The 57,671-nt window shown below is 70.0% G+C and carries 41 protein-coding genes and 2 riboswitches (2 of these 43 cut by a window edge); of the genes, 13 read left to right on the top strand and 28 right to left on the bottom strand.

Translation table 11 applies throughout. The features are described 5' to 3' along the window. A protein-coding gene (cobJ, locus tag BDI24065_RS04740; RefSeq protein WP_175030215.1) for a precorrin-3B C(17)-methyltransferase crosses the window boundary here: on the top strand, positions 1-214 show its 3' portion. 1,505 nt of this gene lie to the left of the window's left edge; the window shows 214 of its 1,719 coding nt (coding positions 1,506-1,719); its start codon lies beyond the left edge, outside the window; its stop codon occupies positions 212-214. Positions 215-220: 6 nt separating this feature from the next. Here the strand turns inward: cobJ and BDI24065_RS04735 are convergent, their stop codons facing one another. Beyond that, complete coding sequence (locus tag BDI24065_RS04735) at positions 221-1,429, bottom strand: MFS transporter (RefSeq protein ID WP_175030214.1); 1,209 nt, start codon at positions 1,427-1,429, stop codon at positions 221-223. Between the two features lie 94 nt (positions 1,430-1,523). Here BDI24065_RS04735 and BDI24065_RS04730 point away from each other — a divergent pair, with 94 nt between their 5' ends. Together BDI24065_RS04730 and BDI24065_RS04725 are read left to right on the top strand one after the other, a co-directional pair. Further along, a complete protein-coding gene (locus BDI24065_RS04730; RefSeq protein ID WP_175030213.1) occupies positions 1,524-2,426 on the top strand; it encodes a LysR substrate-binding domain-containing protein in 903 nt (300 codons plus the stop codon). 258 nt (positions 2,427-2,684) lie between these two features. Next, the gene (locus tag BDI24065_RS04725) at positions 2,685-4,040 is read left to right on the top strand and encodes a chitinase (RefSeq protein WP_175030212.1); all 1,356 of its coding nucleotides are present in this window, start codon (positions 2,685-2,687) and stop codon (positions 4,038-4,040) included. Positions 4,041-4,156: 116 nt separating this feature from the next. Here the strand turns inward: BDI24065_RS04725 and BDI24065_RS04720 are convergent, their stop codons facing one another. The 4 genes from BDI24065_RS04720 to BDI24065_RS04705 form a co-directional block, all read right to left on the bottom strand. After that, entirely contained in the window at positions 4,157-4,900 is a 744-nt protein-coding gene (locus BDI24065_RS04720) for an IclR family transcriptional regulator (protein WP_175030211.1), read from the bottom strand. 60 nt (positions 4,901-4,960) lie between these two features. Further along, positions 4,961-6,127 carry an acyl-CoA dehydrogenase family protein gene (locus tag BDI24065_RS04715; protein WP_175030210.1) on the bottom strand — a complete coding sequence of 389 codons (1,167 nt, stop codon included), beginning with the start codon at positions 6,125-6,127 and terminating at the stop codon, positions 4,961-4,963. A 146-nt stretch (positions 6,128-6,273) separates the two neighbouring features. Beyond that, complete coding sequence (locus BDI24065_RS04710; RefSeq protein WP_175030209.1) at positions 6,274-7,575, bottom strand: CitMHS family transporter; 1,302 nt, start codon at positions 7,573-7,575, stop codon at positions 6,274-6,276. 124 nt (positions 7,576-7,699) lie between these two features. Beyond that, positions 7,700-8,872: a CaiB/BaiF CoA transferase family protein gene (locus BDI24065_RS04705; RefSeq protein ID WP_175030208.1), complete on the bottom strand. Its 1,173-nt coding sequence runs from the start codon at positions 8,870-8,872 to the stop codon at positions 7,700-7,702. A 277-nt stretch (positions 8,873-9,149) separates the two neighbouring features. Between BDI24065_RS04705 and BDI24065_RS04700 the strand changes: the two genes are divergently transcribed. Together BDI24065_RS04700 and BDI24065_RS04695 are read left to right on the top strand one after the other, a co-directional pair. Next, positions 9,150-9,392 carry a hypothetical protein gene (locus tag BDI24065_RS04700; protein ID WP_175030207.1) on the top strand — a complete coding sequence of 81 codons (243 nt, stop codon included), beginning with the start codon at positions 9,150-9,152 and terminating at the stop codon, positions 9,390-9,392. A gap of 150 nt (positions 9,393-9,542) precedes the next feature. Then, complete coding sequence (locus tag BDI24065_RS04695; RefSeq protein ID WP_175030206.1) at positions 9,543-9,965, top strand: NUDIX hydrolase; 423 nt, start codon at positions 9,543-9,545, stop codon at positions 9,963-9,965. 21 nt (positions 9,966-9,986) lie between these two features. On the opposite strand, the gene BDI24065_RS04690 is transcribed toward BDI24065_RS04695, so the two are convergent. The 7 genes from BDI24065_RS04690 to cobW all read right to left on the bottom strand — a co-directional run bounded on the left by BDI24065_RS04690 (position 9,987) and on the right by cobW (position 18,254). Then, positions 9,987-10,313, bottom strand: a complete 327-nt coding sequence (locus BDI24065_RS04690; protein WP_175030205.1) for a low molecular weight protein tyrosine phosphatase family protein — start codon at positions 10,311-10,313, stop codon at positions 9,987-9,989. A 31-nt stretch (positions 10,314-10,344) separates the two neighbouring features. Then, positions 10,345-10,917, bottom strand: coding sequence for a DUF1993 domain-containing protein (locus tag BDI24065_RS04685; RefSeq protein WP_175030204.1), 573 nt, complete (start codon positions 10,915-10,917; stop codon positions 10,345-10,347). A gap of 171 nt (positions 10,918-11,088) precedes the next feature. Beyond that, entirely contained in the window at positions 11,089-11,541 is a 453-nt protein-coding gene (locus BDI24065_RS04680) for a YaiI/YqxD family protein (RefSeq protein ID WP_175030203.1), read from the bottom strand. A 58-nt stretch (positions 11,542-11,599) separates the two neighbouring features. Next, on the bottom strand, positions 11,600-12,208 hold the full coding sequence (locus tag BDI24065_RS04675; protein ID WP_175030202.1) for a vWA domain-containing protein: 609 nt from the start codon (positions 12,206-12,208) through the stop codon (positions 11,600-11,602). Positions 12,209-12,276: 68 nt separating this feature from the next. Next, complete coding sequence (locus BDI24065_RS04670; RefSeq protein ID WP_175030201.1) at positions 12,277-13,353, bottom strand: ATP-binding protein; 1,077 nt, start codon at positions 13,351-13,353, stop codon at positions 12,277-12,279. Next, positions 13,350-17,159, bottom strand: a complete 3,810-nt coding sequence (cobN, locus tag BDI24065_RS04665; protein ID WP_175030200.1) for a cobaltochelatase subunit CobN — start codon at positions 17,157-17,159, stop codon at positions 13,350-13,352. Before cobN ends, BDI24065_RS04670 begins: the two co-directional genes overlap by 4 nt. A 6-nt stretch (positions 17,160-17,165) precedes the next feature. Further along, entirely contained in the window at positions 17,166-18,254 is a 1,089-nt protein-coding gene (gene cobW / locus BDI24065_RS04660; protein ID WP_175030199.1) for a cobalamin biosynthesis protein CobW, read from the bottom strand. A 330-nt stretch (positions 18,255-18,584) separates the two neighbouring features. After that, positions 18,585-18,850, bottom strand: a riboswitch (cobalamin riboswitch). Positions 18,851-18,963: 113 nt separating this feature from the next. Then, positions 18,964-19,201, top strand: a riboswitch (cobalamin riboswitch). Between the two features lie 170 nt (positions 19,202-19,371). On the opposite strand from cobW, the gene cobA reads away from it, so the two are divergent. From cobA to BDI24065_RS04640, 4 genes are read left to right on the top strand one after another with little or no spacing between them, the layout of a single operon-like run. Continuing rightward, positions 19,372-20,121, top strand: coding sequence for a uroporphyrinogen-III C-methyltransferase (gene cobA / locus BDI24065_RS04655; RefSeq protein ID WP_175030198.1), 750 nt, complete (start codon positions 19,372-19,374; stop codon positions 20,119-20,121). Then, on the top strand, positions 20,118-20,495 hold the full coding sequence (locus tag BDI24065_RS04650) for a cobalamin biosynthesis protein (protein ID WP_175030197.1): 378 nt from the start codon (positions 20,118-20,120) through the stop codon (positions 20,493-20,495). Before cobA ends, BDI24065_RS04650 begins: the two co-directional genes overlap by 4 nt. Before the next feature lie 37 nt (positions 20,496-20,532). Then, a complete protein-coding gene (gene cobO / locus BDI24065_RS04645) occupies positions 20,533-21,135 on the top strand; it encodes a cob(I)yrinic acid a,c-diamide adenosyltransferase (RefSeq protein ID WP_175030196.1) in 603 nt (200 codons plus the stop codon). 2 nt (positions 21,136-21,137) lie between these two features. Continuing rightward, positions 21,138-22,442, top strand: a complete 1,305-nt coding sequence (locus BDI24065_RS04640; protein ID WP_175030195.1) for a cobyrinate a,c-diamide synthase — start codon at positions 21,138-21,140, stop codon at positions 22,440-22,442. Positions 22,443-22,484: 42 nt separating this feature from the next. Here the strand turns inward: BDI24065_RS04640 and bamE are convergent, their stop codons facing one another. Together bamE and BDI24065_RS04630 are read right to left on the bottom strand one after the other, a co-directional pair. After that, on the bottom strand, positions 22,485-23,024 hold the full coding sequence (bamE, locus tag BDI24065_RS04635) for an outer membrane protein assembly factor BamE domain-containing protein (RefSeq protein WP_175030243.1): 540 nt from the start codon (positions 23,022-23,024) through the stop codon (positions 22,485-22,487). A 172-nt stretch (positions 23,025-23,196) separates the two neighbouring features. Further along, positions 23,197-24,360: a M20 aminoacylase family protein gene (locus BDI24065_RS04630; protein WP_175030194.1), complete on the bottom strand. Its 1,164-nt coding sequence runs from the start codon at positions 24,358-24,360 to the stop codon at positions 23,197-23,199. Between the two features lie 341 nt (positions 24,361-24,701). On the opposite strand from BDI24065_RS04630, the gene BDI24065_RS04625 reads away from it, so the two are divergent. Both BDI24065_RS04625 and BDI24065_RS04620 read left to right on the top strand, forming a co-directional pair. After that, positions 24,702-25,772, top strand: a complete 1,071-nt coding sequence (locus BDI24065_RS04625) for a type IV toxin-antitoxin system AbiEi family antitoxin (protein ID WP_175030242.1) — start codon at positions 24,702-24,704, stop codon at positions 25,770-25,772. Beyond that, a complete protein-coding gene (locus BDI24065_RS04620) occupies positions 25,741-26,646 on the top strand; it encodes a nucleotidyl transferase AbiEii/AbiGii toxin family protein (RefSeq protein WP_175030193.1) in 906 nt (301 codons plus the stop codon). Before BDI24065_RS04625 ends, BDI24065_RS04620 begins: the two co-directional genes overlap by 32 nt. 293 nt (positions 26,647-26,939) lie before the next feature. On the opposite strand, the gene BDI24065_RS04615 is transcribed toward BDI24065_RS04620, so the two are convergent. From BDI24065_RS04615 to BDI24065_RS04585, 7 genes are all read right to left on the bottom strand, one after another. Then, on the bottom strand, positions 26,940-27,956 hold the full coding sequence (locus tag BDI24065_RS04615; RefSeq protein ID WP_175030192.1) for a GNAT family N-acetyltransferase: 1,017 nt from the start codon (positions 27,954-27,956) through the stop codon (positions 26,940-26,942). Next, positions 27,956-28,795: a formyltransferase family protein gene (locus BDI24065_RS04610; RefSeq protein ID WP_175030191.1), complete on the bottom strand. Its 840-nt coding sequence runs from the start codon at positions 28,793-28,795 to the stop codon at positions 27,956-27,958. Before BDI24065_RS04610 ends, BDI24065_RS04615 begins: the two co-directional genes overlap by 1 nt. A gap of 86 nt (positions 28,796-28,881) precedes the next feature. Next, positions 28,882-31,146, bottom strand: a complete 2,265-nt coding sequence (locus BDI24065_RS04605) for a TonB-dependent siderophore receptor (RefSeq protein ID WP_175030190.1) — start codon at positions 31,144-31,146, stop codon at positions 28,882-28,884. A gap of 22 nt (positions 31,147-31,168) precedes the next feature. Continuing rightward, a complete protein-coding gene (locus BDI24065_RS04600; RefSeq protein ID WP_175030189.1) occupies positions 31,169-32,545 on the bottom strand; it encodes a lysine N(6)-hydroxylase/L-ornithine N(5)-oxygenase family protein in 1,377 nt (458 codons plus the stop codon). Positions 32,546-32,577: 32 nt separating this feature from the next. Then, the gene (locus BDI24065_RS04595; RefSeq protein ID WP_175030188.1) at positions 32,578-33,612 is read right to left on the bottom strand and encodes a GNAT family N-acetyltransferase; all 1,035 of its coding nucleotides are present in this window, start codon (positions 33,610-33,612) and stop codon (positions 32,578-32,580) included. Next, a complete protein-coding gene (locus tag BDI24065_RS04590; protein WP_175030187.1) occupies positions 33,602-38,581 on the bottom strand; it encodes a non-ribosomal peptide synthetase in 4,980 nt (1,659 codons plus the stop codon). Before BDI24065_RS04590 ends, BDI24065_RS04595 begins: the two co-directional genes overlap by 11 nt. Positions 38,582-38,590: 9 nt before the next feature. Beyond that, positions 38,591-48,247: a non-ribosomal peptide synthetase gene (locus tag BDI24065_RS04585; protein WP_175030186.1), complete on the bottom strand. Its 9,657-nt coding sequence runs from the start codon at positions 48,245-48,247 to the stop codon at positions 38,591-38,593. Positions 48,248-48,520: 273 nt separating this feature from the next. Between BDI24065_RS04585 and BDI24065_RS04580 the strand changes: the two genes are divergently transcribed. Next, entirely contained in the window at positions 48,521-50,266 is a 1,746-nt protein-coding gene (locus BDI24065_RS04580) for a cyclic peptide export ABC transporter (RefSeq protein WP_175030185.1), read from the top strand. Between the two features lie 201 nt (positions 50,267-50,467). Here BDI24065_RS04580 and BDI24065_RS04575 read toward each other — a convergent pair whose 3' ends face one another. The 7 genes from BDI24065_RS04575 to BDI24065_RS04545 form a co-directional block, all read right to left on the bottom strand. Next, positions 50,468-51,505 carry an ABC transporter substrate-binding protein gene (locus tag BDI24065_RS04575; RefSeq protein WP_175030184.1) on the bottom strand — a complete coding sequence of 346 codons (1,038 nt, stop codon included), beginning with the start codon at positions 51,503-51,505 and terminating at the stop codon, positions 50,468-50,470. Further along, on the bottom strand, positions 51,502-52,305 hold the full coding sequence (fhuF, locus tag BDI24065_RS04570) for a siderophore-iron reductase FhuF (protein ID WP_175030183.1): 804 nt from the start codon (positions 52,303-52,305) through the stop codon (positions 51,502-51,504). The genes BDI24065_RS04575 and fhuF overlap by 4 nt, the downstream gene beginning before the upstream one ends. Further along, positions 52,302-54,392 (bottom strand): Fe(3+)-hydroxamate ABC transporter permease FhuB, encoded by a 2,091-nt coding sequence (gene fhuB, locus BDI24065_RS04565; protein WP_175030182.1) that lies wholly within the window; start codon positions 54,390-54,392, stop codon positions 52,302-52,304. The genes fhuF and fhuB overlap by 4 nt, the downstream gene beginning before the upstream one ends. Next, positions 54,389-55,237 carry an ABC transporter ATP-binding protein gene (locus tag BDI24065_RS04560; RefSeq protein ID WP_175030181.1) on the bottom strand — a complete coding sequence of 283 codons (849 nt, stop codon included), beginning with the start codon at positions 55,235-55,237 and terminating at the stop codon, positions 54,389-54,391. Before BDI24065_RS04560 ends, fhuB begins: the two co-directional genes overlap by 4 nt. After that, complete coding sequence (locus BDI24065_RS04555) at positions 55,237-56,244, bottom strand: TauD/TfdA family dioxygenase (protein ID WP_175030180.1); 1,008 nt, start codon at positions 56,242-56,244, stop codon at positions 55,237-55,239. The genes BDI24065_RS04560 and BDI24065_RS04555 overlap by 1 nt, the downstream gene beginning before the upstream one ends. 44 nt (positions 56,245-56,288) lie before the next feature. After that, positions 56,289-56,531, bottom strand: a complete 243-nt coding sequence (locus BDI24065_RS04550; RefSeq protein ID WP_021163602.1) for an MbtH family protein — start codon at positions 56,529-56,531, stop codon at positions 56,289-56,291. An 86-nt stretch (positions 56,532-56,617) separates the two neighbouring features. Beyond that, positions 56,618-57,274: an RNA polymerase factor sigma-70 gene (locus BDI24065_RS04545; RefSeq protein ID WP_175030179.1), complete on the bottom strand. Its 657-nt coding sequence runs from the start codon at positions 57,272-57,274 to the stop codon at positions 56,618-56,620. A gap of 327 nt (positions 57,275-57,601) precedes the next feature. Here BDI24065_RS04545 and BDI24065_RS04540 point away from each other — a divergent pair, with 327 nt between their 5' ends. Beyond that, a protein-coding gene (locus BDI24065_RS04540) for a hypothetical protein (protein WP_175030178.1) crosses the window boundary here: on the top strand, positions 57,602-57,671 show its start. 176 nt of this gene lie beyond the right edge of the window; 70 of the gene's 246 nt are visible here — the first part of the coding sequence; the start codon lies at positions 57,602-57,604; its stop codon lies off the right edge, out of view.

The following is a 57,671-nucleotide window of genomic DNA, read 5'->3' as shown; positions in this document are numbered from 1 at the left end:
TGTCGTGCGCGCGCACCGCACCGCCGATACGGTGGTCGTGCTCGGCCGCGACATCGGCCGGCCGGGCGCGACGCTCACGACGACGACGCTCGGCGCGCTGCGCAGCGACCAGGTCGACATGCGCACGATGGTGATCGTCGGTTCGTCGACGACGCGCCGTTTCGCGATCGGCAACGCGCGCGAGTGGGTCTATACGCCGCGCTGGTATCGCTGAACCCGGCTATCGCACCGGCGTGACGCTGCGCGCGTCGGCAGGCGCGGTGCCGGCCGCGCCGCCGGCTCGCCAGAACCGGTACACGAGCACGCCGACGATGGCCTGCGCCACGACCACGAACGCGACGCAGCCGGCCCATCCCCAGCGATGCCAGCCGGGCACCGGCAGGATCGAGCCGAGGCTGCCGCCGAAGTAATAGCAGGACAGGTAGATGCCGATTGCCGTCGAGCGTGCGCTCGACGCCGCCTGCGAGATGAACGTGTTGGCCGACGCCTGTTCGACGAACACGGCGGTCGAGCTGAGCGCGAGGCCGGCCAGGATCACCGGCACGTTGTCGGACAGCGTCAGCAACGCCCCGCCGATCGCGAGTGCGGCAGCGGCAAGCCCCGGTGCGCGCGGGCCGCGATGCCGCGCGAGGCGCCCGGCCAGCGGCGTCACGACCACCGCCACCAGAAACACCGCATAGATCGCGCCGATCCCGACCGTGCCGAAGCCGAATGGCGCCCGGGCCAGGCGCAGGCCGACGAACGTGAACGTCGCGACCTGCGACGCGAGCACGCATGCGCCGATCGCGAACGACGCGAGCAGCGGGCCGCGCGTGACGATGCGCCACGACGGCCCCGCACCGGCATCCGCATCGTGGTCGGCGCGCCGCGCGATGACACCGGACGCCGGCAGGCTCGCGTAGATCGCGACGCCCGTCACGAGACACAGCGCCGCGACGACGTCGAGCGCATGACGCCAGCCCCACATCGACGTCATCAGATTGGTCGCGAAGCGGCCGGCGAAACCGCCGAGCGTCGTGCCGGCGACGAACAGCGCGCTGATCTCGGCCGACGTGCCGCGATCGAAGCGCTCGGCGATATAGGCGATCGACAGCGCGAAAATAAAGGGCATCACCAGGCCGGCGGCAAAGCGCGCGCCGAGAAACGACGCGAAACTGCCCGCGTGCGCGGACCACACGACCGGCAGTGCAACTGCCACCGCGGCCAGCGAGATCGCGACGCGCCGCTCGATGCGCGCGGCCAGCACGCCGACGAACGGCGCGATAATGGCGACGGCCGTCGTGGTGGCGCTCACGCCCTGCCCCGCGCGCTCCGCGCTGACGCCGAAGGTGGCCGCGAGTTCGTGCAGGATGCCCTGCGTCGAATACAGATTCAGAAACGCGGCGAAGCCGCAGAGAAAGAACGCGATGCGCGTGGTCCTGTCGTTCATCGGAGCTGCCTGGTCGTCGATGCCGACAGTCTGACGAGTGCGCCGCGTGCACGCCAATACCGTTTTCACCGCCATTGATACCGGAACGACAACAATGCTCGACCTGCGCCGCCTCCGTTATTTCGTGGTCGTCGCCGACGAACTGCACTTCGGCCGCGCGGCGTTGCGCCTGCGGGTCGCGCAGCCGCCGCTGACGCGCCATATCGCCGCGCTGGAAAGCGAGCTCGGCGTCCGGCTGTTCGAGCGCTCGACCCGTGCGGTGCGGCTGACGCCGGAAGGCGCCGCGTTCCTCGAGCATGCGCGCCACGTCGTCAGCGCGGCCGCCGAGGCAGAAGCGAGTGCGCGCAAGATCGCGCAGGGCATCGCCGGGCGCATCGTGATCGGCTATGCGAGTTCGATTCCGATGTCCGACACGTTCCCGGACGTGATCCGTGTCGCGAGCCGGACGATGCCCGACGTCGAACTCGCGTTCCGCGAGGCGGCGACCGCCAGCCAGCGCCAGCAGATCGCGGACGGCACGATGGATATCGGATTCGGCTGGGCGTGGGACGGCGCGCCCGGCGTGCCGGTGGCGTCGCTCGTCGTGTCGCGCGAACCGCTCGTCGCGGCCGTGCCGGCCGGCGATCCGCTCGCGGGCCATGAGAGCGTCGACGTCGCGGAGCTTGCGCACGCAACCTTCGTCACCTTTCCACCCGGTTACGGTTCGGCATTGACGGCCGCACTGGACGACCTGTGCGCGCAAGCCGGGTTCGCGCCCAGGATCGGCGCGACCGCGGCACAGATCGCGACGCTCGTGTCGCTGGTGGCCGCCGAGCGCGGCATCGCGATCGTGCCCGGCTTCACGGCGACGCTGCAGCGTCCGGGCGTCGTCTACGTACCGCTTGCCGGCACGCGCGCGGTCGAGCAGATCGTGTCGTGGAACGAGCCGTTCGCGTCGGCGTGCGTCGAGCGCTTCGTCGCGCTGGCACGCTCGCTTGCGCAACCGGCATCGTCCTGATGCGACGCGAACGACGCGCGTCGCGTCGCGCGTGACCGATCGTTCGATCGGGAAAATCACCCGCGTCACGCATGCCGTAACTGTGTCGAATCGGCAAGATCGTTACGTATCGGGAATCAAATAACAAAAAGAACTCCTGACTATTCACTAATCGATGCGAATCCTCCAAGATGGGCACGCCGCCGGCCGGGCATGCCCGGTCGCACGACCGGCGGCGATACGCGGGCCAGCGTATCCCTCTTCCACTTGGAGAACACAATGAACAACAAAGTGTTGCCGCGTTTCATCCCGCGTGCAGTTGCCGCGGGTTGCCTGCTTGCAGTGGCGAGCGTGTCCCAGGGCGCCGGCGTCTATGCGCCTTATGTCGACGTGACGCTCTATCCGACGCCGCTCGTCGACCAGATCGGCGTCCGGCAAGGTATCCAGCAGTTCACACTCGCGTTCGTGGTCGCGGGTAACGGCTGTGTGCCGTCGTGGGGCGGCGTGCAGCCGATCGGCAACGGCGCGAGCGGCGGCCTCTTGACCGCACTGTCGACGTCGATCGCGAGCTATCGCGCGAAAGGCGGTGACGTCGCGGTGTCGTTCGGCGGTGCGAACGGCACGCCGCTGATGCAGGCGTGCACGACGGTGCCCGCGCTGGCGAGCGCGTACCAGACCGTGATCGACACGTACGGCCTCACGCATCTCGACTTCGACATCGAGGGCGTGTCGCAGCTGGACACGGCCGCGGTCGCGCGCAACTTCCAGGCGGTCACGCAGTTGCAGGCGAGCTATGCGGCGAAAGGCAAGCCGCTGCACGTCACGCTGACGCTGCCGACGATGCCGACCGGGCTCACGCAGGACGGCCTGAACATCGTCAACGCGGCGATCTCGAACCAGACCGTGTTCGATGCGGTGAACGTGATGGCGATGGACTACGGCCCCGCGAACCTCGACATGGGTGCGGCCGCGATCAGTGCCGCGCAGGCGCTGTACTCGCAGCTCGATACGGCCTTCAAGTCGGCCGGCCAGCCGAAGACCAATGCCCAGCTGTGGCAGATGGTCGGCGTCACGCCGATGATCGGCGTGAACGACGTGCAGGGCGAAACCTTCACGCTCGCGAACGCGCAGAGCGTGCTGAACGCGGCCGTTGGCAACGGCTACGGTTTCTTCGGCAACTGGTCGGTCGGCCGCGACCAGGCGTGCGCGTCAGGCGGCACGTATGCGTCGCCGACCTGCTCGGGCGTCGCGCAGCAGCCGTACGCGTTCGCGACGATCTTCAAGCAGCTCGACGGCAAGTGGGGCACGGGCGTCACGCAGGACCCGAACTACGGCGGCGGCTCGGACGGCGGCACGCCGCAGCCGGGCGCGCCCTGGGCGGCCGGCCAGGTCTATACGGCCGGCGCGACGGTCACCTATCAAGGCACGACGTACCAGGCGCAATGGTGGACGCAGGGCGACGTGCCCGGCCAGGCCGCCGTGTGGAAGGCCGTGGGCGGCGGCACCGCCACGTGGTCGGCAACGACCGCGTACTCAGGCGGCACCTGCGTGATGTACCAGGGCGCGAAATACTGCGCGAAATGGTGGACGCAGGGCGACAACCCGAGTGCGGGCGGTGTGTGGGTGAAGTCGTGATGCGGCATATCGGCCGTCGCTAGGCTTCAGGCCGGCGCATCGGGGGCCGTTCACGGCGATCGCCAGCTACCGGATCGCCGGCGGACGGCCCGCTGGTCGGCGCGCCCTGCCCGCTTTCAGCCGCGCGCGTGCTCGGCCAGCAGCCTCGCCTTCGCATCGACGAGCCGCGCCGCATGCGTATCGCGATGCTGGCGGATCCGCTCGGTCGGCCCGACCACCGACAACCCGTACCAGTCGCCGTCGAGCGTCAGCGCGACCGCGATCGCCGACAGCTCGGGCGCACTCTCGCCGAAGTTCTCGGCCCAGCCGAGTTCGCGAAACCGCGCGGTTTGCGCGACGAGCGCGGGCAAGTCCGCCACCGTCGCGTCGGTGAAGCGCTCGAACGGCAACTGCGCGCCGAGCGCCTGCTGCGCGTCGCCGTCCAGTTCCGCGAAAATCGCCTTGCCGATCGAGTTCGCATGCAGCGGGCGCAGTTCGCCCGGCGCGCGCGTATAGCGGATCGCCTGCTCCGATTCGACGACGTCGAGGTACGTGACCGAGACGCCCTGGATCTTGCCGAGCACGGCTGTCTCGCGGCTCGCGTCGCGCAGCGCGACGAGATGCGGATGGACGATGTCGACGACCGGATCGGTCGCGTCGATCGCGGCGGCGATCGTCTGCAGGCGGCGCGTCGGATAGTAGCCGCCGCGCTTGCGTACTTCATACAGGTAGCCGCGGCTCACGAGCGTGCGCGCCATCGCGAGGCAGCTCGACGCCGGCACATTGAGCAGGCGCGCGAGTTCGGTGAGCGGCAGCGGCCGCCGTTCGGCGGCGAACAGCTCGAACAGGTCGAGCGTGCGGGCAACGAGTTTGACGTCCATGACGAGCGCTTGAATCGGAACGGGAAACCGCGCGCCGGGCCGGCCGCCGGGTCGGACCGGTCAGTACGACTTCGGCAGCCCGAGCACCTTCTCCGCGATGTAGCACAGGATCAGTTGCGGGCTCACGGGCGCGAGCCTCGGAATCATACACTCGCGCAGGTAGCGCTCGACATGGTATTCCTTCGCGTAGCCCATCCCACCGTGCGTCGCGACGGCCGTCTGGCAGGCCTGGAACGCGGCTTCCGCGCCGAGGTATTTCGCGGCGTTGGCCTCCGCGCCGCACGACTGCCCCGCGTCGTAGCGCGTCGCGGCTTTCATCACCATCAGCCACGCGGCCTCGAGCTGCATCCACGCCTGCGCGAGCGGATGCTGGATCGACTGGTTCTGCCCGATCGAGCGGCCGAACACGACGCGTTCGCACGCGTACTGCGTCGCGCGGCGCAGCGCGGCCTGACCCAGCCCGATCGCCTCCGCGGCGATCAGGATCCGTTCGGGATTCAGCCCGTGCAGCAGGTAGCGGAAGCCGTCGCCTTCGTTGCCGATCAGGTCGCCTTCCGGCACGCGCAGGTTGTCGATGAACAGCATGTTCGAATCGACCGCCTTGCGGCCCATCTTCTCGATCTCGCGCACCTCGACGCGCGACCGGTCGAGATCGGTATAGAACAGGCTCAGCCCGTCGGTCGGCTTCGCGACCCGGTCGAGCGGCGTCGTGCGCGCGATGATCAGCATCTTGTTCGCAACCTGCGCGGTCGAGATCCAGATCTTGCGTCCGCTCAGCACGTAGTGGTCGCCGTCGCGGCGGGCCTGCGTGCTCAGGTGCGTGGTGTCGAGGCCCGCGTCGGGTTCCGTCACCGCGAAGCACGCCTTGTCGCGCCCGGCGATCAGCGGCGGCAGGAAGCGCGCCTTCTGCGCGTCGTTGCCGAACACCTGCACCGGGTTCAGCCCGAAGATGTTCATGTGGACGGCCGACGCGCCCGACAGGCCGGCGCCCGATGCGCTGATCGTGCGCATCATCAGCGCGGCCTCGGTCATCCCGAGGCCGGCGCCGCCATGGGCCGGGTCCATCGCGATGCCGAGCCAGCCGGCCTCGGCGAGCGCCGCGTGGAAATCGGCCGGAAACCCGCCCGCGCGATCGCGTTCGAGCCAGTAGTCGTCGCCGAAGCGCGCGCAGATTTTCTCGATCGCGCTTTCGATCGCGCGCTGGTCATCGGTCAGGTCGAACTGCATGGAATGCTCTCCTGGAAAAGGCTGAGCGGCCGCGCCGCTCTCAAGAAGGAAAACGCCCGGCGGCGTCGAGGCTTCCGCTTCGAAGAACCTCCCGTTGCGGGATTGCCCCCTCGGAGCACCGGCACGAAGCGGCAGGCCTGGGGCGCTCACAACGGAAACACGCCCACGATGACGGCGGCGAACACCATCAGCACCGTGGCGGCAAACAGGAACGGAATCGTGAATTTCTGGTGCTCGGCCAGCTCGACGCCGGTCAGGCCGACGATCAGGAACGTCGCGGGCGTGAGCGGGCTCACCGGGAAGCCCGTCGTCATCTGGCCGAGCAGCGCGGCCTGCGCCATCTGGATCGGCGGCACGCCGAGCAGCTTCGCGCTTTCCGCGAGCACCGGCAGCACGCCGAAGTAGAACGAATCGGGGTCGAACAGCAGGCTGAGCGGCATCGACAGCAGCCCGAGCACGAACGGCATGTGGCGCGCATGCTCGACCGGCACGTGCGCGACGACCACGTCCGCCATCGCCTTCAGCATCCCGGTGCCGGACATGATCCCGGTGAACGCGCCGGCCGCGAGCAGCACGCTCGCCATCATCAGCGCGGCCCTGGCATGCGCGTCGATCCGCTCGCGCTGGGCCTGCACGTCCGGGTAGTTGATCACGAGCGCGGCGACCGTGCCGAGCATGAACATCACCATCGGGTCGACGATGCCCGACACGAGCGTGACGAGCACGACGAGCGTCAGCACGAGATTGATCCGGAAGCGTTCCGGCCGGCGCAATGCGCGCTCGGCGTCGGTCAGCGCGCGCGGCGCGATCGCGAGCGACGCGGCACCGGCACGATCGAGCCCGAGCCGCTTCGCCTCACGCACGCCGAGCACGTAGGCGGTGCCGAACACGAACGCGAGCCCGACGATCTGCACCGGAATCATCGGCATGAAGATCGCGGAACCGGGAATGTGCAGCGCCGCCGACGCGCGCAGCATCGGCCCGACCCACGGCAGGAAATTCACGCCGGCGGCCATCGAAGCGACGCACGCGAGGATGCGGCGATCCATCCCGAGCCGTGTATAGAGCGGCATCATCGCGGGCAGCGTGACGAGAAACGTGACGGCGCCCGAGCCGTCGAGATGGATCAGCAGCGCGAGCAGCGCCGAGCCCATCACGATGCGCGGCGGATGGCAGCCGATCACGCGCAGCACGCCCGCGATGATCGGGTCGAGCATGCCGGCATCGGTGAGGATTCCGAAAAAAAGAATCGCAAAAACGAACATCCCGGCGATCGGGCCGATGTTCTGTACGCCGTGCACGATGAACTTGCCGGTCGCGAGCCCGAAACCGGCCGCGAGCGACGCGGCCACCGGCACGACGATCAACGCGACGAGCGGCGACAGCCGCTTCGTGATGATCAGGCCGAACAGCGCGACGATGGCGATCGCGCCGATCCATGCAAGCATGATGCGTCTCCTCTTCAGCCGGTGCGCCCGCGCGGGGCCCGGCGTGGTGTTCGAATGGTCGGGCGGCACACATGGCCGTGCGGCGCCGTCGGGCGCGCGGCACGGCCGGCGGCAGCGAGGCCGGTCAGTCCCGGCGTGTGTCGTGGTCGCTATCGCTAGCGTTGGCGCTAGCGAACACCTGCGCCGCGTGTTCGTTCAGCGCGGGCGGCGCCCGCCGGTACGTGGCCGGCGTGCGGCCGAGCTTGATCGGCGACGCGATGCCGCGATGCCGGCCCAGCTCGACTTTCATCTGCCGATGCGCGACATGCGGATGGTCGAGCGCCGCATCGAGCCCGAGCACCGGCGCGCACGGCACGCCGCGGCGCATCAGCTGCTCGGCGAGTGCCGCGCCGTCGTGTCCGGCCAGCGCCGTCTCGAGCAGCGTGCGCAGTGCGGCGCGGTTCGCGCTGCGCGCACGGTTGTCCGCGAAGCGCGGATCGTCGAGCCAGTCGCGCGTGCCGAGCACGTCGCACAGCCCCGCGAACTGCCCGTTGTTGCCCACCGCCAGAAAGATGTCGACGCTCGCCGTCGGAAAGCTGTCGTACGGCGTGATGTTCGGATGCGCATTGCCGGAGCGTACGGGGGCATGCCCCGAATGGAAGAAGTTCGGCGTATGCGGATGCAGGATCGACAGCGCGCAGTCGAACAGCGTCGATTCGACGAACTGGCCGCGGCCGCTCGCGTCGCGCTCGCGCAGCGCCATCAGCACGCCGAGCGCCGCGTTCAGCCCGGTCACGAGATCGACGATCGGCACGCCGACCCGCAGCGGCGCGCCGCCGGCTTCGCCATTGACGCTCATCAGCCCCGCGAGCGCCTGCACGGCCGCGTCGTAGCCGGGCAGCCCGCCGAGCGGGCCGTCCGCGCCGAAGCCCGACACGCGGCAATGGACGAGGCGCGGAAAGCGCGCATGCAGCGTGTCGAAGCCGAGCCCCCAGCGCTCCATCGTGCCGATCTTGAAGTTCTCGACGATGGCGTCCGCATGTTCGAGCAGGCCGAGCAGCCGCTCGCGGTCGGCCGGTTGCGTCAGGTCGAGCGCGATGCCGAGCTTGTTGCGGTTCACGCCGAGGAAGTACGACGCGGTATCGCCGTCGAACGGCGGGCCCCAGGTGCGCGTTTCGTCGCCGGACGGCGGCTCGACCTTGATCACCTCCGCGCCGTGGTCGGCCAGGATCTGCGTTGCATACGGGCCGCCCAGCACCCGCGACAGATCGATGATGCGCAATCCCGCCAGCGCGCCCTGCTGCTTGTGTTCCGCCATGCGTCCCGCTCCTGGTTCCGGTTGATCGGACTGCCGGTTCCGGCAGGCCCGGCGCCTGCGGCGCCACCTTCCGGATGCGATGAATAATTCTTGTGCGTGAATTTATATTCACACTCAGGAATTATGTTGTCAACCCCGGCGGCACCCTGAGGGCGTGCGGAAGATGCCGTCGTGCGCAAGTGGGGGCGACACCGAACACGGGCCGGTTGCGGGGGCGCCCCGCCTTTCGCTAAGCTGGCGGGCAATCTTCATCTCAAAAAAATCGGGCGGATTATTCATGAAACGGATGCTGCTGGCGGCCTTCATGCTGGCGTCGACGCTGGGCGTCGGACACGCGCAAACCCAGACCTTCCATTTCGGCGAAGGACAGACCGGGATGGCGGGCGCTGCGCCGAGCGCACGGCCCGCGCCCGCGCGCCGGCACGTAACGCCGCCGCCCCGCCATCGGCGAGCCGTTCACAAGCGCCGCCAGCCGCGCCACGCGAAGCCGACGCGCAGCGGGATCTATACGCACGCGTGACACGTTTTCCGTCCCGCGACACCGTGCACGGAACTGTCATGAACGGCCGCTAACATCGATGCGGCTGCCTGTACGCCGTCGCGGCCTGCTGCCGGGTCACGCGCCGCCGACGCGCATTTTCTCCACGATTCAGCACCTGTTTTACCGAACATGAGTACCGGGCTGGACACTCTCGCCGTCATCAAGGAACGCGCCACGATCGTGTGCCGTCAGCGCAGCAGCGTGCTGCTGGTCGCCCGCACCGCGTCGCGTTGGTCGCTGCCGGGCGGCACGATCCGGCGCGGCGAGACGCCGCTCGATGCTGCACTGCGGGAGCTTGCCGAGGAAACGCGGCTGGAGGGGCTCGTACTCGACTACGCGGTGCAGTTCGGCGGGCTGACGAAGCTCCATCACGTGTTCGTGGCCGACGTGCCGGCGCACCTGACGCCGCGTGCGAGCAACGAGATCGCCCGCTGCAAGTGGTTCACCGTCGACCGGCTCGACACGCTTCGTGCGAGCGTGCCGACGCGCAAGATCATCGAGCTGCTGCGTCTCGACTGTTTTACTGCGATCGCGAACGGCCGGCTACGCTGACGGCCCCGTCACCCGCGCCGCTCACGTGCGCAGGAACGGGCCGGCCTTGCGTTCGAGCAGCATGACGAGTTCGGGCTGCATGTACGCGTAGCGGTCGGGAATATCGAGGCAGACGATCTTCTTGTGCCGCAGCTGCGCGCCGTATTGCGCCGCCAGCCTCGCCTTGTGCGCACGCTCCATCACGAATACGACATCGGCCCAGTCGAGCTGCTCGGCGGACAGGCGCGTGTCCGCATCGGGCGCGAGGCCCGCCGAGTCGGTTTCGACGCCCGGCCACGCGGCGAATACCGCTTCGGCCGTCGGACTGCGCAGCCGGTTGCGGCTGCAGATGAAGAGTGCCCGCGTCATGTCGCTTCGAGGTTGCCCGGCGCCTGCCGGCTCACCCCTGCGGAATCGTGCCCGGACGGACGTACGCGAGCATGTGCGGCACGTAGTCGGCCTTGCCGAGTTCGACGCCATGGTGGCGCAGGATCGCGTATGCGGCGATCGCGTGGAAGGAGAACTGCGGCAGCGCCCAGTCGCGCGCGTACTGCTCGCCCGTCATGTCGAACGCGATCCCGTTCGGCATTTCGAGCGCGATCGGCAGCGCGGCACCGCCATCGAGCTCATCCGGCGCGAGTTCGCCGAGAAAGGCGAGCGTGCCGGCGATGATCGCCTGCGCGTCGGCGAGCGTGCCGGGCTGCGCATCCGCATTCCATCCCGCCTCGCGCAACGCGAGCAGTGAAGCCGGCACCGGTTCGCCGCGCAGCCGGTGGACGGGCTCCGTCGCCTGGAAGCACGAGAAGCGCACCTGTGCCGCGAGCGGGTACATGTCGGGCGCAAGCCTCAGTGTCATCGCCGCGTCGGGCGATTCGCCCGCGGCCTGCCGATGTGCGACGGCCTTGTCGAGCCACGCGGATTGTGCGCGCAGCATCTGGGTGAAGGTCGGAACGAGAAGTTGAGTCGGTGACACGCGTGCGCTCCTGTGTTGTGGTTTGCGCCACGATAGCAGCGTCGGCGCGAACGTGCATCCCCGCAGGGGCAATGAGCGCGATTCAATGCGGATTCGGTGATGTGGCGCATGGCGCGTGCGCGTGCCGCCCCGCGCAGGACGATCACGGCACGCGGTCGTCTCGACCCGACCTCAAGGCTTGCCGTGCCGCGCCAGGAACCGGTCGAGCTGCGATGCGAACGCCTTGCCGTCGCGCGCGCTGAACGGCGCCGGCCCGCCCGTGTCGATGCCGGCGCTGCGCAACTGATCCATCATCGCGCGCGTCGACAGGCGTTCCTCGATGTTCTCGCGGCTGAACCAGTTGCCACGCGGGTCGAGCGCATGCGCGCCCTTGTCGAGCACGGCAGCGGCCAGCGGAATGTCCGCGGTGATCACGAGATCGCCGGCTTCCACCATCTCGACGATGCGAGCATCGGCCACGTCGAAGCCGGCCGGCACCTGCACTGCCTTGATGAACGGCGACGGCGGCGTGCGCAGAAACTGGTTCGCGACCAGCGTCACGCAGATTTCGGCACGACGCGCGGCGCGAAACAGCATGTCCTTGATGACGGCGGGACACGCGTCGGCATCGACCAGTACTTGCATGGCGGGTGTTTCCAGTGAGCAGCAGAAGCGGCGATCATAACGCACCGACGGCCGGCCATCAGCCGGCGCGCCCCGTGTACAGCGCGTCGGCCGCCACCCACTGCGCGCCCCATGCCGCGGCCAGCCGCGCGCCCTGCCCGATCCGCACGGCCGCATCGTCGAAGTCGACGAACACGACGTGATCGGCCGCCGCGGGTTTCGCGGGCATCTCGTGCGTGCGTCCGTCGGACAGCACCCACAGCCAGCGCTGCTTGCCCGGCTCGCGCCGTGCCGCGTGCACGAGCAACTGCGCGGCGGCCGCGATGCCGTCCGCGAGCGGCGTGCCGCCGCCGCCTTCGACCGGTTCGAGCCAGCGCGCATTCCACCAGCGCGGGACGGCCGGGCCGAAGCGGCGCGCTGCGCCATTGCCGCCGAAGCAGATCAGCGCGGTTTCGACACGGTCGCGCGCGGCCTGGTCGAAATACGCGACGATCAGCCCCTTCGCCAGCGCGAGTCGCTCGTGCGACAGCATCGACGCCGAGCAGTCGAGCACGAAGCAATGCAGCGCGTCCGGCGTGCCGGCGCGCTTCCGGAAGCGCAGATGGCTGTGATGCAGCGGGCCGCCGCGTTTCGCGGCGAGCGTCGCGGGCCATGCAACGGCCGCGCCCGTGCGGGCCGTACCCGGCACGCGCGCGGCTGCGCCTGATTGCCATCGAGGACCGCGAACGGCGTTCGCAGCGGCGTCGGCTCGATGGCTCAGCGTTTTTTTAGCGGCAGCGGCACCACGCCTTTCACGTCGCGCAGCCCGGCCGGTTCGGGCGGCAGGTAGCCCCAGTCGCCCTGTGATGCCGTGGCATCGTTCTTCGCCGCGCCCGGCGGATCGTCGGGGCGCTCACGCGCATCGGGCGGAGAACGGCCGTCGCGCTCATCGCGGTGCTGCGACGACGCGGACGATGGGGGCGTGCCCGCATGGCGCCGGTGCCGCAGCACCGCGTCGGCCACACGCTCCACATGCGATACCGTCACCGCATCGGCCTGCTCCAGTGCGGCGAGCGCGCGCGCCGCGCGCAGCATCACGAGATCGGCGCGCAGCCCGTCGACGGCTGCGTCGATGCACAGCGCACCGACGCGCGCGTGAACCGTATCGTCGAAATCGAGCGCCGCCAGCCGTGCGCGCGCCGCGTGAATCCGGTCGCCGAGTGCGCGCTGCGCGGATGCATGACGTGCGCGGAACGCATCCGGATCGAGATCGAACGCGAGCCGCGCCTTCACGATCCGCTCGCGCTGCGCGGCGTCGAAGCAGTTTTCCAGCTCGACCATCAAGCCGAAGCGGTCGAGCAGCTGCGGACGCAGTTCGCCCTCCTCGGGATTCATCGTACCGATGAGCACGAAACGGGCATCATGCGCGTGCGACACGCCATCGCGTTCGACGATGTTCACGCCGCTCGCGGCGACATCGAGCAGCGTATCGACGAGCCCGTCGGCGAGCAGGTTCACTTCGTCGACATACAGCACGCCGAGATGCGCCCTCGCGAGCAGGCCCGGGCGGAAGCGCACGCCGTTTTCAGCGAGTGCATGCGCGAGATCGAGCGTCCCCGTCACCTGCTCGTCGCTCGCCGACAGCGGCAGCGTGACGAACTGCCCTTCGGGCAGCAGCTCCGCGAGGCCGCGCGCCGCGGTCGATTTCGCGGTGCCGCGCGGCCCGCTCACGAGCACGCCGCCGAGCGACGGGTCGATCGCGGCGAGCAGCAGCGCCTGCTGCAGCGCATCCTGCGCAACGAGCGCCGCAAACGGAAAAACCGCGCGGGCGCGGTGCGTCGTCGGATCGGTCATCGCCGTCCCCCTTCCTGGAGTTGTTCGCTCGCGAGCCAGACCGCTTCGATCCGTTCGCGATACTCGCCCGGCTGCTGCCACAGGCCGCGCTGCATCGCCTCGACGAAGCGTTCGCAGATGTCGTGCAGCGCCTTCGGATTGTGCCGTTCGAGGAACGCGCGGGTGGCGTCGTCGAACAGGTACGCGTCGGCGACGAGCGCGTACTGGTGGTCGGACAGCACGCGCGCGGTCGCGTCATAGCCGTACAGGTAGTCGACGGTCGCGGCCAGCTCGGCCGCGCCCTTGTAGCCATGGCGCTTCACGCCGTCGAGCCATTTCGGGTTGACGACGCGCGAGCGGATCACGCGTGCGATTTCCTCCCGCAGCGTGCGCATCTTCGGCGCGACCGGGTTCGCGTGGTCGCCATGGTAGATGCTCGGCTGCTGCCCCGACAGGTGCCGCACGGCGGCCGTCATCCCGCCCTGGAACTGGTAGTAGTCGTTCGAATCGAGGATGTCGTGCTCGCGGCTGTCCTGGTTCTGCACGACGACGTCGATCGTCGCGAGCCGCTCGCCGAACACGTCGGCCGCGGCGTCGCCCGCGCTGTTCTGCGCATATGCATGGCCGCCCCACCGGCGGTACGCATCGGCGAGATCGGCGTCGGTCTGCCAGCGGCGCTGGTCGATCAGGTCCTGCAGGCCCGCGCCGTAGCTGCCCGGTCGCGCGCCGAACACGCGCCAGCCGGCGCGGCGCCGCGCCTCGTCCGGCGCCACGCCCTGCGCGACCCACTTCGCGCGTTCGCGCTCGATGCGCGCGCGGATCGGGTTCAGTTCCTCGGGCTCGTCGAGCGCGGCCACCGCCTGCACGGCCGCGTCGAACAGGTGCATCAGGTTCGGGAACGCGTCGCGGAAGAAGCCCGACACACGCAGCGTCACGTCGATGCGCGGCCGGTCGAAGATCTCGATCGGCAGGATCTCGAAGTCGGTCACGCGGTGGCTGCCATGCGCCCATTTCGGCCGCACGCCGAGCAGCGCGAAAGCCTGAGCGATGTCATCGCCGCCCGTGCGCATCGTCGCCGTGCCCCAGACCGACAGGCCGATCGCGCGCGGATAGTCGCCATGATCCTGCAGATGGCGCTCGATCAGTTGCTGTGCGGATTTCAGGCCGAGCGACCATGCGGCCTGCGTCGGCACCGCGCGCGTGTCGACCGAGTAGAAATTGCGGCCGGTCGGCAGCACGTCGGGGCGGCCGCGCGACGGCGAGCCGCTTGGCCCCGGCGGCACGAAGCGGCCGTCGAGCCCGCGCAGCAACTGGCGCATTTCCTCGCCGCCGCACGCGTCGAGCGCGGGCAGCAGCGTCGCGCGGACGCGCTCGATCACCGCGAGCGTGTGCGGCCAATCGCCGGGGGGCGTCGCGTCGGTGGCCCTGTTGCCGTCGCTCGTTGCGCACAGCCCGTCCAGCCATTGCTGCGCGAGCCGTTCGAGCCGCTCGCGCGTATCGCCCGCATGGCGCCACGGCGATGCGTCGAGCGCCTGCAGGATCGCCGGTCGCGGCCCGGCCCACGGCGCGGCCCAGTCGGCCGCGAGCGGATCGAAGTCGTCGCCGAGTGCGAGATCGCGTGCCAGCGCACCGATCAGTCCGGCGCGCGTGCCCTTGCCGTCTCCAATCGGAAAGCGCGCGAGCGCCAGCAGCGTGTCGCGCCGTTGACGATCGATCGGCGATTCGCCGAACACATGCAACCCGTCGCGGATCTGCGCTTCCTTCAGTTCGCACAGCCACGCGTCGACGCGTGTGAGCAGTGCATCCTCGTCGCCCGTATCGCGCGGCGGCGACACGCTCAGCTCATCGTGCAGCCGGTGCTCGGCGATCGTTGCGAGGATCGTCTTGCGCAGCAGCTTCGCGCGCCGCGCATCGACCATCAGCGCTTCGTAGTATTCGTCGACCTGCCGCTCGAGATCCTGCAGCGGGCCGTAGTTTTCCGCACGGGTGAGCGACGGCATCAGGTGATCGATGATGACGGCCTGCGCGCGGCGCTTCGCCTGGCTGCCCTCGCCCGGATCGTTGACGATGAACGGGTACAGGTGCGGCAGCGGCCCGAGCGTCAGGTCGGGCCAGCACGCGTCGGACAGCGCAACGCTCTTGCCCGGCAGCCATTCGAGGTTGCCGTGCTTGCCGAGATGGATGACCGCGTCGATGCGGTACGCATCGCGCAGCCAGAAATAGAACGCGAGATACGCGTGCGGCGGCACGAGATCCGCGTCGTGGTAGCTCGCGTAGTCGTTCTCGCCGCGCGAGCGCGACGGCTGGATACCGACGAACACGTTGCCCGCGCGCCAGCCGGCGATCGTGAAGCGCCCTTGCCGCAGCGTCGGGTCGGCTTCGGGCGGCCCCCAACGTTCGTTCAGCGCGTCGCGCACGGCAGCAGGCAGCCGCGCGAAACGGGCGACGTAGTCGGCCAGCGGGAAGCTCTGGAACGCGGGGCGCAGCGCATGCACGGCCGCGTCATTGGTCACGCCTTCGGTGAGCCGCGCGATCAGCGCGTCGCCGTCGGGCGGCAGGTCGGCCACCGTGTAGCCCGCGTCGCGCAGCGCCGCGAGCACGCGCAGCGCGGACGCCGGCGTGTCGAGCCCGACGCCGTTGCCGATCCGCCCTTCGCTTTGCGGATAGTTCGCGAGAATCAGTGCGACGCGCTTGTCGGCGTTGTCGAGCGTGCGCAGCCGGCACCAGCCGCGCGCGAGCGCCGCGACGAACGCGATCCGCTCGGCGTCCGGCTGGTAGCGCACGACGTCGACCTCGGTGTGCGGGCAGCGGTACGCAAGCCCCTTGAAACTCACCGCGCGCGTGACGATGCGGCCGTCGACCTCGGGCAGCGCGATGTGCATCGCGATATCGCGCGCATGCAGGCCCTGGTTGTCGGCCACCCACGCGTCGCGATTGCCGCCGGACAGGATCACCTGCAGCACCGGCGCGTCGCCGGCGAGCACGTCGTGCTCGGGGCTGTCGATCGCGCCGGCCGCGAATGCGGTCGTGTTCAGCACGAGCGCGACGTCGTGCGTGTCGCAGAGCGCCGTGATGACTTCGCGGCTCACCGCGTCCTTCAGCGACGTGACCGCGATCGGCAGCGGATTCAGCCCTGCCTCGACGAGCGCATCGGCCAGCGCGTCGAACACGGCCGTGTTCGCGGCCTGCCAGTGCGCGCGATAGAACAGGATCGCGACGACGGGCGCACCGGGCGTCCAGCGCGGCCGCCAGTCGTCGACGCTCGCGCGGTCGCGCGCCGGGTGATACAGCGCGGCGGCCGGCAGCGGGCGCGGCAACTCGGGCGCTTCACCGAACCCGAGGGTGTGGAATGCAATGCTGCGCAGCAGCGCCTCGGCGTTGTGCACGCCGCCTTCCCGCAGATAGCGCCACCACAGCCGGCACAGGTCGGGCGCGACGGTGCTTTTCGCGACGAGGTTCGGGTCTTCCTGCAGGTCGCCCGAAAACATCGCGAGCGACTGCTTGCGCTTCGACGCGAGCGACACGGCCTGCTCGATCCCGTACGGCCAGTACGCCTCGCCGCCGAGATGATCGATCACGACCGACTTCGCGTGCTGCAGCACGTCGTCGACGTAGAAGTCGACCGACGCCGGCTGCCGCAGGAACGTGACGTTCGCGAGCCGCACGCTCGGGAAGCCGGCCGGCAGGAGCGGCACGACGCTCGCGAGGAGCGACAGCGTCGTGTCGGCCGAGCTCAGGATCACGATGTCGGCCGGCTGCTGGTCGATCCGGACGACGCCCTGGGTATCGTCGACGAAGCCGCCCGGCGTGGTGCGCAGCAGATGCATCGTGCGTTACGCCTGTTGCGGCTCGGCTGCGCACGCGGCGTCGAACGCGCGTTGCAGCACGGCCGCGTCGAGATCCTCGCCGATCAGCACGAAGCGGCTCGCGCGCGTTTCGCCGTCCTGCCAGCGACGGTCGAAATAGCTGTCGAAGCGGCGGCCCACGCCCTGGATCACGAGGCGCATCGGCGCGCCGGGCAATGCGGCGAAGCCTTTCGCGCGGTAGATCGTGTGCGCTTCGACGACACGCTGCAGCGCGGCGATCGTCGCTTCGCGCGTGCCGGCGTCGCCCGACACGACCACCGAGTCGAAATCGTCGTGATGGTGATCGTGATCGCCGTCGTCGGCCGAGCCGTGATGGTCGTGACGCAGGTGGATCGTTTCTTCCGATGCCGATTCGAGGCCGAGCAGCATCGCGAGGTCGAGCTCGCCGCGCGTCGCGCGCACGATCTTCACCTGCGGCGGGATCTCGTCGCGGATCGCGGTTTCGATCTGCGCGAATTCCGCATCGCCGACGAGATCGGCCTTGTTCACGATCACGAGATCGGCGGACGACAGTTGATCGGCGAACAGCTCGTGCAGCGGCGATTCGTGGTCGAGGTTCGGATCGGCGCGGCGCTGCGCGTCGACGGCCTGCGGGTTTTCCGCGAACTGGCCGCTTGCGGCGGCCGGCCCGTCGACGACGGTCACGACCGCGTCGACCGTGAAGCTGTTGCGGATCGTCGGCCAGTTGAACGCCTGCACGAGCGGCTTCGGCAGCGCGAGGCCCGAGGTTTCGATCAGCACGTGGTCGATGTCCGCGCGGCGCTCGACGAGCGCTTCCATCACCGGATAGAACTCTTCCTGCACGGTGCAGCACAGGCAGCCGTTCGCGAGTTCGTACAGCTGGCCCGCCGCTTCGCCTGGCGCGCCGTCGGCATCCTCGCAGCCGATGCCGCAGCCCTTGAGGATTTCGCCGTCGATGCCGAGCTCGCCGAATTCGTTGACGATCACCGCGATGCGGCGGCCTTCGGCGTGCTGCAGGATGTGGCGCATCAGCGTCGTCTTGCCGCTGCCGAGAAAGCCCGTGACGATCGTGACGGGAAGCTTGCGCATGGTCATGGTAGGTCCTGTGTCGAAAATGGAATCAGCCCGGGATCGTCGCGTCGATGGCGGCATGGCAGTTCATCTGGCGGATCGAAGGCAGGCCGCCGTGCGATCCGGACGGACAGTCGCGGGACGGGCGGGACGACGAAGCGGACATGGTGCTTCCTTGCGAACGGTCGACATCGTGAATGCCAACACGGCTGCCGCCGGCCCGGCTCGCGCTGCCTGCTCTTCGCCGCAGCGGCCGGCGCGGGTTCGCGCACGGGCAGAACGGCGGAGGAAGCGGGCAACCCGCGGGCGTCGGGCCTGCTGCGGCCGTGGACGATGCGCCGCCTCCCCGCGGCGCTGAACCCCAACGTTTAGGCCGGTATCCGGGCTGACGAACACGCCGCTTCGCCTTCCCGGATGCGCGCGGCATCCAGTGGCGGTCGTCCGCATGCGCGTGGCATGCAGCGAAGCGGCGTTGCGTGGCGCATGGGCGCGACGCGTTCGCTTACCGTTGCGGGGGCAGCACAGGTTGGCTCGACTGCGGCGCAGGCAGGCTCCCTGTTTCCCGTTTAACTGCGCGCGCCGGAGCGGCACGCGCGAGCACCAAAACGCGTGCGAGTGTAGGCGGCGGTGCGGGGAGCGTCAAGGCGGAGCGGGCCGTCGGGCCCCGTTTCGCATCGCCGGCACGCGTGGCCGGAAGCCGTGCGCGGCGGTTCGCGCGCGGGAATCGCTGTGCTATCGTATGCGCCGCGTTCGGTGCTCGCATGCGCATTGCGCGCCTGCAGTTAAACGGGAAACAGGAGGCGGACCACCGCCCGGCCTGTGCTGTCCCCGCAACGGTACGCCGCCCGCGCGACGCGCTTCCCCGCGCACGCGCCCATGCCGCCCACGATGCCACTGCCCTTCAGCCGGGCGGGAAGGCTGCGGCCTGGCAAGCGGCCAGCCCGGATACCGGCCGACGCAAGGGGCGAGCCCGACGCTCGCCGAACGCCCGATCCGCGGGGGACGGAGGGGGTGCGCCTTCCGCCCGCGTCCGCGCGGGCTTCGTTCGATCCGTCATGCGTGACCTGTCCGTCGGCCGCCGCCCGGCCGCCCGCCTGCCCCATTCCACTGTTTCGACACGGTGCGTACCGTGCCGCGCCCGATGAGCCGGGCCTGGCTCATCGGCGCCGGCCCCGGCGACGCCGACCTGCTGACGCTCAAGGCCGTCCGCGCGATCGGCACGGCGGACGTGCTGCTCGTCGACGATCTCGTGAATCCCGACGTGCTGCGCCATGCGCGTGCCGATGCGCAGATCGAGCACGTCGGCAAGCGCGGCGGGCATGCATCGACACCGCAGGAGGCGATCGTCGCCGCGATGCTCGCGCATCTGCGCGCGGGCCGCAGCGTCGCGCGGCTCAAGGGCGGCGATCCGTTCGTGTTCGGCCGCGGCGGCGAGGAACTGGCCGCGCTCGGCGCGGCGGGATTCCCGGTCGAGGTCGTGAACGGCGTCACCGCGGGCATCGCCGCACCGGCCGCAATCGGCATTCCGGTCACGCAGCGCGGCGACGCGCAGGGCGTGATCTTCGTCACGGGCCACGGCGCGGGCGCCGACGAACCCGACTGGCGCGCGCTCGCGGCCACGCGCATGACGATCGTCATCTACATGGGCATCCGCCGGCTCGACGCGATTGCAGCCGCGCTGCGCGAAGGCGGCCTGCCCGGCGATACGCCGTGCGCGGCGATCGAGCACGCGACGCGCCCCGAACAACGGCACGTGCTCGCGACGCTCGACACGCTCGTCGAATGCGTTCGTGCGACCGGCATCGGTTCGCCGGCGATCGTCGTGATCGGCCGCGTCGCGGCGTTCGCCGACGATCCGGCGGTACGTGCCGCGCTCGGCGGCGGCGCATGATACGCGTCGCGCTCGGCGTCGGTTTCCGCGCGGGCGTGACGGCCGCGCAACTCGATGCCGCGATCCGCGCGGCGCTGAGGCTTTACCCGGCCGCCGAACCGGCGCTCGTGGCCACGCTCGCCGACAAGGCGCGTGCCCGCGCGCTGCGCACGCTGTGCGCGCGACGCGGCTGGCCGCTCGTCGCGTTCGACGCGGCGCAACTCGCGAGCCGTCCCGAGCTGGCCGCGAGCTGCCCGTCGGAGGCCGCGCTCGCCCGCTTCGGCGTCGCGGGCGTGGCCGAGCCGTGTGCGCAGCTCGCGGCGCCGCACGGCCGCCTGCTGGGCCCCAAATCGATCCGGGACGGCGTGACGGTCGCACTCGCCGGCCCGCTCTGAACCCTTTGTTTCGCTTTCTTTCGACAGGACCAATCCGATGAAAACCGACGCCGAATCCCATCAACGGATGACCGAACGCCGCCGTGCCGGCCACGAGAAGAAGCAGGCCGCCGCCGTCAACGAAAAGGGCCTGCTGATCGTCAACACCGGCAACGGCAAGGGCAAGAGCACGGCCGCGTTCGGCATGGCCGTGCGCGTGCTCGGCCACGGCATGCGGCTCGGCGTCGTGCAGTTCATCAAGGGCGCGCTGCACACGTCCGAGCGCGACTTCCTCGGCGCCGTGGCCGAATGCGATTTCGTGACGATGGGCGACGGCTATACGTGGAACACGCAGAACCGCGACACCGACATCGCGACCGCGCGCAAGGGCTGGGACGAGGCGCGTCGGATGATCGAGAGCGGCGACTACCGGATGGTGATCCTCGACGAGCTGAACACGGTGCTGAAGTACGAATACCTGCCGCTCGACGAAGTGCTCGCGACGCTCACCGCGCGTCCCGATTCGGTGCACGTCGTCGTGACCGGGCGGCATGCGCCCGATGCGCTGATCGACGCGGCCGATCTCGTCACCGAAATGCGGCTCGTCAAGCATCCGTACAAGGAGCAAGGCGTGAAGGCGCAGCGCGGCGTGGAGTTCTGAGCATGCCGGCCTGCCCCGCGCTGTTCGTCAGTGCGCCCGCGTCGGGCCAGGGCAAGACGTCGGTGACGGCTGGCCTCGCGCGGCTGCACCGCCGGCTCGGCCGCCGCGTGCGCGTGTTCAAGACCGGGCCCGACTTTCTCGATCCGATGCTGCTCGAACGCGCGAGCGGCGCGCCCGTGCATGCGCTCGACCTCGGGATGGTCGGCGAGGCCGGCTGCCGTGCGCTGCTGGCCGATGCCGCGCGCGACGCCGACCTGATCCTGATCGAAGGCGTGATGGGGCTGTTCGACGGCACGCCGAGCAGCGCCGACCTCGCAGCGGCGTTCGGCGTGCCGGTCGTCGCGGTGATTTCCGCGAAATCGATGGCGCAGACGTTCGCGGCGATCGCGTTCGGGCTCGCGCGGTTCCGGCCGGGGCTGCCGTTTCACGGCGTGCTGGCGAATCGCGTCGGCTCGGCCCGGCACGCGGAACTGCTGCAACAGGCGCTGCCCGACGACCTGCGCTGGCTCGGGCACGTGCCGGCCGATGCGGGCATCGCGCTGCCGGAGCGGCATCTCGGCCTGCACCAGCCGAACGACATCGACGATCTCGATGCGCGGCTCGATCGCGCGGCCGATGCGCTTGCGCAAACGGCGCTTGCCGAGTTGCCGCCGGCTGTTGCGTTCGCGGAACCGGATGCAGCCGCACCGCTGCCGCGTGCGCTCGCCGGCAAGCGGATCGCGGTGGCGCGCGATGCGGCGTTTTCGTTCATCTATCCGGCGAATCTCGCGTTGCTCGACACGCTCGGTGCGCAATTGCGGTTCTTCTCGCCGCTTGCCGACGAACCCGTGCCGAACGCGTGCGACGCGCTATTCCTTCCCGGTGGCTATCCGGAGCTGCATGCGACGACGCTCGCGGCGAATGCCGCGACCGCGCGGTCGATTCGCGCACACGCAGCGGCCGGTCGGCCGATCGTCGCGGAATGCGGGGGGATGGTGTATCTGTGTGAATCGCTGACCGATGTGGACGGCGTGACGACGCCGATGCTGGGCGTGTTGCCGGGTCAGGCGACGATGCAGCGCCGGTTCGCGGCGCTCGGCATGCAGCAGCTCGATACGCGCAGCGGGACGATGCGCGGGCATACGTTCCATTATTCGCGGCTCGCGACGCCGATGGAGCCGGTCGCGAATGCCGTACGCCCCGACGGCGCATCGGGCAGCGGCGAAGCCGTCTATCGCAGCGGCGCGATCGTCGCGACGTACATGCACATGTACTGGCCGTCGAATCCGGATGCAGTCGTGACGTTGTTCAGCGGCGAAGCGTTCTAGATTGCTCGATGCTGCGCCGCCTGCGTTGCGTCGTTCATCAGGTCAGGGTTTTTCGCGGCCCGGCGCTTCCGAACGCGAAGTCCGGATCACGGTGCCGTCGGGCGAGAAATGCGCGTTGAACATCGCGTCGCCGGATACACCGCCCTCGGCCCAATGCCAGCTCCAAACCTCTTCATGGCTCAACGCGTATTGCGCGACCTCGGTCGGCTTGCCGAGCAGTTGTCGTACGTCGTCCTTCGACATTCCGGGCACGACCTTCGTGATGTTCGCCGCCGTCAGCGCCTGTGTGATCGACACGAGCCGCCCGTCGGGCCCGAAGTCCAGCATGTAGGTGCTCGTGCCATAAGGACCGCGTGGATACTCGAACCGCTGCGAGCCGTCTTCGCCCTGCCTGACCATCTCGGGCTTGCCTGCCTGACGGAGCACGTCCTCGATCGTCGAGACGCCCGGCTGCAGGTTGCCGAACGCCATCGGATCGGGCTTGATCGCATTGACCGCGTCAGCCATCTTCTGGTCGTCGCACCCGGCCACCAGAACGCCGACCGCACAGGCCGTCAGCACGGTCAAAAGCTGTTTTCGCATTTCGTCCACACCTGTATTCATCGAGCCGATTCGGCGTCGCGCGCAGCGTAGCACGCGACCTGTCCCGCCGATGTCAAGGAGCGTCAAATTCACGCGCATCCCGTCGCGTCCGCTGTCGCGGACGCGCATGCCGCGCACCGGGTGGCGGCTTCCACGCCGCCGCGCCGCCGTGTCAGATCAGGAACGCCTCCGCCAGCTTCACCCAGTACGACGCGCCGGTCGGCAGCGCCGCATCGTTGAAGTCGTAGCCGGGGTTGTGCACCATGCAGCCGCCCTCCCCGTCGCCGTTACCGATGATCAGGTAGCAGCCCGGCCGCTTCTCGAGCAGGAACGCGAAATCCTCGCTGCCGGTGAGCGGCACCATCCCGTCGATCAGGTTCGCGTCGCCCACCCACTCGCGGGCGACGTTGCGCGCGAACGCGGTCATTTCCGCATCGTTGACGAGCACCGGATAGCGGCGCTGGTAGTCGATCGTCGCGGTCGCGCCGAACACGGCCGCCTGCGCATGCACGACTTCCTTGATGCGCGTCTCGAGCAAGTCCCGCACCTCGGGCTTCAGCGCGCGCACCGACAGGCGCATCTGCGCGCGATCGGGAATCACGTTCGGCGCCTCGCCCGCGTGGATCGCGCCGACCGTGACGATCGCCATGTCGAGCGGCGACACGTTGCGCGACACGATCGTCTGCAGCGCAATCACGATCTGCGCGCAGACGACCACCGAATCGACCGCCTTGTGCGGCACCGCGCCGTGGCCGCCGCGGCCCTGCACGTCGACGATCACCGTATCCGACGACGCCATGAACGACCCCGGCAGGAAGCCGAACTTGCCCGTCGGGAAGCCGGGCATGTTGTGCATCGCGAAGATCGCGTCGCACGGGAACAGCTCGAACAGCCCTTCGTCGAGCATTTTCTTCGCGCCGCCGAGCCCTTCCTCGGCCGGCTGGAAAATCAGGTTCAGCGTGCCCGAGAAGCGGCGCTCGCGCGCAAGATGCTTCGCGGCCGCGAGCAGCATCGCCGTATGGCCGTCGTGGCCGCACGCGTGCATCTTGCCGGCGATCTTGCTCTCGTACGGCAGGCCCGTGGCCTCGTGGATCGGCAGCGCGTCCATGTCGGCGCGCAGGCCGAGGCGCTGCGTGCCGTTACCGACCTTCAACTGCGCGACGACGCCCGTGCCGCCAAGCCCGCGATGCACCGTGTAGCCCCATGACTGCAATTGCTCCGCGACGAGGTCGCTCGTCGCGAATTCCTCGAAGCCGAGCTCGGGGTGGGCATGGATGCGGTGCCGGATTTCGATCATTTCGTCGGCGAGGCCTGCGGGAATCACGCTGTGGGTCACGGTGTCGTCTCCTGTCCTGTGAGGAATATGCAGGCAAGGATAGTGGGTTCGGCGGCAACCGGGCAGACGGAAAGTCGTCGCTGTAGCAACCGTCGGTTGCCATATCCGGCATGATGCGCAGCAAGCGCAAGCTGGCCATCCGGACGACTGCCGCGCAGGAGCCGAACGCGCAAGACTGTGTGCCACCCATCGATTTCTTGCGCATGAGGGCCACGGTGACTATCGTTCAGAATCATAAAATAGTGCCAATACATCAATGTCTTGCGAATTCTTGTTCATTTTTTGACGCTTGTACATTTTTTATGTACGCTGACAAAAAAGTGAACAAGCGATTCCCTTTGATGCCCGCGAACACTTCCCTCTCCGTGCCGGAACAGCACGTGCTCGACGAAGCCTGCGCCGCGTTCGAAAGCGCGACCCGGCGCTTTCGCGCTCGGCCCGTGCGTGTGCCGGCCGCCTGCAAGGCGCGCGCCGACGCCATGATCCGCTTCGAGGTTGCCGGGCAGGCATTCGAGATGCCGGTCGCCATCAGCCTGCGCGTCGAATCGCTGGCGGGCGCGCTGGCGGAATTGCGCCGCCGCGGCGACACCGCAGCGCCCGGCGAACGGCCGCTGATGCTGGTCGCACCGCATCTTTCGGCGGAACTGGCCGCCGGCCTGACCGACCAGGGCATCCCGTTTCTCGATACCGCCGGCAACGTATGCCTGATCGAGCCGGAGGCGACCGTGATGATCGCGGGCCGGCCGAAGCCCGCACGCACACCGCGCCGGCAAGCGTCGCGCGCGACGACGCCGAAGGGGCTGGCCGTGATGTTCGCGCTCGCGACGCAGCCGGGCCTGGTCGCGCAACCGTATCGGGCGATCGCCGCTGCGTCGGACGTCGCCCTCGGTACGGTCAATCTCGCGATGGACGATCTGATCGCACGCGGCCTCGTCGGGCAGCGCCGCAACGGCGAGCGTCTGATACCCGACTGGCCACGCTTCGTGCAGGAATGGGGCGCGCTCTATCCGAGCCGCTTGCGCGCGAAACTGCCGAGCCGCCGGTTTGCCAGCCTCGCGCCCGACTGGTGGCGCGGCCTCGATTTCGCGGCATTCGATGCGCGACTCGGCGGCGAGCCGGCAGCCGACCTGCTGACGCACGACCTGAAACCGGCCGCGATCACCGTCTATACGCACGGCACCGCGTCGAACCGGCTGCTGCTTCAGGGCCGCCTGCGTCCGGACGAGCGCGGCGATGTCGAGATCGTCGAAGCGTTCTGGCCGCGGTCTGCGGAGCTTGCCTGGCGCGAGCAGGAAGTACCGGTCGTACCGCCGCTGCTGATCTACGCGGATCTCGTCGCGTCCGGCGACAGCCGCAATCTCGCCATCGCCGATCGCATCCATGACCGATACCTCGCCCACCCGCCCGCTTGAAGTCGACGCACGCCGGCCGCTCGAGCCCGCGGCGGTCGCGCTGCTGCAGGCCGTCAGCTCGGCCTGCGCACACCTCGACGCGGCGTTCGTGGTGGCGGGCGCAACCGCGCGCGACATCCTGATGTGGCACGTGCACGGCATCCGGCCGGTGCGCGCGACGCGCGACGTCGACGTTGCGGTGTGTGCGGTGAGCTGGCCATTTCATGAACAGCTGATCGATGCACTCGTCGCTACCGGGCAGTTCACGCGCGCACCGAAACAGCAGCAAAAATTGCTGTTCGAAAGCGGCGCGCACGGTTTTCGCACGGAGTTGGATCTCGTGCCGTTCGGGCCACTCGAAACGCCCCCGGGCGAGATCGCATGGCCGCCCGACGGTGAATTCGTGCTGAACGTGCTCGGGTTTCAGGAAGCGGTGGACACCGCACTGCCGGTGTCGATCGACGCGCGCACCGTGGTGCCGGTGGCCAGCCTGCCGGCGCTGGCGCTGCTGAAGCTGCTCGCGTGGAAGGACCGGCGTGCGCGCCAGAACAGCGACGCGTACGACCTGCTGTTCCTGCTGCGGAATTTCCACGACGCGGGAAATCGCGAACGTATCTGGGATGCCGCGCCGGACCTGCTCGAAATGCACGCGTTCCAGCCCGGCCTCGCCGCTGCCGCGCTGCTCGCACGAGAGGCGCAACGGATTGCTACGCCGCAAACGCGCGACGCGATCCGCGCGCTGTTGTCGGACGATGCGACTTATGCGGCGCTCGGCCAGGATCTGCTGGCACGCGCGTTCGCGCTGTTGCCCGGTGAAGTCAGCGACGACGTCGACCGGTATCTCGACGCGTTCCGCAACGCCTTTCTCGTTGACCAACCCGCGCCCCGCACGTGACGCGCCGCCGCGGAACCGCATCGCGACCGCGTGGCTACGCGGCCGCGCTCAGGCCGCCCAGTCTTCGAGCGACAACCTGGGCATGGGCCGGCATGGGTCAATGTGGAAGCACGCGAACCGGATGTCGCGCCCCATGCCGTCGCGGAAGTTTTTGCCATGTCGCGGGCCTGTCGTCGATGAGGAGAGCGATCCATTCTTCATGACGCAGGCCGCGCAGTCCATATCCCGGATGGCCGATGCCCGCAGGCCGCAGTGCCGCGCGCAACATCGCGCGTCACCGCGCACCCGCGCCGTCAAGGCAACCGGAAAGTGTCGAAGAATGTATCGCGCTCGATCACGGTGAGCGCCGCGCGCTTGTGCGGGAAGTCGAACTCCTTCAGCGTGTAGAAGCCGAGCCGGTGCATATACGCGATGTGCCGCACGTGATCGACGCGCGGCTCGCCCACGAGCCGCTGCGTGCGCGGTTCGTCGACGAACATGTAGTGCAGCACCCCGCTCCACCACGCATGCAGCTTGCCGGCGCTCTGGAAGCGCGAGTCGCCGATCAGCAGGTGCAGCCCGCGGTCGTAGTCGTGCGCATCGTAGAACGGCGCGAGACGGTCCTCCTTCGCCCAGTAGAACTCGAAATAGCCGAACGGCGTGTCGTCGAAATAGCCGATCATCGGGTGCATGTGCGGATCGGCGAGCCGTTCGGCGAGGTACGCCGCGTGCTCGTCGCGCGTGCCGCGCTGGTCCCAGAAATGCGCGACGCGATCGAGGTTCATCCAGCCGCTGAACAGGTCCGCGTGCGCGTCGACATCGACGGTGCGCAGGCTGAACGTCATCCCGACCTGCGGCATGTAGCGCGCATAGATCTCGCCGGCCGGCGACGGCGGCCGCACCGGGTGCCGGTGCCCGTTCGTGACCGCATGGCGCAGCGGCATCCCGCCCGACGCGGGCGCCTTCAGCCACGGTTGCGGGTTCTGCCAGAACGTCGCGCGCGACACGGTGAAGCGCAGCGTGTCGCCGGCAACCTGCGCACCGTCGATCACGCCTTCACGCACTGCGCGCGCGACGTACGACGCGACGGCCGCCGCATCGGCGCCGCCGAGCGGCACCGTGATCGTCGCCGCGTCGTAGCGCGTGTCGGTGTTGAACAGCGCGACGAACGCCGCGAGCAGTCCGTCCGGCGAGTCGTCGGGCCGCCACGCGTCGAGCGTGTGCTCGGCGACTGCCGGCGCCTGCCCGTGTGCGGCGCCGTCGAGCGCGGCGGCCACTTCACCTTCGACGGCGTCCGCGGCGCCGGCCGGTTGCGTCAGCGTGTCTTCCATCACAGTGCTCCCGCGTCGTGGCGATCGGCGAGGACGTGCAGCCCCCGCTCGAGCGCCGGAAACAGGCTGCGCTGGAAGTTGTTCCAGCGCAGTTCGAGAATCGTGTCGTCCGGCGCGATCGGCGTGTCGAGCACGTCGCAGATCACCTCGCCGGAATCGATGCCGTTGTCGACGTAGTGGAACGATGCGCCCGTCATCATCACGGGTTCGATGGACGACGTCGCACCGCTCGCCCAGTCGACCCGTTCGCCGCGCGCGCCGTGCAGCGCGTCGAGCGTCGCCCACGCGCCGCGCCGCTGGAACGGCGAACCGTCGGCGGTGATGCCCGGGTGGATGTTGGCGATGCGCCGGTGAAAGCGCGCGCCGGGCCGCACGAGTTCGTCGAGGATCACGAGCAGCCCGTCGAGCACGACGACGTCGGCGTCGAGTTCGAGCAGGCGCTCGAGCAGACGGCGCTCGAACGCCTGTTTGCCTGCCACGCGCTCGCGCGCGTCGCGCGGCAGCCGCCGGTACGTCGACGGAATCGCGCAGAACAGTTCGTCGACCGGCCGGCCCTTCACCGCCAACCCTTCCGGCAGGATCCACGGGCTGCCCGGCGTGCGCGCGAAGCCGTAGTCGGCGACTTTCGCGCGGTCGGCCGGCGAACCGTCGTCGTCGTCGACGATCACGCCCTTGAGCGTGTAGCGTTCGCCGAGCGGCGAATCGTTCAGGCGTTCGACGAGGAATTCGAGCGGCGCCTTCATGTAGCGCGTGCCGCCCTGATAGGCGACCGGCTGCCCGGCACGATCGGCTGCCCCATTGCGCAGCGACTGGATATAGACGAGATTTTTCTTCGGCATGGATGCGTCGTGGAAAAGCGGACGAAGGCGCCGCGGCCGGCCCGCGCCGGCCACAATGGCCGGCCGGCAGGCCGCGGCGCGCATCGTCACCAGTTGTATTTCGCGGTCGCGATCACGGTACGGTCGGTGCCGAAAATGCAGACGCTCGTCGACTGGCAACCGCTGATGTAGTGGCGGTTGGCCAGGTTCGTCCCATTCACGGCGAAGCGCCAGTTACGCATGTCGTAGTGCACACCCGCGTCGAACAGCGTGACGCTCGATACCGTCAGCGCGTTGTCGGCCCCACCGGCCGACGCGCTCTGGTAGCGAATGCCGCCGCCGAGACCGAAGCCCGCGAGCGGCCCCGTGTGCCACGTCCAGTCGGTCCACAGCGACGCCATCTGACGCGGACGCGGAACGTCGACCGGCCAGTTGTTCAGCGTGTTGTCGTTCGCCTTGATGACCTTCACGTCCTGGTAGACATACGATGCGATCACCGACAGGTTCCGCGTGACCTTGCCGGTCGCGCTCAGCTCGATCCCGCGCGAACGCACCTCGCCGCTCTGTACCGACTTCGTGCCGCTGGAGTCCTGGCTCAGCAGCGCCGGCGTGATCCCGTTGGTCTGGTTGATCTGGTAGATCGCCGCGTTCAGCATCAGGTTCTTGCCGGGCGGCTGCCAGCGCAGGCCGGCCTCGATCTGCTTGCCGCGCGTCGGCTGCGGCAGCCCGCCGCCGAGCAGGTTCACGCCGATCAGCGGGTTGAACGACGTCGCGTAGCTGACGTACGGCGACAGCCCGTAATCGCCCTGGTACGTGAGGCCGACGCGGCCGGTGAACGCCGTGACGTCCGCCTTCGTCGACGTGCCGCCCGCGCGGTCGTCCTGGCGCATGTTGACCCAGTCCTCGCGGCCGCCGAGCGTCAGCGTCCAGCGGTTCCACTTGATCTGGTCCTGCGCGTACAGGCCGAACGTGTTCATCGTCGTGTACGTGTTCGTGCGATACGTGCTGTTCGGATCGGAGAACACGGCCGTGGTCACGGGCGTATAGACGGGGTTGTAGATGTTCAGCGTCGGCGCGGCAGCCATCCATTCGCTGTCGGTCGCGGTCTGGCGGTTGTACTGGAACCCGAGCAGCAGCGTGTGCTGCAGCGGGCCTGTCGCGAAGCGGCCTTCGACGTTGTTGTCGATGTCGAAGCGGCTGTAGTTCATCTGGAACACGCCGGCCCAGCGGTTGACGTCGGTCGTGCTGCCGTCGGCGAAGCCGGCGCCCCACACCGAACCGTTATCGAGCGACAGGTGCATCAGGCGCACGTTCTGGCGGAACGTCCAGGCCTGCGTCAGGTTCTGCTCGAATTGATAGCCGACCGACCACTGCTTCTTGCGGTAGTAGTTGAAGTTCGGATCGCCTTCGTACACGTCCTTGTTGATCTGGCCGTTCGGGTTCGGCAGCACCGTGCCCTGCGCGGGCAGGAAGTTCGACGAGATATCGCCCCAGTCCTGCAGATAGGTGGCCGACAGCGTCAGCGACGTATCCGCGTTCGGACGCCAGCGGAACGACGGCGCGAGCGCGACGCGCTGGTCGTTGTTCGGGCCGGTCACCGCGTTGCCGTCACGCGCGACGCCGACGAACCGGTACGCGTACTTGCCGTCCGGGTCGAGCTTGTCGCCGACGTCGATCATGAACTGCTTGCGCGCGTAGTTGCCGATCTGCACGCCGGCCTCGCGCACGCGCTCGCCGTCGGCGAGCTTGGTCTGCACGTCGATGATCGCGCCCGGGTCGCCCGCGCCGTACAGCACCGACGTCGGCCCGCGCAGCACGCTGATGCTGTCGATCATGTATGGATCGACGCGCCAGCTCGACAGGTTCAGCGTGTTCGGCACCTGCAGCCCGTTCACGTAGGCGGTCGGCGTGAAGCCGCGCAGCGCCGCATACCAGTCGGAGCGGTTGTCCGAACCGTACGACGAGAAACCCGGCACGTAGCGCAGCGCCGCGTTCACATCGGTCGCGCCGGTCATTTCGATCTGCTGCGCGGTGACGACGTTGATCGTCTGCGGGATCTCGTTGATCGACGTATTGGTCTTCGTGCCGGTCCGGCTGCGTTTCGCGACGAGCCCGACCGTGCCGTCTCCTTCCGGGGCCGCGTTGACGTTGATCGTCGGCAGCGTGCCGGTCGACGCACCGGCCGACGCACTCGCCGCCGTACCGTTCTGCGCACTGCTGGCCGATGCCGCTGCGCCTGCGTTCACGGCCGGCGCCGTCTGGGCATGTGCCTGCCCTGCCGCCACGCCGAACGCCACGCTCGCCGCGGCTGCGATCGCACGCAAACGCGTGCCTGTTGCCCACTCCATCTTTCTCTGCTCCACTTTTTTCATGCGGTCTCCGACCGCGCCTTTGTCAAAGAGCGAAAGCCATCCGGCTCGCACTCACCCCGTTTTCCTGTCGTTTTTCCTGTGCTGCCCGGGCCGCGCCTTCATCATGGGCGGGCGCGATCCCGTCTTCGAGCGACGCGCAGATTTCGTCCGCGCGGCGCGCCAGTACCGACAGCAGCGTGTCGGACAGGCCGTGGCTGTCTTCGCAGCAGCCTTGCAGGTAGATGCGCGGCCCGAAGTGCTCGGGCGTCGCAAGCAGGTAGTCACGCGTGACGTCGCCGCGCACAAGCGCATCGCCGAGGTGCGGCGCGAGCCCTTCGAGCAGCGCCGAATGCGTGTCGCGCCGGTAGCCGGTCGCCAGCACGAGCGCGTCGAAGCGTTCGACGCGCGTGGCGCCGCTCATCCGGTCGCGCAGCGTCAGCTCGATGCGGCCGTCGGCAGTGCGCACCGCGGCCTCGATCGCGCTGTTCGCGAGCAGCGCATGACGCGGCGTGCCGTCGACGCGCTGCAGGTACAGCATTTCGTAGATCTGTTCGATCAGCGGCCGGTCGACCACCGCGTAGTTCGTGTCGCGATAGCGCTCGAGCAGCGCGCGGCGCGCGTCGTGCGGCTGCGCATAGACGACGTCGGTGAATTCGGGGCTGAAGATCTCGTTGACGAACGGGCTGTCGTCCGCCGGCTTCAGTGCGCCCGCACGCATCACGAGGCTCGCGTCGACATGCGGGAAGCGGCGCGCGAGATCGATGAACACCTCGGCCGCGCTCTGCCCCGCGCCGATCACCGCGACGCGGCGGCGCTCGCCGTCCGGCGACGCGACGAGCCGGTCGATGTCGGTCAGGTACGACGACGAGTGGATCACGCGGTCGCGGCCGAGCGCGGCGAACGCGTCCGGGATCGCCGGCGTGCCGCCGACGCCGACCGACAGCGCACGCGTGATGCGCTGACGCTCGTGGCCGGCGGCGTCGCGCGACAGCACGCGCAGTGCGTCGATCTTCGTGCCATCGCCGCGCACGGGCTCGATCGCGAGGACGGTCTCGCTGTAATGGACGCGATCGTCGAACGCCTCGGCCACCCAGCTCAGGTAGTCGTGGAATTCGACGCGGGTCGGATAGAAGTTCTTCAGGTTGACGAATTCGTTCAGCCGGCCGCGTTCGAACAGGTAGTTGATGAACGTGTAGCGGCTTTTCGGATCGCGCATCGTGACGAGATCCTTCAGAAACGAGATCTGCATCCGGCAGTCGTCGAGCAGCATCCCGCGATGCCAGCCGAATTCAGGCTGGCGTTCGACGAAGCAATGGGCGAACGGGCGCGCCGCGCGCCGTTCCTCGAGGCGGATTGCCAGCGCCAGATTCGACGGCCCGAAGCCGACGCCGATCAGGTCGAATACGGTTTCTCTCTGCATGTCTCAGCTCCCTTGTCGGTGAATCCGGCGCGTCAGACGTGACGGCCGGAGAAGAACGTCTCGCGCAGCGTGCGCATCCACAGCGGCTGCGCGTCGGCCAGCGCGAGACGGCGCTGCCGCGCGAAGCCATGCCGCGCGAGATGGTCGGCAACCCGCGCGTGGCCGGCCGGAACGGCACAGCCGACCGCTTCGGTACGCGGGTCGTCGAGAAACAGGTAATGAACGACGGACGGCAGCCAGCCCGCCACGCAATGCGGGCCGCGCCAGCGCGACTCGCCGACCAGCATCCGCAGCCCGCGGTCGTAGTCGCGCGCCGCGACGTGCGGCGCGAGCGCGTCTTCCTTCAGCCAGAACGCTTCGACATACGCGAACGGTTCGCCGTCGAAGCAGCCGACGAGCGGAATCACGTGCGGATCGGTGTCGGGCGCCGTACCTTGCGGGCCGTCCGCACCGGGCTGCGTGCCCGGCCAGCCGTCGCGCACGCGCGGCTCGTCGAACCAGCGCGCGATGCGTTCGGCATCCTCGGCCGGCTGCCAGCCGCGCAGCGTGAAGCGCACGCCGAGCGCCGGCAGGTCGCGTGCGTAGACGTCGCCGTGCGGCGCCGGCGGGCGGCGAGGATGACGGCGGCCGTCGGTGAACATCGGCAAGGTCGCGCACGGCAGATGCGGGCCGACGAGCCACAGGTCGGCCTGCTGCGCCCAACCTTCGCGCATGCAGTGGCCGCCGTCGGCGAGCACGCCGCTCGCGCGCAGCGCCTCGAGCGCGACCGCCGGCCACGCGGCCGGGTCGAGCCGGATCGCCGCGTGGCGCGCGCTGTCCGAAAACGCCGCGGCCAGCGCGGCCAGCAGCGCGCGCCGCTGGTCGGCCGGTGCCGCGCGATGGTTGTACGCGACGAGGCGCAGCGCGCCGTCGTCGCCGAGTTGTGCGCGCAGCAACTGCGCGCCGATGCCGTCGCCCTGCGCAACGCGGATCTCCGCGCCGTCGCGCACCGCGAACAGGCCGTCCGCGAACGCGAGGCGGTAGGTATCGAGCATCGTGAATCCGTCCGGACGTACTTCAGCCAGCATGGCGTGCCTCCTGTCCCGTTTCCGTGTGCGCATCGAGCCGCGCGCCGAGTGCCGCGAGCGTCGGCGACGCGAACAGGTCGGCGACCGTCAGCGCGTGACCGGCACGGCCGGCCGCGTCGACGAAGCGCACGACGTCGAACGACGTCGCGCCCGCTTCGAACAGATCCGCGTCGGGCTCGGGCGCGGCCGTCGCGAACGTGTCGGACCACAGCGCCGCGAGCGCGGCAGCCGCACGCGGTGCACGTGACGACGCCGCAGCGCGGGCACCGCCTTCCGCCGGTGCGCGCGGCGACGCTTGCGCGACGGCAGGTTTGTCGGGCACGCCGAGCGCCGCTTCCGACGCGCCCGCGAAGCGCGCGACTTCGTCGTGATAGAGATCGACGAGCGCATCGACGAAGCCGCGATCGAGCAGTTCGTCCGCATACGAGAACGCGGCGCTCACACGGCCGTCCGGATGCTCGACGACGTCCAGCTCCAGCGTGAATACGACGCGATGGCGCACGTCGTCGAATCCGGCCAGCGACAGGCCGGCCCAGTCGCGTGCCGCGGCACCCGTCGGGCGCAGGTAGTTGAACATCACCTGGAACAGCGGATTGGCCTGCGCGGCACGCGGTGCGCGCAGCGCCGCGACCACGTCCGCGAACGGCACGTCGGCGCGCGCGTAGGCTGCGAGCGCCGTGTCGCGCACTTGTTCGAGCACGTCCGCCCGACGCGCGGCCGGGTCGATCCGCGTGCGCACGACAACCGAGTTGATGAAGAGGCCGAGCGCGTCGCGGGCCGCATCGCCCGTCAGCTCGCGCGTCGACGCCAGCACGCCGACCGGCTGGTCGGCCGCGCCCGTCGCGCGGAACAGCGCGGTGTTGAGCGCTGCGTGCAGCAGCATCGGCAGCGTCGCGTGCGCGGCCGACGCGGTGTCGCGTGCGGCGCGGATCAGCGAACCGTCGAATTCGAACGCGATGCGGGCCGCGCGCCATTGCGGTACGGCGGGCGCGTCGGCGCGCTGCGGCAGCACACGCGCCGGCAGATCCGCCAGCGCGTCGCGCCAGTAGGCGACGCGGGCCGGATGGCACGGCGCGGGCAGCACCAGCGGCACGGCTTCTTCGGCCTGCACTGCGCCGCCCTGCACGCGGGCGACATAGCGCGCACGAACCGCATCGAGCCACAGTTCGATCGATTCGCCATCCGACACGATGTGATGGATCGTCACCGACAGCACGTGATCTTCTGCGCCGAGCCGCAGGACCCGCGCGCGCCACAGCGGCGCATCGGCTGCGAGGTCGAATGGCGTGAGTGCATCCTCGTCGGTCAGCGCCGCGGCGCGCGCGGGCGCATCGGCTTGCGTTGACAGATCGATCACCGGCAGTTCGACAGAAACCGCTGCATCGATCCGTTGGCCCGGCAGTGCGCCGTCACGTGCAACGAGCCGCGCGCGCAGCGCCGGATGCACGGCTGCCGCATCCGTGAACGCCGCACGCAGCGCATCGACGTCGAGCGGGCCACGCACCCGCAGCGCGACCGGAATGTTGTACGCGGCGCTATCCGGCTGTGCGCGCCACAGGAACCACAGGCCGAGCTGCGCCGGCGACAGCGGCCACACGCCGTGTGCATCAGGCTTGGCGACGGCAACGCCCGGCGCCGCCGCACCGGCATGCGCGGCGCGCGGCGCATCGGCCACCTGCAACGCATACTGCGCAAGCACCGGCGCCTCGAACAGCGCGCGCACCGGCACGTCGCGGCCGAGCCGTTCGGCCACACGCGTCGCGACGCGCACGGCGGCAAGCGAATGGCCGCCGAGATCGAAGAAGTGATCGCCACGGCCCACACGCTCGAGATTCAGCACATCGCACCAGATCGCCGCGAGCGCGGCTTCGTCGCCGTCGTGCGGCGCTTCGTATGCGCGTTCGACCCGCACGGGCGCCGGCAGCCGTGCGCGGTCGACCTTGCTGTTCGCGTTGCGCGGCAGCGCGTCGAGCACGATCAGCTGTGCGGGCACCATGTAGTCGGGCAGCGTGCGGCGCAGGTGCGCGTCGAGCGTCGCGGCTTCGACCGGCTGCGCGGCCGCCCGTGCGTCGGCGGTCAGTTCGACATACGCGACGAGCTGCGCCAGTGCGCCCTGCCCGTGCACGACCGCGCATGCTTCGCGCACCGCGTCGTGCGCGGCAAGCTGTGCCTCGATCTCGCCGAGTTCGATGCGCAGCCCGCGCAGCTTCACCTGGTGGTCGACGCGGCCGATGAAGTCGAACACGCCATCCGCGCGACGCCGCACGAGGTCGCCCGTGCGGTACAGCCGCGCACCCGGCGCGCCGTACGGATCGGGCACGAAGCGTTCGGCGGTCAGCGACGGGCGGTCGAGATAGCCGCGCGCGACGCCGATCCCCTCGCCGCCCAGGTACAGTTCGCCGATCACGCCGACCGGCAGCGGATGCAGCCGTTCGTCGAGCACGTGCGCGGTGCGCGCGCCGACCAGCGTGCCGATCGGCAGGTACGCGGCGTCGCCGAGTTTCGCGAGATCGTCGCCGGGACGGAACATCCACAGCGTCGGCGTGATGACCGTCTCGGTCGGGCCATAGCCGTTCACCACCCGCACGTTCGGCAGCGCGCGGCGCAGCATCGCGAACGCTTCGCGCGACGTCGCCTCGCCACCGACGGTCAGTGAACGCAGCGTCGGCGGCGCGCCGTGCGCGAGCGCCCATTCGGCGAGCTGCGCGGCGCAGCCGGGCGGTACGTAGGTCATCGTCACGCCGTCGCGGACCATCATCGCGCAGGTCTGCGCGGGCGGCCACAGCACGTCGGCCGTCACCGACACGGCGGCCCCCGACATGTATTGCGAAAACCAGCCCTCGTGCGCGCCGTCGAAGTTGACCGACTGGAACAGCAGGAACACGTCGTTCTCGCCCGCGCCGTAACGCTCGGCGATCGCCGCGCAGTGCAGCGCGAACGACGCATGGTCGACGATCACGCCCTTCGGCTTGCCGGTCGAGCCCGACGTGTAGATCGCGTAGGCCGCGTGGCCCGGCAGCACGTCCGGCAGCACGACGTGCGCGGCTTCGTCGAGTGCCTCGACTTCATCGGCGCGCCACACGCGCAGATCCGGCAGTTCGGGCAGCGACGCAGCGCTCGCGCCGTCGGTCAGCACGTGCGCAATGTTCGCGTCGCCGACGATCTGCGCGAGCCGTTCGCGCGGATGCGCCGGATCGAGCGGCACGAACGCGGCGCCCGACTTCAGCACCGCGATCAGCGCGACGAGCAGGTCGACCGAGCGCTGCAGCGCAACGCCGATGCGCATTTCCGGCCGGACGCCGGCCGCGACCAGATGGCGTGCCAGGCGCGCCGCGCGCGCATCGACTTCGCCGCGCGTCAGCGCGCGGTCGACATCGGCCACGCCACGTGCGTCGGGCCGTGCTTGCGCATGCGCGGCGATGCGGGCATGCACCGGCACGAACGGTTCGGCTTCGGTCGCGCCCGCCGGTGCGTTCCATGCAAAGAGTTGCTCGCGTTCATCGGCCGGCAGCCAGTCGAGATCGCCGACCGGCATGTCGGGGCGCGCGAGCGCATCGGCGAGCAGCGTGACGAAGCGCGCGGCCAGCCGCGCGATCGCGTCCGTATCGAACAGGTCGAGCGCGTAGATGAATGCGGCGTCGAACGTGCCGTCCGGCGTCGCTTCGACCGACAGCGTCAGGTCGAATTTCGCGGACGGCGTGCCCGACGGCAGCAACGCGGCCGACGCCGCGCCGAGCGCCGGCAGCGCACGGCGCTCGCCATACGCGGCCATCACCTGGAACAGCGGATGATGGCTCGCGCTGCGCGGCACGCCGAGCGCGTCGACCACCTGCTCGAACGGCACGTCCTGGTGCATCTGCGCGTCGACGAGCGCGCGCTGCGTGCGCGCGACCAGCGACGAGAAATCGCCGCGTGCGGGCACGTCGACGTCGATCGCCAGCGTGTTGACGAAGAAGCCGATCAGGCCGGCGACTTCCGCGCGTTCACGGTTCGCGGCCGGCACGCCGACGCAGATCCGCGCATCGCCGGTCGCGCGCGCCAGCAGCGCATCGAGCGCGGCGAGCAGCACCGCGAACGGCGTGGCGCCCGATGCGGCCGCGAATGCGCGCAGTTGCGCGCCGATGCGCGCGTCGAGCGAAAACCCATGGCGCGCGCCGCGCGCACTGCGGCGCGCCGGCCGTGCAGTCGCGCCCGGCAGCGTCAGTACGCCGCGTTGCGGATCGAGCCGTTCGCGCCAGAACGCGAGCTGGCGATCGCGTTCGCCGGCATCGAGCCAGCGGCGCTGCCACAACGCGTAGTCGGCGTACTGGATCGGCAGCGGCGCGAGCGGCACCGGCCGGTCCGACGCATACGCGCGATAGAACGCCGCGAGTTCCTCGAGCATCACGCCCGACGACCAGCCGTCCGACACGATGTGATGCACGGTCAGCGCGAGCCAGTGATGTGTCGCGTCGAAGCGCACCAGGTGCGCGCGGACGAGCGGCGCCGCGCCGAGATCGAACGGCTCGGCTTCGTCGGCCGTCGCGACGGCTTCCGCGCGCGCGGTGCGCTGCGCGTCCGGCAGCGCTTCGAGATCGGATTCGCGCCACGGGCAGCGCAACGGTGCGTGGATCGTTTGCGCGACGCCGTCCTGCGCTTCGTCGAAGGTCGTGCGCAGCGCCTCGTGGCGCGCGATCAGCGCATCGCACGCAAGACGCAGCGCATGCACGTCGAGCGGGCCCGTCAGCGCCAGGCGCTCGGTGATGTGATACGCGTCCGGCGCATCGATCAGCCGCGCATGCAGCCACAGCCGCGTCTGGGCGAACGACGCCGGCACACGGTCGCTGCGCGGCGTGCGCGGCGGGATCGGCAGCACGCGGAAGTCGATGCCGGCCGCGCCGAGCTTGTCGATGAAGACTGCACGCTGCGCGTCGGGCAGTTGCGCGAAACGCGTCGCGAGCGCGAGCCAGTCGTGTTGAACCTTCGTCATCCGTCGTCCTTATTGGGTTTCCAGTTCGCCGAGCAACGCGTCGATCGCGCTCGCCGCATCGGTCGCGCCGCGTGCCGCGCAGGCTGCGTCGATCGCTTCCGCGCAGCGCGCCAGCGTGCGCGTGTCGAACAGCGTGCGCAGCGGCAGCGCGAGCCCCCAGTGCAGGTTCGCCTGCGCGTGGGCCTGCGTCGCGAGCAGCGAATGGCCGCCGAGCAGGAAGAAATCGCCGTCGCGGCCGATTGCATCCACGTGCAGCACGCGCTGCCAGATCCCGGCGAGCGCGCGTTCCGTGTCGGACGCGAGCGCGACGTCGGCCGCCGCTTCGCGCACCGGCGCGGGCAGCGCATGGCGGTCGCACTTGCCGTTCGGCGTGACGGGTAACGCGTCGAGTTCGATCAGCTGCGACGGCACCATGTAGGCCGGCAATTGCGCGCGCAGCGCGTCGAGCAACGCCGCCCGGTCGAGCGGGCCCGCGTCGCCGCGTGCGACATAGCCGATCAGCTGCTCGTCGCGCACGATCACGACCGCATCGTTCACGCCGGGCGCCGCGCGCAGCAGCGTCTCGATCTCGCCCGGCTCGATGCGCTGGCCGCGCAGCTTCACCTGCGTGTCGACGCGGCCGAGGTAGTCGAGCGCACCGTCGGCGCGCCGGCGCGCGAGGTCGCCGGTGCGGTACATGCGCGCGCCCGGCACGAACGGATCGGGCACGAAGCGCTCGGCGGTCAGCGCCGGACGGCCGAGATAGCCGCGCGCGAGGCCCGCGCCCGCCAGATACAGTTCGCCGGTCGCGCCGGCCGGCACGGGTTGCCATGCGGCATCGAGTACGTGCAACTGCAGGTTCGCGATCGGATGGCCGATCGGCACCGCGACCGCATGCGCGTCGTCGGGGCCGCAGGTCCAGTGCGACACGTCGATCGCGGCTTCGGTCGGCCCGTACAGGTTCACGAGCGTCGCGTTCGGCAGCAGCCGCGCCATTTTCGCGACGAGTTCAGGTGCGAGCGCCTCGCCGCTCGCGACGATCAGGCGCACGCTGTCGCATTGCGCGGCGGCCGAAAAATCGTCGAGATACGCGGCGAACGCGGCGAGCATCGACGGCACGAAGTGCAGCACCGTCACGCCATGTGCGTGGATCGCGGCCGCAAGACGTGCCGGATCGCGATGGTCGCCGGGCGCGGCGATCGCGAGCTTCGCGCCGATCGCCAGCGGCCACACGAATTCCCACACCGACACGTCGAAGCCGAACGGCGTCTTGTGCAGCACGACGTCGTCGCGCGTCAGCCGGTAGGCGTGCTGCATCCACGCGATCCGGTTCGCGAGCGCGCCGTGCGTGTTGCCGGCGCCCTTCGGCTTGCCGGTCGAACCGGACGTGTAGATCAGGTACGCGAGTTGAGCGTCGTCGATCGTGGCGGTCGCGTTGACGGCGTCGTTTGCGGTTTCATCGGCGAGCAGGTCCGCCACCGTCAGCAACTGTGTCGCGACGCCATCGCCGAGCGCGGCCGCGACCTGCTCGCGCAGGTGGGCCTGCGTGATCGCGACGGCCGGCCGCGCGTCGCGCAACATGTAGGCAATGCGCTCGGCCGGATAGTCGGGATCGACCGGCAGGTACGCCGCGCCGGCCTTCAGCACGCCGACCAGCGCCATCACCATGTCGAACGAGCGTTCGACGCACAGCGCGACCGGTGTGTCGGGTTGCACGCCGCGTCGGCGCAGCGCGGCCGCGATGCGTGACGTGCCGATATCGAGTTCGCGATAGGTCGCGCGATGTACGCCGCCGTGAACGTCCGCGTATTCGAGCGCGATCGCGTCGGGCGTCGCCCGTGCCGCATCGGCGAATTGCAGGTGCAGCGGCTGCCGTCGGTCGTCCGGCCAGGTGTGCGCGGTGTCCTGCGCACGTACCAGTGCGTCGCGGGTGAAGTCGTCGGCGATCGACAGCGTGCCGAGCAGCGCGTCCGGCGTGCGGGCCAAGGCATCGAGTGCACACGCGAACGCGCGGTGCCAGGTTTCGACCTGCCGCGCATCGACGCGCGCGGTGTCGTAGCCGTAGTCGATCGTCAGCTCCGCGCGGCTCTCGATCACGAGCGTCAGCGCGAAATCGGTGGCTTCGATGCTGCGCACGCCGCTCAATGCGAGCGCGCGCGGATCGGCGTCGCGCGCCGTATCGTCGACCGGGTAGTTCTCGAACACGACCAGCGTGTCGAACAGTGCGCCGCCCGCGCCGCGCGCCCAGCGCTGGATGTCGGCGAGCGGCGTGTGCGCGTGCTCGGCGGCAGCCGCGTTGTCGCGTTGCAGCGTTTGCAGCCAGTCGGCCGCGCGCTGCTGCTGCGCCGGTGCGGTGATGACCGGCAGCGTGTTGATGAAGAGACCGAGCACGCTGTCGACGTCCGCGAGCGCATCGGGACGGCCCGCGACGGTCGCGCCGAACGCGACGGCCGGCTGGTGCGTCATCCGCTGCAGCGCGAGCGCCCACGCGCCCTGCACCAGCGTGTTGACTGTCAGCTTCAGCGCACGTGCCGTCTGCGCGACGCGCGTCGTCGCGTCGGCATCGAGCGTCGCGCGCCACGTGACCATTTCGGCATCCGCACGGTCGGCCGTGCGTTCCGCGATCAGCGTCGGTGCGTCGAGTCGTGCCAGGCGTTCGGTCCAGAAGCGTTCGTCTGCGGTGCGGTCGCGCGTGCCGAGCCACGCGATGAAGTCGCGATAACGCAGTGCCGGGCGGCTCGCGAACGGCGACACGGCGTCCGGGTCGCGATAGTCGCGCAGCACGTCCGCGAGCAGGCGCGCGGTGCTCCAGCCGTCGAGCAGCACGTGGTGACGCGTCCATACGACGCGCCATGCGTCGTCGGTCACGCGGATCAGCGTGAGCCGCATCAGCGGCGGCTCGCGCCAGTCGAAGCCGCGTGCGCGATCGGCTGCGAGCCATGCGTCGAAATCGGCGTCGAGCGTGTCGCCGCGCGTGCGCCAGTCGAGCTGTTCGACCGGCATCCGCGCGTGACGATGCACGCACTGCAGCGGCGCGGCTTCATCCGGCATCACGCTTGTGCGCAGGATGTCGTGGCGCGCGATCGACGCTTCGAACGCCGCGGCGAGCCGGTCGGCATCCAGCGCGTTCGCGGTCGCGACGAGCTGGTTGACGTAGCTGGCATGACCGGGCGCGAACAGCGCATGGAACAGGATGCCCTGCTGCATCGGCGACAGCGGATAGACGTCGTCAATCGTGCGCCAGTCGAGCGGCGTGCGTTCGATGGCGGCCTGCGTGAGACCGGCGGCCAGCGCGAGCGGGAAATCGCCCGGCGTCGCGCCACCGCCGCGATGCGCGACGCGCGACGCGCACGCCTCGACGAGCTCGCGCAGCGCCGCTACGAAGCGTTCGGCGAATGCGTCAATCGTCGCGCGCTCGAATTGCGGCGCACCGTAGACCCAGTGCAGTTTCAGCGTGCGTGCACCGTCGCGATCCGTGTCGAGGTACGCGTGGATCGCGAGCGTATTGCCGAGCGGCCCCTGTGGATCTCGTTCGACGCCAGTGCCGCCGAAGCGCGGCACGAGTGTCGCATCGCGCGGCGCGTCGAACTGGCCGAGATAGTTGAAGGTGACGCGCGGGCGCGGCACGGCGGCCAGCGCCGCGCGCGTCGCCGCATCGCCGTAGTGTGCGAGCACGCCGAAGCCGAGCCCCTTGTGCGGCACCGCACGCAGCGTGTCCTTGACCGCGCACAGCGTGTCGCTCGCCGTGGCCGCGATCGGCAATGTCACCGGGTAATGGCTCGTCAGCCAGCCGATCGTGCGGCTGGCATCGGCATCGTCGAACAGCGTCTCGCGGCCATGCCCTTCGAGTTCGACGCGGCACGATGCGGCATCGCTCGCGCCGGCCAGCGCCAGTGCGAGCGCCGCGCCCAGCAGTTCGATCGTCTGCGTGCGATAGGCCGCATGCGCATCGGTCAGCGCCGCGCGGGTCAATGCCGCGTCGATCGTCTGCACGACGACGGCCGCATCGGCGTTCGTCGCCGCTGCGTCCGGGTGATCGGGCACGACGTCGTCGCCCTGCGCCATGCCGGCCCAGTAGGCGGCTTCAGCCGCGAACGGCGACGCCGGTTCCGTCGCGGCGCGCGCGAGCCGTGCGGCCCAGGCGTCCGCGCGCAGGCCCGGCTGCGACAGCCGGACGGACGTGCGGTCGCATGCGGCGCGGTAGACCGTGTCCAGGTCGTCGAGCAGGATGCGCCACGACACACCGTCGATGATCGCATGGTGAATCGCGATATAGAGCTGCGTCGAGCCGTCCGGCAAGCGTGCCGCGCAGGCGCAGGCAAGCGGCCCGCGGCCGAGGTCGAGACGGCGCTGCAACGCGTCGAAGCGCGCGAGCGCGTCGGCTTCGTCGCGGGCGGAGACTTCGACGAACGGCAGCGCATCGTACGGTTTCGCGGCGTCGCTGGCGCGCCACGTGCCGTCCGCGCCACACGCGAAGCGCTGGCGGAATGCGTCGTGATGCGTCAGCAACGCGTCGAAGGCGCGCGCGAATGCGTCGGCGTCGAACGGCCCACGCACGTCGAACGCGACCGACTGGTTCCAGTGGCCGCGCTGCGGAATGTCCAGCGCGAAGAAACGCTGCTGCGCGGGCGTCAGGACCTGCGCCGTCGCCGGCGCGCTGGCAGCGGCTGCGACCGCGGGCTGCGTGGCAGTCACTTCCTCCGTCTTCGCGATACGCGCGAGTTCGGCGACCGTCGGGCCGTCGAACAGTTGTTTCGGCGTGAAGCGCACGCCGCGCTTGCGTGCACGGGCGATCACCTGCAGCACGAGGATCGAATCGCCACCGAGCTCGAAGAAATTGTCGTCGCGGCCGACCTTCGGCGCCTTCAGCACGGCCTGCCAGACTTCGGCGAGCACCGTTTCAACCGCACCCTGCGGTGCATCGCCGGCCGCAATTGCGACCGGTGCAGCCGCCAGTTCGCGCAACGCGGCACGATCGATCTTCCCGTTCGCGGTCACCGGCAGGCGCGCGAGCGCGACGAACTGCGCAGGCACCATGTAGTCGGGCAGCATTGCGGCAAGCGCCGCGCGTACTGCAGCCTCGTCGAAGTTCGCGCCATCGCGCATCACGACGAACGTCGCGAGCCGCAGGCGGCCGTCGTGTTCGATCGCGAGCGTTTCGGCCTGCGCAACCGGGCCGGCCGCGCGCACGGCCGCACTCACCTCGCCCGGTTCGACGCGGTAGCCGCGAATCTTCACCTGGTCGTCGATACGGCCGAGGAACGCGAGTCGGCCGTCCGCGCGCAAGCGCACGCGATCGCCGGTGCGATACAGCCGCGCGCCGGGCGTGAACGGATCGGGCACGAAGCGCTCGGCGGTCTGCGCCGGGCGCCCGAGGTAGCCGCGTGCGACGCCCGGCCCGCCCAGGTACAGCTCGCCCGTTGCGCCGGCCGGCACGCACGCGCCGAACGCGTCGAGCACCAGCGCGCGCGCATTCGGCAGCGGCAGGCCGAGCGGCACGCCGCTCGCGGGATCGCGCGCATCGGCGGCAAGCGACGCCGTGTCGCACGCGATCGCGCCGACCGTCGCTTCGGTCGGCCCGTAGTGGTTGATCACGCGGCAGGCCGGCGCAAGCGCGGCCAGGCGCGCGACGAGCGCCCAGGTGAGCGTTTCGCCGCCCGTCACGAGCGCGTGACGCGGCAGCACGTCGGCCGGTACGCGTGCGTCGAGCAGCGCCTGCAGGTGGCTCGGCACGATCTTCAGCACGCCGACGTCGCGGCGGCGCATTTCGTCCGCGAACAGGTCCGGATCGAACGCGCACGCGGCCGGCAGCAGGTGCAGCGTGCGGCCCGCGCACAGCGCGCCGAACAACGTCGTGTGGCCGAGGTCGGCCGCGACGGTCGACACCATCGCGAACGACGCGTCCGGTGCGAACGCGAGTTCGTCGAGCATCCCCTGCACGTAGTCGGCCAGCGCGCCGTGCGACACGACGACGCCCTTCGGCGTACCGGTCGAGCCCGACGTGTAGATCAGGTACGCACCCTGTTCCGGATGCGGTGCGATGCGCACGCCGGCCGCGTGCGCGAGCGTCGCGTCCTGCGCGAGCGTATCGACGTCGAGCGGCTGTGCGTCGATGTCGGCCGGCCAGCCTGCGACATCCGCGACGAGCGCCCAACGCGCGCCGCAGTCGGCTGCCGCCGCGGTCAGTCGCGCGGCCGGCTGGGCGGGATCGAGCAGCACGGCGAGTGCGCCGGCCTTCAGCACACCGAGCAGGCCGACGACGAAGCGCGCCGAGCGTTCGATGCAGACGATGACGGACGCTTCGGCGGCCGCGCCGCGCTGAGTCAGCGCGCGAGCAATGCGGTTCGACGCGTCGTCGAGTTCGGCGAATGTGAGTGAGGTCGACGCATCGGCGAGCGCGATGCGATGCGGGTACGCGGCCGCCTGCCGCGCGAACGCGGCAACGATGTCCGCATGTTCGACAGTCAGCACGCGGCCGTCGCGCGGCTGACGCGAAGCGGCCGATGCGTCGCACGGCAGGACGGCCGTCGTCTGGTGCGGATCGTGCACGGCCGCACCAACGAGCGCTGCATAGCTGTCGAGCCACGCACGCGCGGTGTCGGCGTCGATGCAGTCGGTCGCATAGGCCGCGACCAGTTCGATGCCGTTTGCATCGTCGGTGAAATCCACCGCGAAATCGAAGCGCGCGGCGAGATCGGGCCCCGGCGTTGCAACGGCCGTCGCGCCCGGCAGCACGCTGTCGTGCCGCGCATCGAACTGTTGCGCGAATTTCACGCGCAGCCATTCGTCGCCGCGCTTGACCGGCGGTTTCACTGCGTCGACGACGCGCTCGAACGGCACGTCCTGGTGCACGACCGCGTCGAGCGCCGCCGTGCGCGCCGCATCGACGAGCGCGCGGAACGGCAGCGTTGGCGCCACGCGCACGCGCAGCGCGACCGTATTCAGGAACAGCCCCAGCAGCGCGCGTGTTTCGGGGCGCTGGCGATGCGCGACCGGCACCGCGACGACGACATCCGTTGCGCCGGTCAGGCGCGACAGCCACACATCGAGCGCGGCCAGCAGCACCGTGAAGGGGGTCGCCTGCGCATCGCGAGCGAGTTGCCGCACGTCGGCTGCGACCGCGTCGGGCAAGCGCACCGACACGCGGGCGCCTTGCAGCGTTCGCACGGCCCCCGGCTGACGATCGACGGGCAGCGCGAGCGGGCCCGGCACGTCGCGCAACGCGCCGCGCCAGTAGTCGAGCTGGCGTTCGCCCTCGCCGCCGGCCAGCATGTCGCGTTGCCAGTCCGCATAGTCGGCGTACTGGATCGGCAGGTCGGGCAATGACGGCGCGCGGCCTTCGGCATACGCACGGTACGCGGCCGACAGTTCGTCGAACGCGCAGCGCGAGCTCCAGCCGTCGGTGATCGCGTGATGGGCGGTCAGCAGCAGGCGGTGACGGTCGTCGGTGAGTACGACCAGCGTCGCGCGCAGCAGCGGGCCGCGTGCGAGGTCGAACGGTTCGGCCGCATCGCGCTCGGCGAGACGCGCGGCTTGCGCGTCACGGGCGGCGGGCGGCTGGTCGCGCAGGTCGACGTCGACGATCGACACCGGCAGATGCGCGTGAATCCGCTGCATCACGACGCCGTCGTCGTTGTCGACGAGCGTCGTGCGCCATGCCTCGTGCCGCCCGATCACGTGATCGAGCGCGCGCTGCAGCGCAGCGCGGTCGAGCGTGCCGTCGATCGTCCAGTGCGCGGCGATGTGATATGCAGCGCTCGCGTCGCGCGTTTGCGCGAGCACCCAGAAACGTTGCTGCGCGAGCGATGTGGCTCGGTCGACGTGCGGCGCGTCCGAGACGGTCACGTCGGCCGGCACGCGGCGCGCGGAAATAGCGGCCAGCGGCTCGCCGGTTTCGCGCTCCGCACGATCGACCGCTTCGGCCAGTTCGAACAGCGCCGGATCGGCGAACAACGTATCGAGCCGCAGGTTCACGCGCGACGCAGCACGAATCGCGGCCTGCAACTGCATCGCCGCAAGAGAATCGGCGCCCAGCGCGAAGAAACGGTCGTCACGCGACGGCGCGACGTCGAGCCCGAGCAGCGTTTGCCAGAGCCCGGCGAGCTGCTGTTCGGTCGGCGTGCGCGGTGCGTCGCCGCTGCCTTGCGCGGTGTCGCGCGTGGCGGCGATCTTCTCGCGCAGCGCGGCACGGTCGATCTTGCCGTTCAACGTATACGGCAGCGCATCGCAACGCACGAACCGGTGCGGCTGCCATGCAGCCGGCAGTTGTGCGGCCACGTGCGACTTGAGCGCCGCATCGTCGGCCGCCGCACGCAGCGCGACGCATGCGATCAGGCGCGTCGGCCCGTTGCCGGTTTCGGCAACCACGGCCGCGTCGGCCACGGCCGGATGCGAGCGCAGGCACGCAGCGATTTCAGCCGGTTCCACGCGTACGCCGCGCACCTGGACCTGATCGTCCAGACGGCCGAGATAGTCGAATGCGCCGTCGTCGCGCAGCCGTGCGAGATCGCCCGTGCGGTAGACGCGCGCACCGGGCTCCCCGTCGGCGTCGGGAATGAAACGCTCGGCCGTCAGCGCCGGGCGGCCGTGATAGCCGCGCGCGACGCAGACGCCGCCCAGCAGCAGTTCGCCCACGCCATCGGCCGCGTCGCCATCGATGCGTGCGACGCGCGGGCCGATCACGCGGCCGATCGGCAATGACGCATACGCATCGTCGGCGGCCAGCATGGGCGTCTCGCCCGGCTCGACCGGCCACAGCATCGGCGAGATCACGGCCTCGGTCGGCCCGTAGCCGTTGATCAGGCGTGCCAACGGGAACGTACCGCGCACGAATTCGAACGCCTGCTGCGGCAGCGCTTCGCCGCCGAACGCGAGCACGCGCAGCGCCGGCGGCACGCCTTCGCGTGCGGCCACCGCCGCGAATTCGCGCAGGTAGGCGGGCGGGAACGCGGCCACGTTGATCGACTCATTCACCATCAGCGCATGCGCGGCATCCGGCGCGAACGGCTGCGGCGGCGCCACGACGATGCTCGCGCCGGTCGCGAGCGGCGCGAGCCAGCACTCGTGCGCGGCGTCGAAATTGACCGACGCGAAATGAAACAGGCGGTCGCCGGCCTCGATCGGCAGCGCGGCCGCGAGCGCGTCGCAGTGCGCGGCGAGCGGCCCGTGCTCGACGACGACCGCCTTCGGCGTGCCGGTCGAACCCGACGTATAGATCATGTAGGCGGCCGAACGCGGGTGGACGGGCACTTCCTCGTCACCGGCGGCGATCTCCTGCCCGTCCTGCGCGTCCGCTGCCACGTCAAACGCGTGTTCGAACGGCTTGCCGAGCGCCGCACGGCCGGCCGAGTCGACGATCCCGTGCCGCAGATTCGCATCCTGGACGATCCAGTCGAGGCGCGCTGCCGGGTGACGCGGATCGAGCGGCACGAACACGCCGCCCGCCTTCAGCACGGCCAGCAGCGCGACGAACAGTTCGCCCGAGCGTTCGACGCACACGCCCACCCGCACTTCCGCGCCAACGCCGGCCGCGCGCAGCTGGCGGGCCAGCCGCGACGCCCGCGCGTCGAGCGTGCCGCGCGACAGGCGCAAGTCATTCTGGAAAGGGACCGCGATCGCGGGTGCGTCGGGCGCGATGCGCGCCAGTTCGCGGATTCGGTGATGCAGCGCAGTCGGGAAACTCGTCATGTGCGTGAAGTCCTTCGGTCCGGCCGCTTCGGCCAAGTCTCGGGGCCGCTTGGGGCGGCTTCACTGGTGTGACGAACGGCGCGGCCGATTTTTTACCGTTTTGTGCTCAAAGCGCGTGCGGACGCCTTTTTTTGAACGCACCGCTAAATATTTGCGCGGCCCGTTCGTCTATCAGGGAGGAAAGCCGCAACGGGGCCCCGCCTCGCCTGCCGCTTTCACGCCAGTTTTGCCGTTTCCGCGTTTTCGCTTGCCTTCCCTTTACCGACGTTGCCGATGACAGCCGCCCACGAGCCTTCTTCCCCGCCGTCCCTCGACGCTTCCCCCGGCCGCCCCGCGGCGCGCCTGATCCTTGCGCTGTTGCGCGAAAGCCGCGTGTCGCTCGCGCTGGCGCTCACCGCGTGCGTGCTGAACGGCGTCGCGAGCGTGCTGCTCGTCGCGACGCTGAACCGCGCGCTCTCGCAGCCGGGCGCGGCCGACGCGTCGCTCGCGTGGCGCTTCGCGCTGTGCGCGGTGATCGCGCTCGTCACGCGGATCGTGTCGGGCACGCTGTTCGCGCGCCTGTCGCAGGACACGATGGCGCGGCTGCGCGTGCATCTCGCGCGGCGCGTCGGCGCGGCCGAGCTGCGCGACATCGAGCGGATCGGCGCGGCGCCCGTGCAGTCGGTGCTGACCGACGATGCCACCAACGTGTCGATGCTGTTCTTCGCGCTGCCGAACCTGGTCATGCACGGCTCGATCGTGTTCGGCTGCCTCGGCTATCTCGCGTGGCTGTCGTGGCCCGTGTGCCTGCTCGCGCTGGCCGCGATCATCGCCGGCTCGCTCGGCTATCACACCGGCGACCGCCGCGCGATCGCGTCGCTCGAAGCCGCCGGCCACGCGCAGGACCGGCTGTTCGGCTATCTCGGCTCGCTGTTTTCCGGCGCGAAGGAGCTGAAGCTGCACGATGAACGCGCACGCCAGTTCGTCGACGGCCAGCTCGGCGCCGCGATCGGCGAAGTGCGCGACCACCGCCGCCGCGCGTTCAGCGCGTACGCGGTCGGCGTCGGCTGGATCATCTTCCTGTTCTATGTGTTCCTGGGCATCGCGTCGTTTTGGCCGCAGCTCGGCGTGCATGCCGATCCGGCCACGGCCGCCGGCTACGTCGTCGTGTTCCTGTTCATGCTCGTGCCGCTCGACGGGCTGCTGAACAACCTGCCGACCGTCAACGCGGCCCGCGTGTCGCTCACGCGGATCGAAGGTGTAATGGCCGAATTCGGCGCGCTGCGCACGGTGCCGCCCGCGTCCGACGCACCCGACGTGCCGCCGGCCGGCGCCGTCACGCTGCGCGGCGTCACGCATGCGTACTTCCATGAACGCGACGAACGGATGTTCAGCGTCGGGCCGATCGACCTGACGATCAAGCCGGGCGAGCTCGTGTTCATCGTCGGCGGCAACGGCAGCGGCAAGACGACGCTCGCGAAGGTGCTGACGGGGCTCTACGAGCCGGAGGAAGGCACGATCGAAGTCGACGGCCGCACGATCGGCTGGCGCGAGCGCGCCGCGTACCGGCAGCGCTTCAGCGCGGTGTTCAACGATTTCCATCTGTTCGATGCGCTGCTCGGCATCGTCGACCCCGACGATCCGTCCCGCGCGCAGGCCGATGCACGCGCGAACGCGCTCGTCGCGAAGCTCGCGCTCGATCACAAGGTGAAGGTGGTGGACGGCGCATTCTCGACCCGCGCACTGTCGACCGGGCAGCGCAAGCGGCTCGCGCTCGTCGTCGCGTACCTGGAGGACCGGCCGTTCTACCTGTTCGACGAATGGGCGGCCGACCAGGATCCGTCGTTCAAGGCCGTGTTCTACGAGCAACTGCTGCCGGAGCTGCGTGCGCGCGGCAAGGCCGTGATCGTGATCACGCACGACGACCGCTACTTCGATCTCGCCGACCGTTTATTGAAGCTCGACAACGGGCGCATCGTCAGCGACACGACACCGGCGCGGTCACGCGCGCAGGATGGCGTCGACGCGCTGAGCGCGTAATACGGCGGTCGATGGAAAAAATCGCCGATGTGCTGCGATGGCAGTGCGTCGGCGATTTTCGTTTCAGAAGGAAATATTTCGGGCGCGTGGCGCGATCACTGAACGACTCGGGTGATTCACCGTGAGTCAGGCCGACCGCAATGCCCTGCCCGTCGAAGCCAAAGCCAAAGCCGCATCATCCGCCGATCGACCGCCGCGCACTCAACGCACAGCAGGCAGCTTCAGCATCGTATCGGTCATCACGTCGGCCAGTTTCAGCGCCGACATCGGCCCACCGAACCCCCAGATGTTGCGTTCGATGAGCGCGATCCGGTGTTCCTTCATCGCGGGCACGAAGCGCCACACCGGCGAATCGAGTTTCGCGGACAGCGGCACGTCCATTCCCGATGCGGTCACGAACATCACGGCCAGTTCACGCTGCCTGAGCAGATCGGCCGACGTCACGTACAGCGTGCCTTCCCGCGTCGGCTTCGTCGGCCACGAATCGAGCCCGAGCGCCCGCGCGAGCCCCGCCGACGTACTGTTGCCCGTATAGGCCCAGTAACGGTCGGGCAAGCCGAGATCCTGCAGCAGCGCGATGCGCTCGCCCTTGCGGCCCGCGGCCGCGAGCCGCGCCGCATTGCGCACGATGCCCGCATCGAGTTGTGCATCGACCGCCTGCGCGCGCGCGTCGCGCCCCGTGACCGCACCGATCGTCCGAAAGATCTGCCGCATCCAGTCGAGCTGCGTGACCGGCACGCCGCCGTCCGACACGTTCGGGCTGAACTGGAACAGGATCGTCGGCGCGATCCGGTCGAGCGCGTCGAAGATCGGCGCATGCCGGAAGCCGACGCCGATGATCAGGTCGGGCTTGACCGCCGCGATCGCTTCGAGGCCCGGCTCCTGGCGCGAGCCGATATCGGTCACGTTCGCGAGCCGGTCGCTTCGATAGCCGAGCCAGCCCGGATAGAACGCGGTATCGGCCATCCCGACCGGCACGATGTCGAGCGCGATCACGCTTTCCGCGAACATGAAGTCGAGCGCGACCACGCGTTGCGGCCGCACCGGCATCGTCGCGCTCGCCTGCGACACGACGGGATTGCCTGCCAGCGACACCGCACCCGGCGCACGCCCGCCCTGCGCGCGATGGGCATCGAGCGTGGCGGCAACCGCGCCGGACGATGCGGAAAACGCGCCGCAGCACGCGGCGCCGAGCGCCGCGAGTGCACCGAGCGCGTGCCGGCGGCCGGCATCCATCACCGGATCGCGTCCTGCTCGGCCAGCGCCGCGTCGTCCATCGTCAGTAGCAGGGGGCAGCTTCCACACAGTTGCGTTTCTCCAGGAATTTCATAGCGCAGGCAGCACACGCGGCGCGCGCGAAACGGCGTCGGCAGCAGCGCCGAGCGCGGCACGGCATCGCGCACGGGTACGCGCAGCGGATTCGGCTCGCCGTGCACGCAGCTCGAACCGAACAGCCAGTCCGCATCGCGGACGGGATCGGCAGCGCATGGCAGCGAACGATACGTATCGAGCAGATAGTCGAGCAGGTTGCCCGCGTTGCTCCACAGCACGCGCGGCGTGACGCGGCCCATCGCCGCGAGCAGGTCGATCGCCGCGCCGAGATGCGCGATGAGCCCCGCATAGCGACGCGCGGGGTCGTCGCACGGTGCGCCGAGCGCATCGTGCGGGAAATACAGCGCGGCGGGCATCCCGTCGTCGAGCGCGACGAACGTGCGTTCGGGCGTCATGTCGAGCGGCCGGCCGAGCGTCAGCGCGGCGACGACGCCGGCCGGCGCCGCGCGGCCGAAATAGTATTTGCTCCATTGCGACATCAGCGCGCGCGCATGCTGCGCCGGATCGCCGCCGTAATGGCCGACCATCGCGTCGAGGATCGCGTCGCGGTGATCGGGCAGCGTGCTGACGGGTACGACGATCCGGCCTGGCGCATCGTGCGCGTCGTCCGGCATGCCGAGCCAGACGACGTCGAGGTGTTCGGCGAACGGTTCGGGCGCGAACGCCGAGAAGCGCGTGGCGCGCGCGCCGTCGAGCGCGGGCGTCATCGCCCTGCGCGCCGGGCGCGGCGCCCCTCGAGGATCAGCAACCCGAGCAGGTACGGTGCGCCGATCAGCGCGGTCAGCACGCCGGCCGGCACTTCGCGCGGCGCGACGACCGTACGCGCCGCGAGATCCGCTACACCGAGGATCAGCGCGCCGCACGCGGCCGCGAGCCACAGTCGCGTCCGGTGCCGGCGCGCGCCGAGCATCGTCGCGACGTGCGGCGCCATCAATCCGATGAAGCCGACCGGCCCGACCGCCGCGACGGCCGCGCACGCGGCGAGCGTCGCGATCGTCAGCGCGAGCGGCCTCAGTGCAGCCACCGGCAGGCCGAGCGCAGCCGCCTGGTCGTCGCCGAGCGCGAGCATGTCGAGCGGTTTCGCGAGCCATGCGAACACGGGCACCGCGAGCACGCACCACGGCAGCAGCATCGACACCTCGCCCCAGCTCCGGCCATACGTACCGCCGACGAGCCACACGACGAAGCGCGCGGGCTGCACGCTTTCCTGCGTGATCAGCCATTGCGCGAGCGTGGTCCACAGCGCGCCGATCACGATGCCCGTCAGCGCCACCGCGAGCGGCGCATAGCGATGCCGGTGATTCAGCGCGAGCGTGATCGCGAGCGACAGTCCGCCGCCGATCAGCGCGGCGGCTGCGAGCGTCACGTGGCCCATCAGCGGCCACGTCGACAGCGCGAACAGCGTGACGAGCCCCGCGCCCTGCGTGACGCCGAGCACTTCGGGGCCCGCGAGCGGATTGCGCACGACGCTTTGCATCGCGACGCCGCTGACCGCCAGCAGCGCGCCCGCGAGGAGCGCGCACAACAGGCGCGGCATGCGCAGGTCGATCAGCATCCGCGCGAGCGCATCGTGGCCGGACAGCGCAGCGGACCAGCGCGCGATCGACAGCCACTCGGGGCCGGCCGACACGCCGACGAACACGACCAGCACGCCTGCCACGACGAACAGCGCCGTGCGCAGCGGCCAGCCGAGCCGTTCGAGCCAGCCGACGAGCCGCGTCGACCCGCCGCCCGTCGCGCGTTCGGCATCCGCATGCAGCACGCCCGACCACGCGGCACCGCGCCGGATCATCGCCAGCATCAGCGGCGTGCCGACCAGCGCGATCGCGACGCCGGTCGACAGCGTGGCGTCGAGGCCCGACGCGAGCACCGCACTGTCGGTGACGAGCACGAGCGCACCGCCCGCGAGCGCCGACAGCGGCACCAGCACGCCGAGCCGCGCCGCGCGCGCGCCGCGCACCTGGCGCAGCAGGTTCGGCGCGACGAGGCCGACGTACGACAGCGGGCCCGCGATACTGACGGCCACGCTCGTGAACGCGACCGCGACGATCGTCGCGGCGAGCCGCGTCGCGTCGACGCGCACCCCGGCCGCGGCCGCCGCGTCGTCGCCGAGCGTGAGTGGATTCAGCGGCCGGATCACGAACGGCAACGCGATCAGCGGCACGACGAGCCAGCGCGCGGCGAGCGCGAGGCCCGTCGCGCCCGGCTGGTAGAGGCTGCCGTTGGTCCACAGCGCGGCACCCGCGATGTTCTGCTCGAAGAAGGCGAGCACGAGCGTCGACAGCGCGGCGAACAGCAGCATGCACACGCTGCCCGCGAGTACGAGGCGCAGCGGCGTCGCGCGCCAGCCGCCGGCCGCGACGATCGCGCAGGCGGCCGCAGCCAGCCCGCAGACGAACAGCAGCGGCACCGACGCGACCCCGGCCAGCGCCGGCACGAGCATCGCCGCGAGCAGGCCGAGCTGGGCGCCGCCCGTCACGCCGAGCAAGTCGGGCGACGCGAGCGGATTGCGCGTGAGCGACTGGAACAGCGCGCCCGCGATGCCGAGGCAGCCGCCCGCGACGAGTGCGGCCGCGACGCGCGGCAGGTTGAGGTCGAACAGGAACACGTGCGCGAGCGCAGCGGCATCGCTGCCGGGCACGGCGTCCCGCCACACGCGCAGATCGGGGGCGACGCGCAGCACCGCGAGTGCCGCGATCAGCGCGACGAGGCCGAACGCGATCGCACCGGCCCGGCCCGACGCCGTGCCCTTCCCCGCCGCCGCGAGGCGCTTGCGCATCGCGAACGTCGTCATACGGCGAGATCCCGGTCGAAGACACCGGCCGCCTGCGGCGCGCCGTCGGTCGTCGGCCCGTAGGCCGGCACGCACATCGGCGCGCCCGTCTGCGGGTGCGCGAGCTTCAGCATCTCGACGCCGAACGCCGCGCGCAGCCGCGCGGGATCGAGCATCGCGTCGGGCGTGCCCTGCGCGACGAGGCGGCCCGCGCGCATCAGCACGATCTCGTCGCTGTACGCGGCCGCCTGGTTCAGGTCGTGCAGCACCCACACGATCGTCAGTCCGCGCGTGCGGTTCAGCGTGCGCAGCGCGTCGAGGATGTCGAGCTGGTGATGGATGTCGAGATAGGTCGTCGGTTCGTCGAGCAGCACGATCGGCGCCTGCTGCGCGAGCGCCATCGCGATCCACGCACGCTGGCGCTCGCCGCCCGACAGCGCACCGACGTCGCGGTTTGCGTCGTCGGCCAGGCCGCTCGTGTCGAGCGCCTCGTCGATCGCCGCATGGTCGGCGCGCGACAGCCCGCGCAGGAAGCCGCCGTACGCATAGCGCCCGTACGCGACGAGCTCGCGCACCGTGAGCCCCGACGGAATCTGGTTGAACTGCGCGAGCATCGTCAGCTCGCGCGCGAGCGCGCGACGGCGAAACGACGCGAGCGGCTGGCCGTTCACTTCGACATGGCCGGCACGCGCGGGCTGCAGGCCCGCGAGCGTGCGCAGCAGCGTGCTCTTGCCGCAGCCGTTCGGTCCGCACAGCGCGGTTACGCGGCCGGCCGCGATCGACAGGTCCAGCCCGTCGATCACGACATGGTCGCGATACCCTACCGACAGCCCGCGCGCGGCAAGCGCGGCGGTACTACGCGTCATCAATCCTCCGTTCGGTCGCGCGGGACCGTATAGCTCTGCGCCATCGCGACGACGACCTTGCGCGGCCCCTCGAACGGGTCGCGCGCATGCGCGGTCAGCATGTTGTCGAGCATCAGCACGTCGCCCGTGCGCCACGGGAACACGATGCGCTGCTGGTCGAGCACGCCGCGGATCTCCGCGAGCGCGTCGGCTTCGAGCGGTTCGCCGTCGCCGTAATACACGTTGCGCGGCACGTTCTCGAGCCCGACCGCGTCGACGAGCGCTTCCTGCATGTCGTCGTCGAGCGCCGACAGGTGAAACAGGTTCGCCTGGTTGAACCACACGCGGTCGCCGGTGCGCGGATGGCGCGCGACGGCCTGGCAACGTTCGCGAGTGCGCAGCAACAGCTCGCCGTCGTCGTCCGTGCGCCATGCGCATTCGATGCCGCGCACCGCGCACATCCGTTCGACCTCGGCCGGCTCGTCGGTGCCGAACGACTGCTGCCACGGCAGGTCGAGCCCCTGCCCGAAATTGCGCACGTACAGCAGCTCGCGCTTCTCGAAGCGTGCAATCAGCGCCGGATCGAGCGCGCGATAGACGGCGCGGCTGTCCGCGATCGGCGTCGCCCCGCCCTTCGGCGCGGCGAGCGCGCAGTGGAACCAGATCCGCAACGGCCATTCGCGCGTGTACGACTGCTCGTTGTGCAGCGGTATCGCGCGGTGCGGCGGGTATTCGGTCGACGTGTAGACCGCGCCTTCGACCTGGCTGCGCGGCGTCGATGCGTATTCATAGCCGATCAGCGGATCGCCGAACGACGCCGCGAACTGCTGGAACGCGTCGATCGACGGCACGTGAAAACCCGTGAACAGCACGCCGCCCGCCCGTTCGAGCGTGTCGGCCGCGATCTCGCGCGCCAGCGGCGCGACGTCGTCGATCGACATCCCGTCGCTGCCGCGCGGCGACACGACGGTGGGCAGCCCCGGCTCGATACGCAGGTCGTCGAGCGTCGGCAACGAAAGCAGGGTCATGCAACGTCCTCTTCAGGTGGCGCGCCGGATCGCGGCGCAGCGGGTCACGACGCGCGCGATGCGCGCTCGCCGTCCATCGCGCGGCGCAGGCTCGCGGGGCGCATGTCGGTCCAGACGGTCTCGATGTGCGCGAGACAGTCGGCCTTCGGGCCGCTCACGCCGACCTCGCGCCAGCCGGCCGGCACGGGCCGGAACGTCGGCCAGATCGAATACTGTTCTTCGTCGTTGATGACGACCGTATAGACGAGGTCGTCGGTGTCGGCGGAAGGCGTCGTGGCTTGCGTCATGATCGGAAATCGCTGGGGCGGTTGAAGGTGGCGAAGCGGCGGTTTCGGCCGCTCCTGTCTGATAGACGATTGGCCGGCGCGGTTTTTTACCGGCGCCGTGCGCGGCCGCCCAGGAACACCGGGCACGCGACGCCGCGATGGCACGCGTCGAGGCATTCCGCGCAGTGGCGCTCCGCGTCGCGCACCATGAAATGCACGAGCGTCTGCGACACGTTCAGCGCGCGCGCCGCCGTCTGCAGCGTCTCCTCGCGCAGCCGCACCATCTCGAACGCCGCGCGGCTGCGCGCCGGCAGGTCGTCGAGCGCGGCCCACACGCGCCGCAGCGTATCGCGCGTCAGCAGCGCGGCTTCCGGCGTCGGCTCGGGCGACGGCACGTCGAAGCCGTCGTCCTCTTCCGTGTGATAGACGTTCTCGAGGCTTTGCCGGCGGCACGCATCGATCGACGCGTTGCGCACCATCCGCGTCACGTACGCGACCGGCTGGCGCACTGCATCCTGATTCGGGAATTCGACGAGTTTCACGAACACGTCGTGCACGACGTCCTCGGCGCGGCTCGCGCAGCCGACGAAGCCGCGCGCGACATTGACGAGCATCGCGCGATGCGAGATCAGCACGTCGAGCAACGCGCCCTGCGCACGGGGCTCCGCGGCACGGCGCACACGCGGCGGCCGATCGGGATAACTGCCGAGGAACGGGTTCGCCGCTGCCGCCGCCGGCCGGTCGAGCACTTCCGCCATCGCCATCGATCTGCTCCGTCAAATTCCGAGATAGCGCAATTTAACGTAAACGCAAATCATTCTCAATACGATTACGAAATGACCCTTTCGGTTGTCAGGATTTGTCTGAACAATCGGCGAAATCGTTGCTTTGGCAGATGGGACGCAAGCCGTCGGTCGCGGCACGGGGCCATTGGCGGATTCCGTCCGACCTGCACGGCTGTCGGTTGCACCGACACGATCTTTCACGGTTCTGACGAAACGCCTGCGCCTGCCATGGGCGGTAGCAACTTATTACCACGTGAAATTTTGAGGGCTCGTACGATCGACATGCCGTTTCCAAGGGAGAACAACATGAAATCCATCGTGTTATCCGCTGTCGTGATTGGTGCGCTGTCGAGCGTGATGCTCACCGGATGCGTCG

The organism is Burkholderia lata, assembly GCF_902499025.1.
In the GTDB taxonomy this organism is placed as follows: Bacteria; Pseudomonadota; Gammaproteobacteria; order Burkholderiales; family Burkholderiaceae; genus Burkholderia; species Burkholderia lata_C.
This window is presented reverse-complemented; position numbering and strand designations above follow the sequence as displayed.

Excerpts from the sequence above, each read along its gene's own strand:
- BDI24065_RS04605 (WP_175030190.1), bottom strand. The coding sequence starts at position 31,146 with ATGAAAAAAGTGGAGCAGAGAAAGATGGAGTGGGCAACAGGCACGCGT.
- cobO (WP_175030196.1), top strand. The coding sequence starts at position 20,533 with ATGAAAACCGACGCCGAATCCCATCAACGGATGACCGAACGCCGCCGT.
- BDI24065_RS04555 (WP_175030180.1), bottom strand. The coding sequence starts at position 56,244 with ATGACCCTGCTTTCGTTGCCGACGCTCGACGACCTGCGTATCGAGCCG.
- fhuB (WP_175030182.1), bottom strand. The coding sequence starts at position 54,392 with ATGACGACGTTCGCGATGCGCAAGCGCCTCGCGGCGGCGGGGAAGGGC.
- BDI24065_RS04585 (WP_175030186.1), bottom strand. The coding sequence starts at position 48,247 with ATGACGAGTTTCCCGACTGCGCTGCATCACCGAATCCGCGAACTGGCG.
- BDI24065_RS04560 (WP_175030181.1), bottom strand. The coding sequence starts at position 55,237 with ATGACGCGTAGTACCGCCGCGCTTGCCGCGCGCGGGCTGTCGGTAGGG.
- BDI24065_RS04615 (WP_175030192.1), bottom strand. The coding sequence starts at position 27,956 with ATGGAAGACACGCTGACGCAACCGGCCGGCGCCGCGGACGCCGTCGAA.
- BDI24065_RS04720 (WP_175030211.1), bottom strand. The coding sequence starts at position 4,900 with ATGGACGTCAAACTCGTTGCCCGCACGCTCGACCTGTTCGAGCTGTTC.
- BDI24065_RS04595 (WP_175030188.1), bottom strand. The coding sequence starts at position 33,612 with ATGCTGGCTGAAGTACGTCCGGACGGATTCACGATGCTCGATACCTAC.
- BDI24065_RS04545 (WP_175030179.1), bottom strand. The coding sequence starts at position 57,274 with ATGGCGATGGCGGAAGTGCTCGACCGGCCGGCGGCGGCAGCGGCGAAC.
- bamE (WP_175030243.1), bottom strand. The coding sequence starts at position 23,024 with ATGCGAAAACAGCTTTTGACCGTGCTGACGGCCTGTGCGGTCGGCGTT.
- cobN (WP_175030200.1), bottom strand. The coding sequence starts at position 17,159 with ATGCATCTGCTGCGCACCACGCCGGGCGGCTTCGTCGACGATACCCAG.
- BDI24065_RS04710 (WP_175030209.1), bottom strand. The coding sequence starts at position 7,575 with ATGCTTGCATGGATCGGCGCGATCGCCATCGTCGCGCTGTTCGGCCTG.
- BDI24065_RS04725 (WP_175030212.1), top strand. The coding sequence starts at position 2,685 with ATGAACAACAAAGTGTTGCCGCGTTTCATCCCGCGTGCAGTTGCCGCG.
- BDI24065_RS04670 (WP_175030201.1), bottom strand. The coding sequence starts at position 13,353 with ATGACCGATCCGACGACGCACCGCGCCCGCGCGGTTTTTCCGTTTGCG.
- BDI24065_RS04650 (WP_175030197.1), top strand. The coding sequence starts at position 20,118 with ATGATACGCGTCGCGCTCGGCGTCGGTTTCCGCGCGGGCGTGACGGCC.
- BDI24065_RS04705 (WP_175030208.1), bottom strand. The coding sequence starts at position 8,872 with ATGGCGGAACACAAGCAGCAGGGCGCGCTGGCGGGATTGCGCATCATC.
- BDI24065_RS04640 (WP_175030195.1), top strand. The coding sequence starts at position 21,138 with ATGCCGGCCTGCCCCGCGCTGTTCGTCAGTGCGCCCGCGTCGGGCCAG.
- BDI24065_RS04735 (WP_175030214.1), bottom strand. The coding sequence starts at position 1,429 with ATGAACGACAGGACCACGCGCATCGCGTTCTTTCTCTGCGGCTTCGCC.
- cobW (WP_175030199.1), bottom strand. The coding sequence starts at position 18,254 with ATGACCATGCGCAAGCTTCCCGTCACGATCGTCACGGGCTTTCTCGGC.
- BDI24065_RS04580 (WP_175030185.1), top strand. The coding sequence starts at position 48,521 with ATGACAGCCGCCCACGAGCCTTCTTCCCCGCCGTCCCTCGACGCTTCC.
- BDI24065_RS04550 (WP_021163602.1), bottom strand. The coding sequence starts at position 56,531 with ATGACGCAAGCCACGACGCCTTCCGCCGACACCGACGACCTCGTCTAT.
- cobA (WP_175030198.1), top strand. The coding sequence starts at position 19,372 with ATGAGCCGGGCCTGGCTCATCGGCGCCGGCCCCGGCGACGCCGACCTG.
- BDI24065_RS04620 (WP_175030193.1), top strand. The coding sequence starts at position 25,741 with ATGACCGATACCTCGCCCACCCGCCCGCTTGAAGTCGACGCACGCCGG.
- BDI24065_RS04590 (WP_175030187.1), bottom strand. The coding sequence starts at position 38,581 with ATGACGAAGGTTCAACACGACTGGCTCGCGCTCGCGACGCGTTTCGCG.
- BDI24065_RS04700 (WP_175030207.1), top strand. The coding sequence starts at position 9,150 with ATGAAACGGATGCTGCTGGCGGCCTTCATGCTGGCGTCGACGCTGGGC.
- BDI24065_RS04730 (WP_175030213.1), top strand. The coding sequence starts at position 1,524 with ATGCTCGACCTGCGCCGCCTCCGTTATTTCGTGGTCGTCGCCGACGAA.
- BDI24065_RS04600 (WP_175030189.1), bottom strand. The coding sequence starts at position 32,545 with ATGCAGAGAGAAACCGTATTCGACCTGATCGGCGTCGGCTTCGGGCCG.
- BDI24065_RS04610 (WP_175030191.1), bottom strand. The coding sequence starts at position 28,795 with ATGCCGAAGAAAAATCTCGTCTATATCCAGTCGCTGCGCAATGGGGCA.
- BDI24065_RS04625 (WP_175030242.1), top strand. The coding sequence starts at position 24,702 with ATGCCCGCGAACACTTCCCTCTCCGTGCCGGAACAGCACGTGCTCGAC.
- BDI24065_RS04680 (WP_175030203.1), bottom strand. The coding sequence starts at position 11,541 with ATGCAAGTACTGGTCGATGCCGACGCGTGTCCCGCCGTCATCAAGGAC.
- BDI24065_RS04690 (WP_175030205.1), bottom strand. The coding sequence starts at position 10,313 with ATGACGCGGGCACTCTTCATCTGCAGCCGCAACCGGCTGCGCAGTCCG.
- BDI24065_RS04715 (WP_175030210.1), bottom strand. The coding sequence starts at position 6,127 with ATGCAGTTCGACCTGACCGATGACCAGCGCGCGATCGAAAGCGCGATC.
- fhuF (WP_175030183.1), bottom strand. The coding sequence starts at position 52,305 with ATGACGCCCGCGCTCGACGGCGCGCGCGCCACGCGCTTCTCGGCGTTC.
- BDI24065_RS04695 (WP_175030206.1), top strand. The coding sequence starts at position 9,543 with ATGAGTACCGGGCTGGACACTCTCGCCGTCATCAAGGAACGCGCCACG.